Origin of the sequence: Bacillus cereus group sp. MG9 (genome assembly GCF_040459995.1) — a bacterium.
GTDB classification, from domain to species: domain Bacteria; phylum Bacillota; class Bacilli; order Bacillales; family Bacillaceae_G; genus Bacillus_A; species Bacillus_A mycoides.
The window spans coordinates 4,350,027-4,407,697 of sequence record NZ_JARVHC010000001.1; the positions used below are offsets into that span (position 1 = coordinate 4,350,027).

A 57,671-nucleotide genomic window follows, 5' to 3' on the forward strand; every position below is an offset into this window, starting at 1 on the left:
CCCTTGATACTCAAAGTAGTTTCCTACTAGTGAACGCTTCGATTGGAACATGCAAGTCATACCGTGAATTTGTACTTCAAGTTCCACTTCAGCATTTTCTTTTAATTCAGCAATTTCATCTAAGCTAAGCTCACGAGCTAATACAGCGCGTTTCGCTCCTCTTTGCCCCCAATAGTTACAAGTAAACCAGTTTGTTGCTGTCGTTTCTGTATTCCAGTGAAGTTGCATATTTGGTGCAACTTCACGAACAGCCATTAATACCGCTGGATCTCCGAAAACAATCGCATCTACATTTACCTCATTTAAAAAGGCAACATAGTCCGTTAATTCTTCTACTTTATCATTGTGGAACATTGCATTCATTGCAACGTATACTTTCACACCATTTTCATGCGCAATGTTTACAGCTTGTTTCACATCTTCACGTGAAAACTCTCCTGCCAAACGTAAACCAAACTTTTGTTCACCAACCATTACTGCATCTGCCCCTGCTTTCGCAAGAGGTTCAATATCCGCCACCGCTCTAGGCGTTACTAACAATTCAGGTTTCTTCATACTTTTGTCACCCTCTCTTTTTACTTACAGCCACTCCATCGCCAATCGGGAAAATCGTTGTATCATATCCTTCATGATTCATAAGCCATTCATTGTACGTCTTAATACGACGAATCAAACCACGGGTACGTCTATTTTCAATTTTCTCTTTTGTCGTCACAAGACCATGGTACATAACGTTATCTGAAATAATAACGCCACCAGGATTTAATAACGGTTCGTATAAGTCAAAAAAGCGACGATACTGCCCTTTCGCTGCATCAATAAAAATAACATCAAATGTTCCATGTTCTTTCACTTGTTCGCCCGTTTCTAAAGCATCACCGTAAATAACAGAAATACGGTCTGTTACCGAGGAACATTCTATATATTCAAGTGCCTTTTCATATCGTTCACGATTGCGCTCTACTGTCACAATGCGAGAGTTCGGAATAGCTTGCATCATACGAATACTAGAATAACCGATTGCTGTTCCAAGTTCTAAAATACTTTCCGGTCCAATTAAACGTAAAAATTGCAGCATAAATTCCATTCCAAGTCGATCCATAATCGGCACATGGTTTTCAGTTGCATACTCTTCCATTTCAAGAATTAATTTATCTTTTGGATCAATAAATGATAATAGGTACTCGTTAACTGCATCCTCCATAATTGGTCCTCCTTATTTACATGGAGAAGTGCCTCTATGACGCGTCAACCTTTGTCTTTTCACACATAGAATGCAATAAAAATACAAGCCAGTTTCACCCTTAGCTTGTACGTCCCGTTTTGATATTAAAAACGATTCTTCTGCCAGTTTTTAACCCGATATATTTTACCACAAAAAAGAGGGATATGCGACCCTTTTCGCTATCCCTCCCCATTTCACTGTTTTTTCGTAATGTATTTTTGCTTTAATGCATTATGTTCTTCTAATGTTTTCGCATAATACACTTCACCACTTGGTGCAGCTAAGAAATAATAATAATCTGTTTGCGCAGGATCTAACGCTGCTTCCACTGAATGTTTACCAGAGTTTGCAATCGGTCCAACCGGCAACCCTTTCACAACATACGTATTGTACGGTGAGTTTACTTTCAAGTCTTCGTATAATACACGTTGTTTATGCTTTCCAAGCGCGTATAATACCGTCGGATCCGTTTGAAGCGGCATGCCTTTCGCTAGACGATTATAGAAAACACTAGAGATTTTTTGGCGATCAGTAAAGCCAGTAGCCTCTTCTTCAATAAGTGAAGACAACGTGAGAAGTTGATGAACATCCCAGTTCTTCGCTTTCATTTTCGCCTCATTTTGAACAATAATTGCATTTGTTTTCTCAAGCATCGGGATTACAATTTCTTCTAATTTTGTATCCTTTTTATAGAAAGAATACGTTGCTGGATATAAGTATCCTTCTAGTGGATATTTAATGTTGCTATCAAAAATTTTATCTGTTAATAGCTTCGGATACTTTTGCTGCATTTTTTGAATAAATGCTTTATCGTTTAATTGACGCACAACATCATCTTTATTCCACTTTAATTCTGCCGCAATCACTTCAGCAATTTCAGTTACTTGCGCCCCTTCTTTAATCGTCACTTTATAAAGAGCCGGACGATGTACGTTGCCAGATGACATTTGTTCAATGACATCGTTAGCACTCATCGAAGGATTTAATAAATATGTACCTGCTTGTAAGCTTTTCGACTTAAATTTCGTATAAAAACTAAAAACTGTACTGCTTTTCACAGCACCTTTTTCTTCTAAAATCTCACCGATTTTACTTGTAGATGACCCCTTTGGAATCTCTACCTCAATCTCTTTTTTATTTCCACTATCAACTGGTCCTAATGCAGATGAAATATACGCATAGACTGATCCACAAACTAAAAGCAGTGCGATAATCGAAATTAAAAAAATACGTCTACGCTTCTTCTTCACTTGATTCTCTACCAAAATTCTTCCTCCTTATTCAATTGTAGACCGTATACACTTCCTCTATACAATGCCCTACAAACATAAAGCAAAACCAATCATTTCTAAATAATCGGTGACAGCTACTTATTTAAAGCCTTTTTTCATACAACCCGTCTTATTATACTATAAACAATTACGTAGTTTCGACAAAAAATCTGTCATGTTGCATATAAATACAAAAAAGGCGAACTGTGTACACAGTTCGCCTTTTTATCCATTACTATTCTTCTTCTTGCTCATCAGCAAGAGTGTTAAACATTTCTTGTACCATTTCCCACTCTTCTTCAGATTCAATTGAAAGTAATGTTCCGCCCTCTTCTTCACTTTGCTCATATGCCATTGCATCGAAGATTTGGTCTCCATCTTCGTCTACTTCACCGATTGGAGAGAAGACTACGTAAGATTTTTTGCCGAATTTTTCAGCATCAAAAGTGAAAATAATTTCACATAAATGTTCGTTTCCTTTTTCGTCTACAATTGTAATTTGATTTTCTTCCATTTTGGTCACCTCTTATTTACTATCTAAAAATCCTTGTAAGATCACGACTGCAGCCATCTTATCGATTACCTGTTTTCGCTTCTTACGGCTCACATCAGCTGAAATGAGCAGACGTTCCGCTGCCATCGTCGACAAACGCTCGTCCCACATTACAACTTCTAATTGTAACAGATTTCGCAGGTTTTCTGCAAATTGCTGGCACGCTTCACCACGAGGGCCGATTGTACCATTCATATTTTTAGGTAAACCTACTACTATTTTGTCCACATTGTACTGTTTTACCAACTCAGAAATACGGTCAAAACCAAAGTGGCCTCGTTCTTCGTTAATCCTGATTGTTTCCAGCCCTTGTGCTGTCCAGCCCATTTCATCGCTCATTGCAACACCGACTGTTTTAGTACCAACATCTAAACCTAATATCCGCATAAACTACTCCTCACGATGATGTTTCAAGTAAGACTTCACAAGCTCTTCAATTATCTCATCACGTTCAAGCTTGCGAACGATGCTTCGTGCATCTTTATGGCGAGGTATGTATGCTGGATCTCCACTTAATAAATAACCGACGATTTGGTTAATCGGATTATAACCTTTTTCTTGAAGTGCATCATACACAGTTAAAAGTACATCATTTACATGGACACTCTGTTTTTCATCTTGAATGCTAAACTTCATTGTCTTATCAAAACCGTCCATTTCAAGCACCTCACTTGTAAGTAGTAAGTATAGGGAGAAGAACTTCTCCTCTCCCTACCATTGTACACTACTATCTCTTTATTTTGAAACAGATTTAACGTACTCTTGTACAAACGCTAAAGCTTCCTCTACTTGCGCTGGGTTTTTACCGCCTGCTTGTGCCATATCAGGACGGCCACCACCGCCGCCTCCACAACGAGAAGCTACTTCTTTCACAAGTTTACCCGCATGGTAACCTTGACTAATTAAATCTTTCGTTACGCCAGCTAAAATGTTTACCTTATCGTCATTTACAGACGCTAATACAACAACTGCAGACTCTAATTTATTTTTAAGGTCATCCATCATTGTACGTAAGTTGTTCATATCTGCAACATTTACTTTCGCCGCTAATACGTTCACGCCATCAACTGTCATTACTGAATCAGTTAAGTTTCCAGCTTCGATATTGCTTAATTTCGCAGCAAGAGATTCGTTTTCTTTTTGAAGTTGTTTTACTTCAGTAAATAAACCATCAACTCTTGTTAAAATATCTTTTGGATTTGTTTTCATTTTTCCTGCTGCTTCTTTTAATAAACCTACTTGATCGTTCATTAATTCGTATGCAGACTTACCAGTTACCGCCTCAATACGACGAGTTCCTGCACCGATACCAGACTCAGCAACGATTTTGAAAATACCAATAGAAGCTGTGTTATCAACGTGACAACCACCGCAAAGCTCTAAGCTGTAATCGCCTACTTGCACAACGCGTACAACATCGCCGTATTTTTCACCGAATAATGCCATTGCGCCCATTTCTTTCGCTTCTTCGATTGCTTTTTGAGAAATCGCAACATCAATACTTTCCCAAATTTTTTCGTTTACGATACGCTCAATTTTTTCTAATTCATCAGCTTGTACTTGACCGAAGTGAGAGAAGTCAAAACGTAAACGTTCAGATGTTACAAGAGAACCAGCTTGGTTAACATGCGTTCCAAGTATATCTTTTAATGCTTGGTGTAGTAAGTGAGTTGCTGTATGGTTTTTCACAACGCTACTACGGTTCTTTGTATCAATAACAGCTTTTACAGCCGCATCTTTCGTTAATGTACCTTCTTCCACAACTACTTTGTGTAAGTTTTGACCATTTGGTGCTTTTTGTACATCTTTTACAACAACTTTCACGCCGTCAGCAAGAAGGTAACCACGGTCTGCAATTTGCCCACCGCTCTCAGCGTAGAATGGCGTTACATCAAGCATTAATTGTCCTTCTTCACCTGCTTGTAAGCTATCTGTATACTCACCATTTTTCACAAGTGCAACAACGTTACTTTCTGTTGCAACTGTACCGTAACCAACGAATTCGCTCGCTACTTTAACTTCACCAAGTACACCGCCTTGAACTTGCATAGAATCAACGTCTTGACGAGCAGCACGTGCACGCTCACGTTGTTTCTCCATTTCATTTTCAAAGCCCGCTTGATCAACTGTCATACCAGCTTCTTCTGCATATTCTTCTGTTAATTCAATTGGGAAACCGTACGTGTCGTATAGGCGGAACGCATCTACGCCAGAAATAACAGTTGTTTTTTCTTCTTTCGCTTTTGCAATTACTTCAGCTAAAATTGATTCACCATCATGAAGTGTTTCATGGAAACGCTCTTCTTCATTCTTCACAACTTTTGCGATGAAATCTTTCTTTTCAAGTACTTCTGGATAGAAGTCTTTCATTACTTCTCCAACAACCGGTACTAATTCAAACATGAACGGACGGTTGATGTTTAATTTCTTAGAATAACGAACAGCACGGCGTAATAAACGACGTAATACATAACCACGGCCTTCGTTAGATGGAAGAGCACCGTCACCAACAGCGAATGTTACTGTACGGATATGGTCAGCAATTACTTTAAACGCCATATCTTTTTCTAAATCGCCATTACGATATTTCTCACCAGAAATTGATTCTGTTGCACCAATCATCGGCATGAATAGGTCTGTATCAAAGTTCGTAGGTACATCTTGAACGATAGATGTCATACGCTCTAGACCCATTCCTGTATCGATGTTTTTCTTAGGAAGTGGCGTATATGAACCGTCTGGATTATGGTTAAATTGAGAGAATACAAGGTTCCATACTTCTAAGTAACGCTCGTTTTCTCCGCCCGGATATAATTCTGGGTCACTAAAGTCATTACCGTAAGATTCACCGCGGTCATAGAAAATTTCTGTATTCGGTCCACTTGGTCCTTCACCGATATCCCAGAAGTTTTCTTCTAAACGGATGATGCGTTCTTTTGGAACACCCATTTTCTCATTCCAAATTGTGAATGCTTCTTCATCTTCCGGATGAATTGTAACAGATAGTAATTCTTTATCGAATCCGATCCATTTGTCGCTCGTTAGAAATTCCCAAGCCCAAGTAATTGCTTCTTCTTTGAAGTAATCACCGATTGAGAAGTTCCCTAACATTTCAAAGAATGTATGGTGACGAGCCGTTTTCCCAACGTTTTCAATATCGTTTGTACGAATTGATTTTTGTGCATTTGTAATACGTGGATTTTGTGGGATTACACGACCATCAAAATATTTCTTTAATGTCGCTACACCACTATTAATCCATAACAGAGATGGATCTTCATGAGGAACTAGTGATGCACTTGGTTCTACTGCATGTCCTTTTTCTTGGAAAAAGTCTAAAAACATTTGACGAATTTGTGCGCCTGTTAGTTGTTTCATTGTATTTTCCTCCTTAAATATAAAAAACTCCCGCCCCTAATAAAAGGGACGAGAGTTAACTCGCGATACCACCCTAATTATGAATTGATTATTATAACAATCAATTCATCACCTCATGGTGCCGTAACGTGGCAAGACGGCAGTGATTAGCTGCTCTCAGGATTAGCTTTCTGTTACCCTTCATTTAAAGCTCCTTTCAGCCAGTGGAAGCTTCTCTCTACAAATGGACTGTAACGTACTTGTTCCGTCATTGATTTAATGTATTATATGACTAAATATAATAGAATTCTCTTAAGTTTGTCAATGTAGATAATCATTTATATTGTATCAATTGCTTATTAATCATAGTTATTCTACTATTCATTCTTAACAGCCTTTAAATATATTATGCATTTATTACTAAATAGGAATCTTCTCTCAAAAAATACTTTATGTAAATTTCTAAATATTACATTATTTGTTATAATTAAATTATTAACAATAAAGGAGCGATTACAATGACAACCTTATTGAATCAAGCTAAAGAAATGTTAACAACTGATGAAAAAATCCTTTTTTATGCAGCATGCTCATTAAATATATTTATATATCGTTCCGTCGCAAGACCAGGACTGTTAATTTTAACGAACAAACGGCTCTTCTTTTATGGACCAGATGTAAGTAAGAACCCAATATTTGAAGAGTACTCTTTTGCAAACATTTCTAATCTAAAAGAGCAAAAGCGTCTTTTCAGCAATCAAATTATATTTATGTACGATAATGAATGGAAAAAAATAAAACATATTCAAACAAATGATGTAAGCTCTCTCGTTCAACAAATACACGAGCAACTCTCTAAATAATGATAGCCCTCTACTTTTATAAGTAGAGGGCTATCATATTACACATCTTCTTTTTTCCAAAGAGGTCTCACATGAACGACCACTGTCCGAATGACCGCTAAAATAGGAACCGATATTAGTAATCCTACAATCCCCGCAACTTCTCCCCCTACTAGTAATGCAAACATAATGATCACAGGATGCATACGAAGCGACTTACCAACGATGTAAGGCGATAAAATGTTACTTTCCAAAAATTGCAAAATAGCAATTGTAATCCCCGCCTTAATGAGTAAACTCGTTGATACCGTTGCCGCAATCATCAACGTGGGAATCGCCCCTAAAATAGGACCAAAGTACGGAATTATATCCGTTACCCCAATAATAATGCCGAGCAGCAATGGATATTTCATACCGATAAACCAAAAAGAAAGAACAGATACTCCCCCTAATACTAAGCAAACAAATAACTGCCCTCGAATATAACTTCCGAGTGATTTATCAATTTCTTTCGCAAGCATTTGCCCCGTACTACGCCACTTACTCGGGACTAATTTCCAAAATATATGATAAAACTCACCGTAATCTTTTAATATGTAAAATACAATGAACGGAATTAAGAAAATAATGAGTAACGAATCCAGTACACCACGAGCTGTGCTCATGACTTTATTTAAAAGCGCTTGAATCTTCGTTTCTACACCACCAAAAATTTGTTTCACCTTTTCATGAATAAATGATGGGAAATTCGCTGTTTGTTCTGTAACTCCATCCATCCAAGAATCGTACATTTTTGTAAACTGCGGAAATTGTTCATTAATTTCTTGTAACTGTTTAATAACAACTGGCGTTCCTTTATAAATTCCATAGCCAATTCCGCCAAAGAAAAGAATATAAATGAGCAAAATAGCAAGTGTGCGTGGCATTCCTTCCTTATGGATTTTTTCAATTAAAGGGTGTAATAAATAAGCAATAAAACAAGCAATAAAGAACGGTGTGATTGCCACTTTAAATACAAAAATAATCGGTGCCCATAGTGGCTTAATTTTTAAAAAGACGAGCAAACAAAGAAAAACGAGTAACAATAATCCTAAACGATATATCCAAATGATTTTAAGATTCTTCACACGAAAAACCTCCTCCACCTTTATTTTGAAAATAAATAGGTTAGGTTATGTGCAAAAGTTTTAAAATCTTTTTATACAGACCATACTGTTTTTTAAAGACATACATATATTTAACATAATAAGGACAACCACCCCTGAAAATACAAAATGTCAAAATATAATCAGGAGGGCTCATAATGATCTTATTTATGCTTGCATTATCCGCACTTTTTATGCTTCTTGAATGGATTTGTATCGGGTTTGGTATTTGGAAAGGCTTCTTTATTCGTTCCTCACGAAAGGAAAGAGCTAAGCACTTATGGCATTATGGAATGCTTGGCGTTGGATGCTACGGTTTATCTTATCTCTTCTCTGAAATCGGACTTTTATATTTGCATACAAGCGCATAAAAAAACTCCCTTATCATAAAGGGAGTTTTTTACGCCTTATAAATAAGACTTAATCATCTTACGTGCTTTTTTCACATTGCGTTTTGAGAATACATCTTGTTTGCGAGCATATTGATACGCTGCAGCTCCAACACCTAATGCGATTAATGAATTGCGTAGATTCAAAGTAAATCCCCCTTTTCGTTATCCGATCGTTCTTTCATTATCATCAAATAAATCATCAAGAGAGCTTAATGAACCATCTTCCTCTACTTGATGTGTATGGATTTTCCCCTTTGAAACCGATAATTCGATATAACAATTCCAGCAATAAAATTGGTTGACACCTATTTTTCCGATGTCTTTCCCTTTGCAATTTGGACAACTGAACATATGGCTTTCATCTCCTTACAGTCTCCCAGATTCTATTCGCCATTATGTCCAAACTGCATTCATTTATACATTGCTAGAACCTTTCAACGTTATACGTTTGAAAGGTTCACTATATAATTTCACCTTGTTACATGAAATCATACGGTGAAATGTTTTCCACGTCCATTTCTTCACCATTAACCGTCACCATCTGCACTTCTCCTTGTGATTCTTGCAATCGGCCAGCTAAAGTCGTTTGACGCATTGCATCATCAAGGCGATTTACACCGGATTGAAACGCTGCTTCCTCCCCGCAAATAATAAGGAATTTCTTACTCCTTGTAATACCCGTGTAAATTAAATTACGACGTAACATACGGTAGTAACTCTTTACAATTGGCATAATAACTATTGGGAATTCACTACCTTGTGATTTATGAATCGAGCAGCAATAGGCATGCGTAATTTGATTTAAATCCGGCTTTGTATATGTTACTTCAATTCCATCAAATGAAACGATAATCATATCTTGTTGCTCGACATTTTCTTTCGCATAAAATACTGAAACAATTTCTCCAATATCACCATTAAACACTTGGCTTTCCGGCTGATTGACTAATTGAAGTACTTTATCACCTCTGCGGTATACAACGTCACCGTAGGCAATTTCTTTACTCTTTTCTTTTTTCGGATTAAACACTTCTTGAAGAGCTTCATTTAACACATTAATACCTGCTGGTCCGCGGTACATTGGTGCCAACACTTGTACATCTCTTGCACTAAAGCCTTTTGTCTTAGCATTTTCACAAACCTTTTTAACAACCTCAACAATTTGAGCACCTGCACAGCTGATAAATGAACGATCTTTTTTATTTTGTGCTAAATCTGGCGGAAGTGTTCCGTCCTTTATCGCATGGGCAAGTTGAATAACAGATGACCCTTCCGCTTGACGATAAATTTCTGTAAGCTTGACCGTTGGAACCGCACCTGCATTCAATAAATCTTTTAACACTTGTCCAGGTCCTACAGATGGCAACTGATCTTCATCACCTACAACGATAACTTGAATATTTGTCGGAAGTGACTTGAATAGCTGATTTGCAAGCCAAATATCTACCATCGAAAACTCATCAATAATAAGGAGCTTCCCTTGTACAGGGTCTGTTTCATTGCGCTGAAAAGATCCTTCTGGCGTCCATCCAAGCAGACGATGAATTGTGCAAGCTGGAAGTCCTGTCGATTCACTCATGCGCTTCGCCGCTCTTCCAGTTGGGGCCGTTAATAATATTGGAAATGGATTATCATCACTATATTCATTCGGATTTAATGATACTCCGTGAAGTGACGCATACATTTCAACAATTCCTTTAATAACTGTTGTTTTCCCCGTCCCTGGTCCACCTGTTAACAACATCATCGGCTTATGAAGTGCAGTTTGAACTGCTTCTTGCTGAAGCGGCGCATACTGTACCTTGAGCTGTTCTTCAATTTCTCCTAACGTTTTTAACACTTCTGCTTCAGGGAATGCAGGGGTTTCTTCTTGATTCATAAGACGACGAATTGACTTTACAACGCCTTTCTCAGAATAGAATAAAGAAGCTAAATACACTCGCTCTTCTTCTATAATGACTTTCCCTTCGCTTTGCATCATTTCAACGCAGCCTACAATATCTTCCTCAGTCACTCTGCCTTCTTGATTATTTAAAAGTGACATCGTTTCTCTTACAAGCTGACCTTTTTCCATATACACGTGACCGAGTTGTAATGAAATATTCTCTAACGTATAAAAACACCCTGCACGTACACGGTCGTCGTGATTGCCCGTTATTCCGATTGCACGCCCTATATCATCTGCTCTTCCAAATCCAATTCCGTCCACTTCTTCAATAAGTTTATACGGATTATTACGAATCACTTCTAATGTCATCTCTTTATATTGCTGATAAATTTTAATAGAAAGTTTTGTTCCAAAACCGTAACCATTTAAAAAACTCATCACTTTCTCGAGCCCTTGATGCTCAATAATCGTCTCATATATTTCCTGCGCTTTTTGCTTGTTTACAACACCACTTAACGCATCCGGATCATCCATAATTTTAGAAATCGCATGCTCACCAAGATGGTCCACGATTTTTTCGGCTGTACGCTTTCCAATCCCTTTAAATAAATCGCTCGCTAAATATTGCACCATACCTGCTTTTGTTTGTGGCAGTTCTTTTTTAAACGTTTCAACTAAATATTGTTTTCCATACTTTGGGTGGTCTTTAAAATGACCTGTTAATGTAAACACTTCATCTTCATGCATACGGGGAAAATGACCGTTTATCATTACTTTTTTTTCGTCGTATGTTTCATTCGTTTCAATGACTTTCATACTGACAACGGAATAGAGGTTTTCTTCGTTGTGGAAAATGGTATGAAGAACTTGCGCTTTTATAAATTTTTTTTCTTCCTCAAACAAATCCATTGCATGTTGATTTCCCATATTTCCTCTCCTTTCCGAGTTCTTTTCACTTTAATGAGCAGTACATCCCCCACCTCTTTCACAATCTTTAGATGAGGGGTAACTGCGCATTAAACTATAATTTCACTTTATTCAGCTTCTTGCTCTAATAAACGAATACCATTACCAGCTAAAAAGTGGTCTGCTTGAATTTCAGTCGCTTTCTTAAATAAAGTAAGAGCTTTCTCGTTATTCTCCTCGAATACGTACGCAACACCTAAATTATAATACGCATCTGCATGCTCTTCATCCATTTCTAACACCTTTTCAAAATAAGGTTTTGCCTCTTGAATATGTTCTAGTCGTGCGAAGCAAAGTCCGCATTGGAAAACAGCTTCTACATCGCCTTCATCTAATTCCGTCGCTCTTTGTAAAAATGGAAGTGCAAGACGATCATTTCCAAGTTGCACATGTGTGATACCTAACATAAATGTTACGTCAGCTGATTGTAATCCCACTTGCATCGCTTGTTCAAATACAGCCTTCGCCTCTGCAAATTGCTCTTGACCGTAATATACATTTCCTAAGCCATAATAAGCAGCAGCAGATTTACCATCTAATTCTAATGCACGTTTATAAAATACAATTGCTCGCTCACTATCACCTAATACATCTAATAAATTCGCAAAGTTAATGTATCCAAGCGCATCTTTCGGATTTTCTTCGATTGCTTCTGTGAAATTTTTAGCTGCTTCTTCCCAGTTTCCTTCTTGCATATATTTAATACCTGTTTCAAGTTTGTTTGACATATCCTTCACCTCTACAACAAATTATAACAAAGAATGTATTTTCCAAGCGAACGAAAATTCGCTTTATGTAAAAGAAACCTCTAACCGCTAATCGGCAGAGGCTTCTCGTGTTATCCTAAATAATCTAATTTCTTACCACTATGATATACTTCATCAATTGTAGCGCCGCCTAAGCACTCATCTCCATCATAGAAAACAACTGCTTGGCCTGGCGTAATCGCACGAATTGGCTCATCACAAAGAATACGAACTGTATTTTCATCAACGATTTGAACCGTTACTTTATTGTCTGCTTGACGATAACGGAATTTCGCTGTACACGTAAATTCTTTTTCCTTCGCTTTATTACTTACCCAGCCTACATTCGTAGCAATAACTTCATCACCATATAGAAGTTCGTTATGGAATCCTTGATCAACATATAAAATGTTTTCTTTCAAGTTTTTTCCAACAGCAAACCACGGATCACCATTACCACCAATACCAAGGCCATGACGTTGTCCAATTGTATAATACATTAAACCATCATGTTTCCCTTTCACTTCACCAGATAATGTTTGCATCACACCTGGTTGCGCCGGTAAATAGTTACTTAAGAAATCTTTAAAGTTACGCTCACCGATGAAGCAAATACCAGTACTATCTTTCTTCGCCGCTGTCGCTAAACCAGCTTCTGTCGCCATTTCGCGAATTTGTGGTTTCTTTAATTCACCTAATGGGAACATTGTTTTTGATAGTTGCTCTTGGCTTAATTGATTTAAGAAATATGTTTGATCTTTATTGTCATCAACGCCGCGAAGCATTTTATATTCGCCGTCCATATAAGCAACGCGTGCATAATGACCTGTTGCTACATAATCAGCACCAAGTGCAATTGCATGCTCTAAAAATGCTTTAAATTTAATTTCTTTGTTACACATTACATCTGGGTTTGGTGTACGACCAGCTCGGTACTCATCTAAAAAGTACGTAAATACTTTATCCCAGTATTGTTTTTCAAAGTTTACTGCATAATACGGAATGCCGATTTGGTTACACACTTCAATTACATCATTGTAATCTTCTGTTGCTGTGCAGACACCATTTGCATCTGTATCATCCCAGTTTTTCATAAAAATTCCGATTACATCATAACCCTGCTCTTTTAATAAAAGAGCTGCTACAGATGAATCGACGCCACCGGACATCCCGATGACAACGCGTGTTTCTTGAGGTAGTTTGTTCATCATGTCACCTCCCATGCTAATTTTGTGTTAATCGCTTCACGATTTTCACTGTTTCGTACGCCGCTTTTTCAATTTGCTCTTTCGTATTTCCAAGTCCGAAACTAAAGCGTACGGATGAACGTATTTGATCGGAGTCTTTTCCGAACATCGCCACTAATACATGTGATGGATCAATCGAACCAGCTGTACAAGCAGAACCACTTGATACTGCAATACCAGCTAAGTCTAGGTTTACAAGAAACGGTTCAATATTCATTCCTGTAAAACTTATATTAAACACATGTGGTAAGCGATATTCCAAGTCTCCGTTTACCTCGAAATGAATGTCCTCATTTTTGAAGACAGATACCATTATATCTTTAAACTCTTCATATTGGGCATTTTTTTGCTCACGAGTTTTTTCAGCTAGAGAAACTGCATGTTGAAGTCCAACAATACTAGGTATATTTTCAGTACCAGCACGACGTTTTCTTTCTTGCTCTCCGCCTATTAATAACGGTTCAAATTTCACATTTGCACCAGCATATAGGAACCCTACACCTTTTGGGCCGTTAATTTTGTGAGCGGAAATCGATAATAAATCAATACCAAACTCTTTCACATCTATTTCTATTAAACCGTAAGCTTGTACAGCATCTGTGTGGAAATAAGCTTGATGCTCTTTTAACAACTTACCTATTTCCACAATTGGTTGTATTGTCCCTACTTCATTATTCCCGAACATAATAGATACAAGAATCGTCTCTTCCGTTAGTGCCTTTTGTATGTCAGAAACTTGAACACGCCCTGTTTCATCAACAGGTAAATACGTCACTTCAAATCCTTCACGCTCTAACAATTCACACGTATGCAAAATCGCATGATGTTCAATTTGCGTTGTAATAATATGGTTACCTTTATGACGATTCGCGCGCGCTACACCTATAAGTGCTAAATTATCAGCTTCTGTACCACCGCTCGTGAATATAATTTCATTTGGACTCGCGTGAATGCTACGTGCACACACACGTCTCGCCTCATCTACCGCATGGCGCGTTTGACGCCCATAAAAGTGAATACTAGACGGGTTTCCAAATGTTTCTGTCATATATGGAATCATCTTTTCGACCACTTCTGGGTGAGTCGGAGATGTCGCAGCATGATCTAAGTAAATGCGTTCCATTAAATCTCCTTCTTTCCAAATCGTTTCACAAGGAATTAAATGTAAAACATATAGCCCCCGTGATTTTCTTCCTCATAACGTACTAAATCTTCTAAAGTTGTACTATCTAATACTTCTTGCACCGCATCACGAACACGCATCCATAATTGGCGTTGTGCTGGTTCTTCTTCTTCTATCATTTCTACAACACTAATTGGACCCTCTAGTACACGGATTACATCTCCAGCTGTAATGTTGACTGGCTGATCAGATAATACATATCCACCATATGCACCACGCGTACTCTTTACAAGACGAGCGTTACGAAGTGGTGAAATTAATTGCTCTAAGTAATGCTCAGATAGGTCATGCGCCTGCGCAATTGATTTTAATGAAATTGGGCCTTCACCAAACTTTTTTGCAAGGTCGATCATAATTGTTAAGCCGTAGCGGCCTTTCGTTGAAATCTTCATCTATTTGCACCTCATTTCAAATTTTCACTTCTATTGGTTATATCTTATTTATAAAAGAACACAATTTAAAATCCTATGAAATTATAGCATAATATAGTATTATAAGAAATTTCAACTTGTGTATCAAAATGATAACATAAAATCACATTGAAAAACTCGGAAATTATTACAATTGAAAGAAAAATGAAAATATTATCCTTCGTTTTTCCCATAAAACAGCATCCTATTTCAAATTTCATCAAAAAAAATGATACGATAGAATGAGATTATACATTAAGGGAGAGGGTCAAATGAAACAACCACTCGCACATCGAATGCGCCCTACAAATATTCAAGAAATTATCGGACAACAGCATTTAGTTGGTGAAGGCAAGATTTTATGGCGAATGGTCCAAGCAAATCATTTTCAATCAATGATTTTATACGGTCCTCCAGGCACAGGAAAAACATCAATCGCCAGCGCAATTGCAGGAAGTACTGGAACCCTGTTTCGCCTCTTAAACGCTGTTACTCATAATAAAAAAGATATGGAAGTTGTCGTACAAGAAGCGAAGATGCATCGGCACCTCGTTTTAATTTTGGATGAAGTTCATAGGCTAGATAAAGCGAAGCAAGACTTTCTATTACCCCATTTAGAAAGCGGACTTCTTACTTTAATTGGTGCAACGACAAGCAATCCGTTCCATGCTATTAATTCTGCTATTCGAAGTCGTTGTCAAATCTTCGAATTACACGCATTAACAGAAGATGATATTTTAATTGGCTTAAAACGAGCGCTTGAAGATAAAGAAAAAGGGCTTGGGGAATATGATGTAACTGTTACGGATGAAGCATTACATCACTTTGCAAATGCATCAGGCGGAGATATGCGCTCAGCTTATAATGCACTTGAACTAGCTGTTTTATCTAGCTTTACAACTGACGACAAAGCCGCGGAAATTACACTTGAAATCGCAGAAGAATGCTTACAGAAAAAGAGTTTCGTTCACGACAAAGGTGGCGATGCTCACTATGACGTTTTATCTGCTTTTCAAAAATCAGTACGCGGAAGTGATGTGAACGCCGCACTTCATTATTTAGCACGTCTTATTGAAGCTGGTGACTTACAAAGCATCGGTAGACGTCTGCTTATTATGGCATATGAAGATATCGGACTTGCTAGCCCACAAGCTGGACAACGTACACTTGCAGCGATTGAATCAGCTGAACGGGTCGGCTTCCCAGAGGCACGCATACCACTTGCAAATGCTGTTATTGAACTTTGTCTATCACCGAAATCAAACTCGGCCTATAAAGCACTCGATGCCGCACTACACGATTTACGTAATGGCCAAACAGGCGATATTCCAAGTCATTTAAAAGATAGTCATTATAAAGGAGCCGAATCGTTAGGAAGAGGCATCGGATACTTATATCCACACGATCACCCAAACGGTTGGGTACAACAACAATACTTACCTGATAAAATTAAAAACAAGCAATATTATAAACCGAAAACGACAGGAAAATTTGAACAAGCACTTTCTACTGTTTATGAAAGATTACAAAGTTCGCATAAAACGAAGAATAAAGGGTAATATAAGCGAAAACGTCACCATTACGGAGGGTTCGCTTATGAAAACACGTCAAGATGCATGGACAAAAGAAGACGATCTCCTTTTAGCAGAAACTGTTTTACGACATATTCGCAGCGGAAGTACACAAATAAAAGCATTCGATGAAGTTGGTGATACATTAAACCGAACTTCAGCAGCTTGTGGATTTAGATGGAATGCTGAAGTAAGACCATATTATGAAGATGCGGTGCAAATTGCAAAAAAACAACGTAAAGAATTAAAGCGTTCGGAAGCTAAAATAGAAAAAGAGCAGTTCACACAAACTCGGCAACTCGTAATCGATGCCGAGTTTTCAGAAGATATCGCCCCAAATAAACAAGATCTTACAATGCAAAATGTCATCTCATTTTTGCAAAACTTGGAGCACAATAACCCTTCACTCGCAAAGTTACAAACTGAAAATGACGTATTACAAGATCAGCTCACTTCCCTGAAAAAAACGAATAATGAACTTGAAGCAAAATTAGCTGTTCTCACAAAAAAACAACAAGCAATCGAAGAAGATTATGCAATGCTTGTTAGAATTATGGATCGTGCTCGAAAACTTGTTTCGGTCGAAGAACAAGAAGAGCAAATTGCTCCGATTTTCAAAACCGATCAAAATGGAAATTTAGATATTATATATTCTGCAGAAAACTAAAAACAGGGATGCCACTTTTTCAACTAAGTGACATCCCTGTTTATTTTCCCTTAGTGAAAAAGCACCATAGTAAATGTAATTATATTAACGATTCGACATCGATATTTCTTTAAAACATACAAAAAGCATATATCCTAAACGATATATGCTTCCTTTTTATTCTTGCCCTACACGCTTCACTTCTACGTTTTTAATACGCTCACGTACAACGTGACTTGCCATAATTAAACCAGCCACAGATGGTACGAACGCATTTGAAGAAGGTGGTAATTTTGCTTTACGAATTTTTGCATTTTCGTCTGGTACGATTTCTTTACGTACTTCTTCACGAATTACGATTGGGTTTTCGTCAGAGAAGACAACTTTTACACCTTTTTTAATACCATCTTTACGAAGCTTCGTACGAATTACTTTCGCAATTGGATCTGTATGTGTTTTAGAAATGTCCGCAATACGGAAACGAGTTGGGTCCATTTTATTTGCCGCACCCATACATGAGATAATTTTGATTTTACGACGTAAACATTGTTTAATTAAATGAATTTTGAACGTAATCGTATCAGATGCATCTACTACGAAATCTAAACCGTGTTTAAAGAACTCTTCATATGTTTCATCTGTATAAAACATCTCTAGTCCAATTACTTCACACTCTGGATTAATATCTGCAATACGCTCTTTCATTAATTCTACTTTTGAACGTCCTACAGTAGATACTAACGCGTGAATTTGACGGTTTACGTTTGTAATATCTACAACATCTTTGTCAACTAATACAAGACGTCCTACGCCAGAACGTGCTAACGCTTCTGCCGAAAATGATCCTACGCCGCCAATACCTAAAATACCGACTGTACTATTTTTTAATATTTCAAGGCCTTCTTTTCCAAAGGCTAATTCATTACGTGAAAATTGATGTAACATTCAGCTCTACACTCCTATTACAAAAATGGTCTACCATGTATTCTAGCGTTTTTCCGACTATTTGTATAGAAAAAGTTATAGAATCCTTAAAAATACATATTTTAAAAATGAAAACATAGTGTAAACCGGGCTTTTACTTCTTCCTAAATGCAAGTTTACAAAGGAGGATTCAGATGGCCGAGCAGATCGAGGCACTTATACTAGGAGAAGCACAGTGTAGCTTTACTACTCGAGCACCGGACTAGCATAAGTAACGATGAGATGCGACGGTTATCTGAACCGGACTTTTTAAACAACCTCTATAAAAAAAGCCTAGATGGGGTTAGTATAACCATCTAGACTCTATTCTTACTTCTCTTCTTTCAAGCTCAACTTTAAGCTTAGCTCTTCAAGCTGAGCTTCTGCAACTGGGCTTGGCGCTTCTGTTAATAAGCAGCTTGCGCTTGCTGTTTTCGGGAATGCAATTGTATCACGAAGGTTCGTACGACCTGCAAGTAACATAACAAGACGGTCTAAACCTAATGCGATTCCGCCGTGTGGTGGTGTACCGTATTCGAATGCTTCTAATAAGAATCCGAATTGTTCTTGTGCTTCTTCTTGTGAGAATCCAAGTGCTTTGAACATTTTTTCTTGTACGTCACGCTCGTAAATACGAAGTGATCCACCACCAAGCTCATAACCGTTTAATACAAGGTCATATGCTTGTGCACGTGCTTTTTCTGGTGCTGTTTCTAATAACTCAACGTCTTCACGGAATGGCATTGTGAATGGGTGGTGAGCTGCGAAGTAACGATCTGCATCTTCATCGTACTCAAGAAGTGGCCAATCAGTTACCCATAGGAAGTTAAATTTACTTTCGTCAATTAACTCAAGCTCTTTACCTAAACGTAAACGAAGTGCACCTAAACTATCTGCAACAACGCTTTTCTTATCTGCTACGAATAGTAATAAGTCACCAGCATCCGCTTCTAATGTACTCATTAACACGTTTGCATCTTCTTTACCGAAGAATTTCGCAATCGGTCCTTTTAAGCCGTCTTCTTCAACTTTAAGCCAAGCTAGACCTTTTGCACCGTATACTTTGGCGAATTCAGTTAATGCATCGATGTCTTTACGAGAGTATTTGCTCGCTGCACCTTTTGCGTTAATCGCTTTTACTTGTCCGCCGTTTTCTACAGCACTTGTAAATACTTTAAATCCACAACCTACTGCAAATTCAGATAGGTCTTTTAGTTCCATTTCAAAGCGTGTATCCGGCTTATCAGAACCAAAGCGAGCCATTGCATCAGCATATTTCATACGAGGGAATGGTGCACTAACTTCTACACCTTTTGCATCCTTCATGACTTTCGTCATCATACGCTCCATCATTTCTAAAATTTCATCTTGTGTTAAGAATGATGCCTCGATATCAATTTGCGTGAATTCCGGTTGACGGTCCGCACGTAAATCTTCGTCACGGAAACAACGTGCTACTTGATAGTAACGTTCAAATCCACCGACCATAAGAAGCTGTTTAAATAGCTGCGGAGATTGAGGTAATGCATAAAATTCACCATCATGCACACGGCTTGGTACTAAATAGTCGCGAGCTCCTTCTGGCGTGCTCTTCGTTAAAATTGGTGTTTCAACTTCTAAGAACTCTTCTGTATCTAAGAAGTTACGAATTGTTTTCGTTACGTCATGACGCATTTTGAATGTGTTGAACATTGCAGGACGACGTAAGTCTAAGTAACGATATTTTAAACGCACATCTTCTGATGCATCTGTATCATCAGCAATAATGATTGGCGTTGTTTTCGCTGCGTTTAATACATTTACTTTCGATGCTTGTACTTCAATACGACCAGTTGCCATATTATCATTAATTGCGCCTTCACCACGTTCAACAACTGTACCTTCTACGTGTAATACGTATTCGCTACGAATCGTTTCTGCTACTTCTAACGCTTCTTTTGATGTTTCTGGATTAAATACAACTTGTACGATACCTGTACGGTCACGTAAGTCGATAAAGATTAATCCACCTAAATCACGGCGTTTTTGTACCCAACCTTTTAATTGAACTGTTTGTCCAACCGCTTCTACTGTTACTTTCCCGCATGCATGTGTTCTTTCAGCCACTTTAAGTTCCCCCTATATTAATTTCTCTGCTACATATGAAGCAAATACATCTAACACTACTTCTTCTTGTCCGCCTGTTGCCATATCTTTTAAGTTAATGATGCCTTTATCTAGCTCATCTTCCCCTAATACAGCTACGTATTTCGCATTTAAACGATCTGCAGATTTAAATTGTGCTTTCATTTTGCGATCTAAATAATCTTTTTCAACTGATAATCCAGCTTTACGAAGATCGAACGCAACTTTTGCAGCACGGTCTTTCGCTTTTTCACCAAGTGCTACAACGTAACAATCAATACTATGTTCAATTGGTAACTCAATATTTTCAGCCTTCAGTGCCATAATTAAACGCTCAATACTCATCGCAAAACCGATACCTGGCATTTCCGGTCCACCGATTTCTTGTACAAGTCCGTTATAACGGCCACCGCCACTTAATGTTGTGATAGCACCGAAACCTTCTGCCTCACTCATAATTTCAAAAACAGTGTGTTGGTAGTAGTCTAAACCACGTACTAAATTCGGATCTTTCTCAAATGGAACATCCATCATCGTTAGTAGTTCTTGTACTTTGTCGTAGTATACTGCTGAATCTTCGTTTAAGTATTCTGTAATAGATGGTGCCGTGCTCATTAATTCATGATTACGGTCCTTCTTACAGTCTAAAATACGAAGAGGGTTTTTTTCTAAGCGAGATTGGCAATCAGAACAGAATTCTCCGATGCGCGGCTCAAAGTGAGCAATTAACGCATCACGGTGCGCTTGACGACTCGCTGCATCACCTAAGCTATTTAATACAACTTTAATATTTTTCAAGCCCATACCGCGGTAAAACTCTACAGCAAGTGCAATTACTTCTGCATCAATTGCTGGATCGTTACTACCAATTGCTTCAATACCGAATTGTACGAATTGACGATAGCGACCTGCTTGTGGTCTTTCATAACGGAACATTTGGCCGATATAGTATAATTTTGTTGGTTGTGTTGCATCACCGAACATTTTGTTTTCAACGTAAGAACGTACAACAGGTGCAGTACCTTCTGGACGTAATGTTAAACTACGCTCTCCACGGTCTTGGAATGAATACATTTCTTTTTGTACGATATCTGTCGTATCACCAACACCACGTAAAAATAGCTCTGTGTGCTCAAAAATTGGTGTACGAATTTCTTTATAATTGTAACGACGGCAAATGTCGCGCGCTTGCCCTTCGATATACTGCCATAACTCAACACTACCTGGAAGAATATCTTGCGTTCCGCGTGGGATTTGAATAGACATATTCAGTTCCTCCTCAAATTGTTTTAATCTTAATAAAAATAAAAAAACTCCCGCCTCTACTGTTTGAACAGTAGGGACGAGAGTATTATACCCGTGGTGCCACCCTAATTGAAGCACGTATGCTTCCACTTTTTTAATAACGCTTAAATTTGCGTTCATCTCTACTAAGCGTATAAGCCTTTCAAGTTGAAACCTACAGAGTGTCATTCAATCAGTCATCATGTAGAAATGTTTTCAGCCTAGGACATTTCTTCTCTTTCCATGTGTATCTCATTTACTCTCCTCTATCAACGGCTATATTCATATGTAAATATAAAATTACTATACGTTTGTTGAGTAGGATTGTCAAGTGCTCTAAGAGCGCTCAATTTGCTTCTTTAGGCGCTTTACATCTTGCAGTGAAATTCCGAACTCTGAAGCAAGCTCCATTGAAGTATTGTTTTGCTCTTTTGAAATAAAATCATGAAAATTCACGTTAAACAGTTGATTTGCACCATTTGTAACAGAATGCCCTTTTTCATTCATACGCATACGTATATCCCTCACATTCAATATGGATGTTTTACTTGTTATTGTTCCATATTGATGAAAGAGTTATACATAACTGAAAACAGCTATTGATTCCAATTAAAGTGAAACTTTAATCAGTGGGTTTTGTCCATCTCCACTGATTATTCGTCCGACTCCCAATCTAACTCCCTCGCAGTCGCCGAATTTTGAGATGAGAGTCTTACTCCCACAAATAGCGGGATAAATAAACAAAACATACAACAATGTATAAAAAAGAGAGGATTATATAATCCCCTCTTCTTAAGCAACACTATTTACTATCCACAATTAAGGTCACCGGACCATCATTGATTAAAGAAACGTCCATCATTGCTCCGAACTGTCCTGTCTCCACATGCAGTCCTTGTTTACGAACTTCTTCATTAAAGAAATCATATAAATGTTCTGCATAATCAGGTTTCGCAGCATCCATAAAGTTTGGACGTCTTCCCTTGCGGCAATCTCCGTATAATGTAAATTGCGAAATAGATAGAACTTGTCCCTTCATATCAAGTACAGAGTGGTTCATCTTTCCGCTCTCATCTTCAAAAATACGTAGGTTTGCAATTTTTTCTGCGATATAAGTTGCATCTTTTTCTGTATCTTCATGCGTAATGCCAACTAGTAATGTTAAACCGAATGGAATTTGTCCTACAATCTCGCCATCTACTGTGACAGACGCTTCCTTTGATCGTTGTAAAACAACTCTCATCTTTTCTACACTCCCTATTAATGCATCATGCGTCGTACGGCATAAATTTCTGGAACACGTTTAATGCGCTCTACTACTTTTTTCAAGTGTTGTAAGTTTCGAATAGAAATCGACATGTTAATCGTTGCCATCTTATTACGATCACTTCTACCAGAAACAGCTGAGATATACGTCTTCGTTTCTGTAACAGCTTGTAATACTTCATTCAATAAACCACGACGATCATAGCCTGAAATTTCAATATCAACATTGTACTCAATTTCTTTTTCAGGACTACCTTCCCAATCTACTTCTAGTAAACGCTCCACCGCTTCTTCTGTATGCACATTGACGCAATCGCAACGGTGAATTGATACGCCTCGACCTTTCGTAATATACCCAACGATATCATCACCTGGAACTGGGTTACAGCATTTTGATAAACGAATTAACAAATTATCTGCACCACTTACCTTTACACCAGAATCCCATTTTCGAATTTTCATCGGTTTACGAACTTCTTTAACTTCAACGATGTCTTCTTCTTCACGTTGTTTACGGAACTTGTCCGTTAGTCGCGTAACAATTTGCGCTGCTGTAATTCCGTTATATCCAACTGCTGCAAACATATCTTCTTCATTTGCAAAGTTAAACTTCTCAGCGACACGTTTTAAATTATCAAGCGCTAATACTTCTTTCATCTCATACTCTAAGCCACGCACTTCTTTTTCAACAAGTTCACGGCCTTTTTCAATATTTTCATCTCTACGTTGTTTCTTAAAGAATTGACGTATTTTATTTTTCGCATGAGATGTTTGAGCAAGCTTTACCCAATCTTGACTTGGACCATACGAATGTTTCGATGTTAAAATTTCAATGATGTCACCAGTTTTCAACTTATAATCAAGCGTCACCATTTTCCCATTTACTTTTGCACCAATTGTCTTGTTTCCAATTTCCGAATGGACACGATACGAAAAATCAATTGGAACAGAGCCAAGTGGTAATTCCATTACATCGCCTTTTGGTGTAAAGACGAATACCATGTCAGAGAATAAATCAATTTTTAATGACTCCATAAATTCTTCTGCATTAGAAGCTTCATTTTGCCATTCTAATATTTGACGGAACCAAGTTAGTTTCTTCTCTAATGTACCCGTTGTTTCTGCTGCTTTACCTTCTTTATACGCCCAATGTGCCGCGATTCCGAATTCTGCAATCTCATGCATTTCTTTCGTACGAATTTGCACTTCTAGCGGATCACCTTTTGGTCCAATTACAGTCGTATGAAGAGATTGATATAAATTTGCTTTCGGCATTGCAATATAATCTTTAAAACGACCTGGCATTGGTTTCCAGCACGTATGAATAATTCCAAGCACCGCATAGCAATCTTTAATACTATTCACAACGACACGTACAGCTAGTAAATCGTAAATTTCATTGAATTGTTTATTTTGCAATGCCATTTTACGATAAATACTGTAAATATGTTTTGGTCTTCCAGAAATCTCAGGTTGAATTGAAACCTCTTTTAATTTCTCGCGAATGCCAGTCATTACTTCATCTAAATATTCTTCACGCTCTGCACGTTTACGCTTCATTAAATTCACAATACGATAATATTGCTGCGGGTTTAAATAGCGAAGTGACGTATCCTCTAACTCCCATTTAATAGTACTAATTCCGAGTCTATGTGCTAAAGGTGCAAAGATTTCTAACGTTTCATTTGCAATGCGACGCTGCTTCTCTTGAGGCAAATGTTTCAATGTACGCATGTTATGAAGACGATCAGCTAGTTTAATTAAAATAACTCGAATATCTTGAGCCATTGCAATAAACATTTTGCGATGGTTTTCTGCTTGTTGCTGCTCATGGGATTTGTATTTAATCTTTCCAAGCTTTGTAACACCATCGACAAGCATAGCGATTTCTTTATTAAATTCCCGTTCAATGTCTTCTAATGTAATTTCTGTATCTTCCACTACATCATGTAAGAAACCTGCCGATACTGTAGCCGGATCCATGTGTAAATCAACTAAAATACCTGCAACTTGAATTGGGTGAATAATATATGGTTCACCCGATTTTCTATATTGTTCGCTATGTGCATCACGCGCATATTCATAGGCACGTGCCACTAGCTCAATATCTCCATCCGCTAAATATTGACTTGCTTTCTCGAGTACCTGTTCAGCTGTTAGTACTTGCTCATTTGCCATCGAATCACCTTTTATTGAAAATTGACTTTATCTTTATTGAATAGAATAAATTATATTCTATCATTATAACCCAATGATTGTGAATTGTGAAAAGGAAAAGATTTTACTGACATTTCACCATGTTTTTTTGTGCAATTATACAAAAGTACCCGCTCCTCTCCAAGAGATTCACGGGTACTTTTTTATCACCGTAGTTTCACCTATATAATGATTAGTATTTTTCTAATACTAATACATCGTAACCATCTAACATTTTACGACCATCTAAGTAAGTAAGCTCTACTAAAAATGCAATTCCTGCTACAACTCCACCAAGTTCTTCAACTAGTTTAATTGTCGCTTCGATTGTTCCACCTGTAGCTAATAAGTCATCTGTAATTAATACACGTTGGCCGGGCTTAATTGCATCTTTATGGATTGTTAAAACATCCGTTCCATATTCTTTACCGTAGTCAACTGTAATTACTTCACGTGGTAATTTTCCTAATTTACGAACTGGTGCGAAACCTACTTCTAATGCATAAGAAACTGGGCAACCAATAATAAAACCACGCGCTTCTGGTCCTACTACAACATCAATGTCTCTTTTATTTGCATACTCAACGATTGCATCTGTTGCTGCTTTATATGCTTTTCCGTCGTTCATTAAAGGTGTAATGTCTTTAAACACAATACCTTCTTTCGGATAATCTGGTACAATTGCGATATGTTGCTTGAAATCCATATTTCTGAATCCTCCTCAGATATAAAAGGTTTGTAAATACAAATCCTTTACCCTAACTGTTCTACTTATTTATGATCACGAATCGTTTCAAACCATGTATATAGTTGCTGATATGTGCTATAAACCAATTCTTTCTCTAATTGTAAGTGGTTCATTTTCTCACGATATGTGTTCGATTCAATTAAATCACGCTTTTGTTTTTTATCTGCCATAAAAATGACACCGTCTTTTATTGTAACAAATTCTAACTCAAAAAACACCTGTGTCATGAAATTTACTGTATCTTTTGACCAACCTTTATGACGACACAGTTGTTCCCCATATTGCCTTAAAGAAAATGGTGTTTTTTGGCTTAAGAAAGAATAGTACCATTTAAAATGCTCCCTCGTTGGGACCGTACTAAATAAATGATTATTCTCTTGATAAAATAGCGTGTAAATTCGAGCTGGGAATCCAGCCTTAAATACATCACCTAATTCATCTGCTCCTTTCGGCAAATCAAGTAGCACAATGTATTGATCATCAAAATGAGCTACCTCTGATGCATGCACGATATGCTCTTTATAGCCTTCTAAAGAAAATTTATTCAATACCTCTTCAGAAAAATACACCATTGTTATTTTTTCTTTCGGAAGTTCTGCTAAATTTGCTTCTACATTACGCATACTACGCCAGTCAAATAATTGCCATGCCTCTACAGCAATATCTTGCACCATTAATTGCGGCTTTTTAAAGTTATTCCATTCATTAATGGACACTTCTCCTACTACAGAAACCTTCGCAACTGGAGAGATTTCTTTCGCATAAGTACCAAATCCAAATCCAATCGTGTCCAGTGTTGCTTGTCCATCACGAAGAGCCATTTTTAAATGCGAACCATCAGATCCAATTGCACGGATACTTTCTAAGTCGGCATCTTTCACCGCAATACGCGGTTTCGGATTTCCTACGCCAAATGGCGCTAACTTTTGCATATCCTCAATCGCGGCAAGCGTTACATCCTCTACTTTACAAAATGCATCCACTGCTGTAATCGGAATAAAATCTTCTGCTGTTAAAATTACATCTGCTTGCTCATTTAACCTGCGTCTTAATTCATCCACATCATTCATATTAAGTGTCATTCCCGCTGCCATCGGATGACCCCCGAAATGCGGTAACAATTCACGGCAATCTGAAAGGTTTGCAAACAAATCAAATCCTGCAATACTACGAGCCGATCCCTTTGCTGTTTCTTTATGAGGATCAATGCTTAATACAATCGTTGGACGATAAAAACGTTCAACTAACTTAGAAGCGACAATTCCAATTACCCCTGGATTCCAACCTTCTTTTGCAAGGACTAACACTTTATTTTCTTCTGGCGGGAAATTATTTTCGACTTCAGCGATAGCTTCTTCAGTAATTTGCTTTACAATATCTTTTCGAAGTTTGTTCAGCTCATCAATTTCTTCAGCTAGCTCTTTCGCTTCCTCTGGATCTTCTGATAATAAAAGGTGTACAGCAGGTGTTGCATCTTCCAAACGACCAACTGCATTAATACGAGGTGCGAGTGCGAACCCGATGCTTTCTTCTGTAATTTCGCTTTGCGAAACGTTAGCAACTTTAAATAACGCCTTTAAACCGATATTCCGAGTCATTCGCATATGCTTCAGTCCACGCTGTACTAACAATCTATTTTCACCGTGAAGCGATACTAAATCGGCTACCGTACCGATTACTGCAATTTCCAACAAATGCTCTGGTACACGACCCAAAAGTGCATGTGCAACTTTAAATGCAACACCAACACCCGCTAAATAATGAAACGGATAAACACCGCCTTCTAATTTCGGATGAATAATCGCAAGTGCCTCTGGTAATTCCGGTGGTGGCTCATGATGATCTGTAATAATAAGATCTATTCCAAGTTCCTTCGCTACCTTCGCTTCATGTACCGCTGCGATACCAGTATCGACAGTAATAATTAGTGAGAACCCTGCACTGTGCGCCCAACGAAACGCTTCTTCATTTGGCCCATAGCCTTCAGTAAAACGATTTGGAATATAAAATTCTACTTCTGCACCTAATTCTTTGAGAGCAAGATATAACACAGTCGTACTACTTACTCCGTCCGCATCGTAATCGCCAAATATTAATATTTGTTCTCCATTTTCAATAGCTTTTTTCACACGTTCTACAGTCCGATCCATTCCTTCAAGTAAAAATGGATCATGAAATTCTTGATCTGCTGTATTTAAAAAGTCTACAATCTTATCTTCTGTATTTAAGCCTCTGCCAAGAAATAATGAAGTCACAAGAGGTGATAGTTGCAATTTATTTGCTAATTCACTCACTAGTTCCTCATTATATTCTTTTTCTTTCCAACGCGTCTTCGGTTGTAACACGAAATCACCCCTTAACCTATCCATTATACAAGACAGATTAAGGGGTGACAATATAATGCAAACTACGATTCGATATCTATATAATTAAATATCTGTTATGTTTAATTTGGAGAATACGGATTAATATGTACAAAAACGTTTTGTACGTTATCTTGTTTCATAAGTTTTTCTTTTACATGTTTTCCGATGCGGTGACCTTCTTCTACAGTGATATATGGATCTACAGATACTTTAATATCGACAATAACATAGTGGCCATGTTCTCTTGCATATAAAGAGCCTATTTTTTTCACACCTTCCACTTGAAAAACTGCCTCCCTAAGCGGAACAACATCTTCTTCATGCAGAACATGATCGAGCGTTGCATGAATAGCTTCTGCTCCAATACTCCACGCCATCTTAGCAACGAGAATTGAGACAAATAATCCTGCAATTGGATCGGCATATACAAGCCAATCTATACCTAACTTACCACCGATAATAGCTGCACAAATGCCGATTAAAGCTGCAATTGAAGAAAACACATCCGAACGGTGCTCATATGCATTTGCAATAATTGCATCACTATTTATCCTCTTCCCTAATCGATATTTATACTGAAACATCCCTTCTTTCACTACAATCGAAAGAATAACTGCAAAAATCGTAATTCCTTTTGGTGGTTCTAAATCTTGTGAAAAAGCTTTTATAGACGAAATCGCTATCTCTATTCCAACAATAAATAATAATACCGCAACAATAATCGCTGAAATCGATTCCGCTTTACCATGACCATACGGATGATCTTCATCAGGCGGTTGCTTTGCCGCTCGTAATCCAAAAAGTACAGCTAACGAGCCAATTACATCTGATCCAGAATGCACCGCATCCGCTAAAAGTGCCTTACTGTTTCCAATATAACCAATTACCGCTTTTACAATCGCTAATATAATATTACCAACGATTCCGACAATAGCACCAAACTCGGCCTGTTTAAAACGTTCATCTTTTTCCATAATTGAAATCCCTTCTTTTCTTAACCTATCTTTTTATCCCGCTATTTGTGGGCAGTAAGCCCCCCACCTCAAAATCCGGCAAATACAAGGAAGTTAGGTGGGAGATCAACTGCCCGTAAAAGCCCGATTGGTGAGGGCTAATAATAAGTGGGGATGAACAAAACCCCCACTTATTAAAGTTTCACTTTATTTTAACAAAATCAGCGATAACATCACCACTTTATTCCATTTCATTCTTTCAAAAGTTGCTATCTTATTGTATCCACAAACGAAAAAAGAGATGCCTCATAATGAGACATCATCTTTTTTATACTTGCGGTTCAGGTTCTTCTTTCTCAACCTTCTTCTTGTTTTTTCCCCTTTTCAAACGACGGTTTTCAAGCATTAACCAAATTTGAGAAGCCACGAAAATAGAAGAGTACGTACCTACAACTAATCCAATTAATAATGCAAGTGAGAAGTTACGCAGTGATTCACTACCAAAAATAAGTAGTGCGATTACTGGGAATAACACTGTTAACACTGTATTAATTGAACGACCAATTGTTTGACGAATACTTGAGTTTACGATTTCTTCTAGGTCTTTTATGTCGCGAACTCGTTTTTTCTGTTTGTATAACTCACGGTTTCTATCAAACGTAACGATTGAGTCATTGATAGAGTAACCAATAATCGTTAATATCGCAGCGATAAACGTTAAGTCTACCTCTATCTGGAAAAGACTAAACATAACAATCATAACGAATGCATCATGTAATAATGCGATTACCGCAGATAATGCATATGTGAAGCGGAAACGAATACTTACGTATAAGATGATAACCAATGAAGCTATCAGAACCGCGATGAATGCATTTCGTGCAATCTCTTTACCGATTGTCGGCGAAACTGTACTTACGTTTGGCTCTGTACCGTATTTATCGTTAAAGAATGTTTTTGTTTTCGCAATTTCATCTTTCGATAAAACTCCTAACGTACGAACAGCGAAACCTTTATTGTCATCTCCGGTCGGTACAATATCTTCTTCCTTCACATCGATGTTCAATTCTTTCAAATCTTTATGAATATTAGAAACAGTAGTTGCTTGTTTTGATTGCAAGTCAATACGTGTACCACTTGCAAAGTCAATACCAAGATTCATTTTGAAAATCGGTAATATAATTGCCCCAGCAATTACAACTACAATTGAGAATAAGAAAAATTTATGACCGATATTTACGAAATTAATACGATCAAATCTCGTCGGTGGATGTACTGCACCTTTTGTTAATGGAATAATATCCTTTTCCTTAACACCAAAGTAAGATAGTTTCTTATCAAAGTAACGGCTCTTTACAAGTAAACCTAGTAAGAAACGAGTACCGAATACGTTCGTAATGAAACCAACTAAAATACTTACGATTAAACTTGTTGCGAATCCTTTTACAGAGCTATTACCGTAAGCGAATAATACACCAGCTGCTGCAATTGTTGTAATGTTCGCATCTAAAATTGTCGATAATGAACGATGGTTACCAGCACGGAATGCTGACATCATCGACTTACCAATTTTAAGCTCTTCCTTCAATCTCTCGTACGTAATGATATTCGCATCAACTGCGATACCAACCCCGAGCACTAATGCCGCAATACCCGGTAACGTAAGAACTGCATGCATCCAGTTAAAGACAAGTAATGTAACGAAAATGTATAAACCTAACATAATAACCGCTACAAGTCCTGGTAAACGGTAGAATACAAGCATGAATAAGAAGATAATAGCAATACCAATCGCACTAGCGAAAATCGTTTGCTCTAATGCTTGTTGACCAAATTTCGCTCCAACAGATGTTGAATACATTTCTTTTAAATCAACAGGAAGTGCACCTGCATTTAATAAAGATGAAAGTTCTTTCGCACTTTCAACTGTAAAGTTTCCACCTACGATAGATACTTCAGCTTGGTTAAATACTTGGCTTACTGTTGCTGCTGATAAAAACTTCGGATTCGGTTTTGCTGATTCTGCTTTATATGAATCTTTTCCTTCTTCAAAATCAAGCCAAATTACCATTAAATTCGTTGGTGGTGGCATTTTTGAAATCTTTTCAGTTACTTCACGGAATTTTTCAGCGCTTTTTAGTGTAAGACCTACGCTCGCACGGCCTTGCTCATCAAATGTTTGCTTCGCTCCGCCGCCTTTTAAATCCGCTCCGTCCATAAGCAGGTTATCATCCACATCACGGAATGTTAGTTTCGCTTGTGTTGATAACATTTCACGTGCTTTTTGCTGATCTTGTACACCAGCAAGCTGTACACGAATTCGATCTTCCCCTTCGATTTGAATGTTCGGCTCACTTACACCAAGAACATTGACACGATTTTCAAGGGCACCTACTGTACTTACAAGTGCATCACGATCGATTTTATCACCTTTTTTGGCTGGTTTTACTTCATACAGAATTTCAAAACCACCGCGAAGGTCTAGTCCTAGACTAATTCCTTTTGCTATGTCTTTTCCTGCCGCACCAATTACTCCACCAATTAATAAAACGATGAGGAAAAAGGCGGCAATTCTTGTACCACGCTTTGCCATATGTACCCTCTTTCTGCTACTAACACTTTCAATAAATCTCTTACGATTCATTTTCGCACGTGTGCATACGCCTAGTTAGTAGACTTACTTTCTATAAAATGCTAGTTCATCACTAGCTGTGTCGGTAAGCTTTTCACAATACCTACACTTTCATTATTTATTTTTTCTCTTCACTACCTCCTTTATATATAATCTTAGACATAATTAATTCCTCTTTATCAATACCTATCATTATACTGCAAAAGGAAGAACAAACCAATTACAGTCGGTTATTTATTTTCATATTCATCAAACGACCAAAGTGGCGCCTGATATGCTTCAACAGTTAAATAATTCATATATTCATTAGTACTTACTCTTAATACATCATTTACTAATGCATACAACCTAACATCACTGTCTATCTTTTTCCACTTTTTCGCCTTGAGAAACTTCCAAATATCATTATCTGTCACTCGGTCGTAACCGAACATGTGAAACTCTTCTACTTTACTTTCTAAAACGACTTGTAACTGTCCGCGGTATGATTCTACCAAAGCCTCATTATCCAACATATATAACATCTCCTTCTTATTTCAGCACAAAAAGTCGCTTTTAATCCCGCTCTAATGGACAGTAATAACTTCTTTCAAGAGTACCATTCATACTTCACTCTCTTAAATGCTTGTCATTCTTGTCTCATACGTGCATATAAATTATTGTAAATCATTCCATTGATTTTGAGAAGGTAGGAGAAGAGTATGACGAGACAAAGCTTTTTAAAAGGTGCATTTATTTTAATGATAGCTGGCTTTATTACAAAAATCCTTGGATTTATTAACCGCATTGTAATGGCACGTATTTTAGGCGAAGAAGGCGTTGGCCTTTATATGATGGCTGTCCCCACCTTCATTTTAGCAATTACACTAACACAAATTGGCCTTCCTGTTGCAATCGCAAAATTTGTAGCAGAAGCGGAAGCAGTGAACGATAAACAAAGAGTTAAAAAAATATTAACTGTCTCGCTAGCCGTTACATCCATTATTAGCATCATTTTAACAATTGGGATTATGCTACTCACACCTATTTTAGCAAAAACATTATTAACAGATGAAAGAACTTACTATCCATTAATGGCTATTTTACCTGTCGTCCCCGTTATTGCAGTTTCTTCCGTTTTACGTGGTTATTTCCAAGGGAAACAAAACATGAAGCCGAGCGCTTACGCTCAAGTCATAGAACAAGTTGTCCGCATTACAATTATCGCTGTATGCATTCGGTTATTTTTACCTTACGGCGTAGAATATGCTGCAGCCGGTGCCATGCTATCAGCTGTTCTTGGCGAAGTTGCATCTTTATTATTTTTACTTACTTTATTCCAACGCGAAAAACATTTATCTATACGCTCTGGATTTTTCACTACTGTAAAGGAGAGCAAAAATACGTTTTATTCCCTTATGGACATTGCTTTACCAACTACAGGAAGCCGTTTAATTGGTTCCGTTTCTTATTTCTTTGAACCTATCGTCGTTATGCAAAGCTTAGCGATCGCCGGCGTTGCTGCTTCTGTCGCAACTCAGCAATACGGTATATTAAACGGATATGCGTTCCCGCTTCTATCACTGCCAGCCTTTATTACATACGCTCTTTCTACAGCACTCGTCCCATCAATTAGCGAGGCAATGGCAAAGAGACAACACAAATTAGTGGAACACCGATTACAACAAGCACTTCGAATTTCCTTAATAACCGGCGGATGGTCAGTCGTTATATTATATGTATTTGCTTCTCCAGTTTTAACTCTCATGTACGGATCAGACAACGCGGCCGCATTCATCCAGCTTCTTGCACCTTGCTTTTTATTTCATTATTTTCAAAGCCCCCTTACGTCTGTCTTGCAAGCTTTAAACTTAGCACGCGCTGCTATGATGAACACATTCATTGGCGCTATCGTAAAATTAATCGTTATCTTTGTACTCGCTTCACGCCCAGAGTTCCAAATGATGGGGGTTGCCCTCGCCATCGCAGCAAATATAGTAACCGTAACATTCCTTCACTACGCCACTGTTTTAAAGAAAATTGCATTTACCATTTATGCAAAAGACTATATTTTCGGCGGAATTGCTATCGGGATTGCTGGTACCTTCGGTTTTTATCTTCATAAGTATATCGTTTTTTCTCATTCACTTGGCATACAAACATTATGGGAAATCACTTTAACAACAATCGTTTATATCGTTCTCCTCTTCGTTTTCAAACTCATTCGAAAAGAAGAATTAAGTCGTCTCCCTATCATTCGGAAACTTTCATTTTTGAAGTAAGCAGGCTTGCCATTCAAAATGGTAAGCCTCTAATTTTCTTTCAAATCAACGAAAAACTGTCCATTTTGAAAACTACAATATAAAATCCGTTTCACATCTTTATAACCTAAGTTATTCAGTTTCTCAACGAGCCACCCATCTGTATGTTCGATCATTTGCAAATGATTGTATTGAATTTCTCCATCAATAATTAGTGGGAGTGTAAAAATTGGTGCATCATTTTTGCTCTTTTTACTTTTTTGTTTTTGAAAGACAGATAACTTTCCAGATGGTTCTAAAATAGCGTATTCTACATCACGCACATCTCCGATTCCTTGCTCACGTAGCTGCATCAATAAATCATCTATGTTATATCGCTGCTTCCGCATCTTTTTTTCATCAATTTTACCTGCATTCACAAGAATCGCAGGCTCCCCTTCTATTAAATGCCGAAAACGCTGAAACTTTAAAGAAATGACCGACAAAATGATTTGTATACACATAAGAAAAGTCATTGGAACTAATTGATGCCAAAGTGATTTATCTGTATTTTCGATTGCCACTACAGCCATTTCACCGAGCATAATGAATACAACTAAATCTAATACACTTAATTCTCCAATTTCACGTTTACCCATAAGACGAAAAATAATTAAAATGATTATATACAAAAGCATTGTTCGTCCGATTATTGATACCCATTCCATTTCTACATCCCCTTTTTTTACTTATAGGCTCCCCTACAAAAAAGAAACTAGTCTAACTTAAACAAAATGAAAATATGCTTGTATTAAAAAGGGGGAATGCATAATGGATGGAACGAAAAAATTATCGAGCGCAATCGGCTTCGGTATTATTACCTTATTAATCCTCGCATCTATTACAAGTATGATCATGGCTCTTTTATTAAAATTTACGAATATTAATGAAGGGACATTAGTAATTATTATTTTTATAATAGCCCTTCTATCTATGCTTATGTCTGGATTTATTGCTGGTAAAAAGGCACAAGGAAAAGGATGGCTAGTAGGTTTCACAACAGGCCTTACATTCGCTATTCTCGTCTTTCTCGTTAACTATTTAGGCTTCTCTCAAACTTTATCGAACTCACAGTTACTCTACCAATTAGCATTAATGGGTGCGAGTACACTCGGAGGTATTTTCGGTGTAAATATGTCAAAACAAAATAGTTAAAAAAAGGCCCTGCACATTTCATGCAGGGCCTTCATCATTAGTTTTTCACAACTTCACGAATCGCATTGCGATCGAAAGTTAAGTGTGAACCACCAGATTTAACAACAATTTTTGTTTCATCCACTGATTCGATTGTAGCGTGTAAACCACCGATTGTTACGATAGCATCACCTTTTTTGATTTCATTTTGCATTTGAGCAACTGCTTTTTGACGCTTTTGTTGCGGGCGAATTAATAAGAAATAGAAAATCGCAAACATCGCAACAATCATAACGATATTCATCATACCTGCATTCATCTTGTGTTCCTCCTTTTAAATTATGTATTAGAAGTTTTTAGCATTCGGTTTATTAAAGCCATACTGTTCAAAGAACTCTTCGCGGAAATCGCCAAGACGGTCTTCACGAATAGCTTGTCTCACCTGCTCCATTAAGTTTAACAGAAAATGAAGGTTGTGATAAGACGTTAAACGAATTCCGAACGTTTCATCACATTTCATTAAGTGACGAATGTACGCACGAGAATAGTTTTTACATGTGTAGCAATCACAGTTCGGATCAAGCGGCCCGAAGTCTCTAGCGAATTTCGCGTTTTTCACAACTAAGCGGCCTTCACTTGTCATACATGTACCATTTCGAGCGATACGAGTCGGAAGTACACAGTCAAACATATCAACACCGCGAATCGCACCATCAATTAACGAGTCAGGAGAACCTACACCCATTAAGTAACGTGGTTTATCATCAGGAAGAAGTGGTGTTGTAAACTCAAGAACACGATTCATAATATCCTTCGGTTCACCAACAGATAGACCGCCTATAGCATAGCCAGGGAAGTCCATTGAAACAAGATCTTTCGCACTTTGACGACGAAGCTCTTCAAACTCCCCGCCCTGTACAATACCGAATAAACCTTGATCTTGTGGACGTTCATGCGCCTTTAGGCAACGCTCTGCCCAGCGGCTTGTACGCTCTACCGACTTTTTCATGTATTCAAAAGTAGCTGGGAACGGTGGACACTCATCAAATGCCATCATGATATCTGAACCTAATGCATTTTGGATTTCCATCGCTTTTTCTGGAGATAAGAATAATTTATCGCCATTTAAGTGATTGCGGAAATGAACGCCTTCCTCTTCAATACGTCGGAAATCACTTAAGCTAAATACTTGGAATCCACCTGAATCCGTTAAGATTGCACGATCCCAGTTCATAAACTTATGCAAGCCACCTGCTTCACGAATAATTTCGTGGCCTGGACGTAGCCATAAATGATACGTATTGCTTAAAATAATGCCAGAATCCATTGCTTTTAATTCTTCTGGTGACATTGTTTTAACTGTTGCAAGTGTACCAACTGGCATAAATGTCGGTGTATCAAATGAGCCGTGTGGCGTGTGCACTCGACCTAAACGCGCACCCGTTTGTTTACAAGTTTTAATAAATTCATAACGAATTGCTGTCATAATTTACTCCTTTTATTTGTTTCTCATTTTAGCGTGAGATGCAACGAACATCGCATCACCGAAACTAAAGAAACGATATTTTTCTTTTACTGCTTCATTATAAGCATGAAGTACATTATCTCTATTTGAAAATGCACTTACAAGCATAATTAATGTTGATTTCGGCAAATGGAAGTTTGTAATTAAACCATCAATTGCTTTAAATTCATATCCTGGGTACATAAAAATATCTGTCCAGCCAGAAGCTGCGCAAAGCTTACCACTATTATCTGTCGCAATCGTTTCTAACGTACGAGTTGATGTCGTACCTACAGTAATAATACGGCCGCCATTCTCTTTCACGCGGTTTAATAACGCCGCAGTCTCTTCAGACATATGGTAATACTCTGCGTGCATATGATGCTCTTCAATAGTATCTGCAGAAACTGGTCTAAAAGTTCCAAGTCCTACATGGAGTGTAATGAATGCTAACCCGACGCCTTTTTGCTTCAATTTCTCAAGTAACTCTTCTGTAAAGTGAAGGCCAGCCGTCGGTGCTGCTGCTGAACCGATTTCCTTCGCATATACCGTTTGATAACGATCGCGATCTTCTAGCGTCTCTTTAATATACGGAGGAAGTGGCATTTCTCCAAGCTCGTCTAAAATTTCATAAAAGATGCCGTCATATGAAAACTCAAGTTGACGCCCACCTTGATCTGCTGTTCCAATGCAAGTTGCTTTTAACTTTCCTTCACCAAAAGAGATGACAGTTCCTTCTTTTACACGCTTCGCTGGCTTTATAAGCGTTTCCCACTTATCGCCTTCTTCTTGTTTTAGAAGAAGTACTTCAATGTGCGCGCCTGTATCTTCTTTCACACCGTGCAAACGAGCAGGCATAACTTTCGTTTCATTTAAAACTAAGCAATCCCCCTCATGTAAGTAAGAAAGAATGTCTGTAAAATGTTTATGCTCAATATCGCCTGTTTCACGATCTAACACCATTAATCTTGATGTTTCACGATCTTCTAATGGGATTTGTGCAATAAGTTCTTCTGGTAAATGAAAATCAAACAGATTAATATCCATAACTGTATCCACCTATTTCTTATTTAAATCGATTTATTATATACATAATAAAAGATAATACAATACTTAACACAATACATGTAATGATAGGAAAATAAAAGGTAACGTTACCTTTTTTCACAAAAATATCGCCTGGAAGCCTTCCTATGAACTTCCAAGCTAATCCAACAACAATGAGCAAAATACCAGCTGTAATAAGCAGCTTTGGCATCTCCGTCATACTTTTGGCATCTCCATTCCGAAATGCTCATATGCGAGCGGTGTTACGATCCGGCCTCTTGGCGTTCTTTGTAAAAAGCCAATTTGTAATAAATACGGCTCATACACATCTTCAATCGTATGAGATTCTTCCCCAATCGTTGCTGAAACAGTTTCTAATCCAACTGGACCACCGCGGAACTTTTCAATAATACCAAGCAGTAATTTATGGTCGATATGATCAAGTCCTAATTTATCTACTTGTAATAGTTCTAACGCCATTTGTGTAATTTCCATCGCAATCGTTCCGTCACTGCGAACTTGTGCGAAGTCACGTACACGTCGTAATAGACGATTCGCAATACGAGGTGTACCACGAGCACGTCTTGCAATTTCTAATGCAGCTAACGAATCTATTTCAACTTCAAACACTTCTGCTGTACGTTCTACAATCGCAGAAAGCTGATCTACTGTATAGTACTCTAATCGTGAAAGTACACCGAAACGGTCACGAAGTGGTGCTGATAATGCACCTGCACGCGTCGTTGCCCCAACTAGCGTAAATGGAGGTAAATCTAGACGTACAGAGCGAGCTGATGGTCCTTTCCCAATAACGATATCAAGGCAAAAGTCTTCCATCGCTGGGTATAACACTTCTTCAATAGATCTATGCAAACGATGAATTTCATCAATAAATAATACATCTCCTGGCTGAAGCGCTGTTAATACAGCTGCTAAATCTCCTGGTCTTTCAATTGCGGGACCTGACGTCGTTCGAATGTTAACACCCATTTCATTGGCAATAATATTCGCAAGCGTCGTTTTACCAAGTCCAGGTGGGCCATATAAAAGTACGTGATCTAACGTTTCTTCACGCATTTTCGCCGCTTCAATAAACACTTCTAAATTATGTTTCGCTTTATCTTGGCCAATATACTGACGGAGCGTCTGTGGCCGTAATGAATACTCTAAATCCGCATCTTCGTATCCAGATTCCCCTGAAAGGAGACGTTCGTCCATTATACTCACCTCTTACCATTTAGTAAAAGACTAAGTGCCTTTTTAATATATTGATCCGTCGTTAGTGATTCTTTTAATAACTCTGGTACAACGCGAGAGACTTCTCGTTCTGCATAGCCAAGTGCACGCAGTGCTTCCAGTGCTTCATCAAGTTCAACTGATGAACCTTTCTTCGTATCAAAACTTTCAGTATCTGAGAACAAATCAACAAACGCATCTGGTACAACATCTGCTAGTTTTCCTTTTAAATCTAAAATCATTTGGCGCGCTGTTTTCTTTCCGACGCCTGGGAACTTCACTAAGAACTTCTCATCTTCATGTTCAATCGCTTGAACGACCTGTCCGGTTTGACCAGAAGCTAAAATTGCAAGAGCACCTTTTGGTCCAATCCCCGATACACCTAACAATTTTGTAAATAATAAACGCTCTTCACGTGTTTTAAACCCGTAAAGTGCCATAATATCTTCTCTCACATAATGATATGTATAGACACGGATTTCTTGCTTACTTCTTTGAAATACATACGGATTTGGTGTGAAAATTTGATAACCAATTCCATTATGGTCAATTACGACATATTCCGGTCCTACATACTCCACGTAACCTGTAACATATTCAAACAAAATACGATCTCTCCCTCTCAAATCATGTATTCCATTTTAACATATTTAACAATAGAAAAGCGAGACTGCCCCAACAAATGTTCCCCGTTTACAATTTCCGTTTTTTTCTATTGACATAAATACAAAAAGAACATTAATATACAGAAGTCGATAATGATTATCAATATTAATTAAAGGGGTTACATCAGGATGAAACAAAAGCTATTTATTTTATTTACTATTATGCTAGTTGTTCTTTCTATCGTTGGCTGTTCTTCTCAAAAAGAAGAAGCAAAAGCAAAAGAACAACCGAAAACAAAAGTTGTAAAACATGCTAAAGGGGAAGCAACAATTCCAGCTAATCCAAAGAGAATTGTTGATTTATCTGGATCAACAGAGGAATTATTAATCCTTGGACATAAACCTGTTGGCACAGCAAACACATATAAAGATAAAATCCAAAATCACTTAACGGACAAGCTAGACGGGGTAAAGGCAGTCGGCTGGTACTGGGCACCTAAAGTTGATTTAGAGGCTGTTACCGCTTTAAAACCAGACTTAATTATTTTAAACAATCGTCAATTGAAAATTTATGATCAACTAGAAAAAGTGGCACCGACAGTTGTTCTAGAAACAAATCTAGAAGACTGGCGCGGTAAGTTTAAAGAAGTAGGTAAACTATTTGGCGAAGAAAAGAAAGCCGACAAATGGATTGCAGATTACGATAAAAAAGCAGACTCTTTATCTAAAAAAATTAAAGAAAAAACAAAAGATGAGAACTTTATGTTCGTTGCAGTAACACCACAAAACTTCCGTGTATACGGTAGCTTCGGATACGGTGACATCATCTTTAACGACTTAAAGCTTCCAGCAACAAAAGGTACAGATTTAAAACAAACGATGGCACAAGTATCACTAGAAGGTCTTGTTGCATTCCAGCCTGATCAAATGTTTATTGTAAACTTCGGCGGAGAAGCTGATAAAGTGTACGAAGACTATAAAAACAGTGCGGTTTGGAAAGATAATAAAGCAGTAAAAAACAATCACGTATATGAAGTATCGAATGAAGTCTTCAATACGAAAGCATTCAATCCAATCGGAAAAGATATGCTAATTGATGAAATCGCAAAAGAGATTTTAGCTAAGAATAAATAAAAAAAGCAGCTCACCCTGAGCTGCTTTTTTTATTATTTTGCACTGCGTATTGCTTCATTTTTTCGATTGTCTTCACGAATCCTTCTTTTGACTTAATACGAATACCACGCTTTAGTTTTGCTCGCTCATAACTCTCAAGCTTTTTCATATCAATTTGAAAGAAGGAATGGATCGCGTTATCACTTTTCGGTACCCCTTTAAAAATTTGCAATATCCCTTCCTCTGAAACACCAAAATAACCGCTCGTTTTCAGTAAAGGAGAAATATCATCAACTTTCCTTTGTAATACGATTTGCACATCATCACGATCAACAAGTTGCCATTCTTTATATTGCTGCAAAAACTTTTCTAAATCCGCTACTTTTTCTGTCAGTATTTCCTCGCTTACTTCTCCATCAACATACATACGCTCTAATAAAATTGTAACTTCAGGTACTTTCTCTGTTATTTCTGCCCTCACATCGGATCCATAAGCTAAGCAAAACATCACAACGAAAGCTTGCAATGCAATTAGTATCCATTTCATTTCCGTTCACCTCTTCTAGGCAAAATCATACTTTCATTTGTAGTTTTTCCGGAAATGGGGGTTTTATCCATATAAACAATAGCATTAAATTTCTAAGGAAAATAAAAAATGCAGATAAGGGTTAATCCTCATCTGCATGTATCATTTACTTTTATATAAAATGAAAGACGCCTGCAAAGCAGGCGTCTGATGCGTTTACGGCGAAAGACCAGGCGACCACATTCGCGTGTTTAGCACTTAAGCATATCTCTCGACTTACGTAAATTAGCTCATCGCTTTGCTAATATAACATTAACAAGGTAGAAGCGCAATATATTTCTAAATATATTTTTCTTCCTCTTTCAACCAATTGAAATTTATGTAAATTATAAATTTATTAATGTAATATATATATTACAATTAATGCTATAAATATAAACAGGGGATGAATGCCTTGAAAAAAATTAAAGATGAGCGCCTCATACTTCAAACGTTAAAAAACATACGTATTGCCTTTCTTTTTCAATCAATTGGTATAATCGGAATTTTAGGCTATATCGGATTTACTGAAGGAATTGATCAAATTACGAAATCTCCATTGTGGTTATTATTTATACTTACAAGTATGTTAATTAGTTATCTACAACTTAGAGTTTCAATCGATGTAGAAGAAACCGAAAAAGAAATAAAATTAACGCCATATTACAAAATTGTATTGCGTTCCCTTATTGTAGGAATTATCATGACTATTATTTATATCATTTTCAGTCCAGAAAGACCTCTATTTGAAGCTATTTTAACAGGTGGTATTCTCTTCATATGCTTTTTAGCGTCTTACTCCGTTAGTTATTTTATAACAAAACGCCGTTTACAAGACGAAGATGAATAAAGAGGAAGGGCTAGCCCTTCCTCTTTAATTTGTTATCGCATAGTACCAGTCAGACCGTAACGAATGTCTCGGAACATATTTGTTATGTCACGATTAAAATCGTTTGTAGCTGTGCCGTTACGTAAACGCGTACTCATTGCATCGACACGAGTAAACATGTCATTTCTTACAGAAACATATACGTTTCTATTTCCAACTTCATTCACAACAGCTTGACGAATTTCGTTCGCCATCGCTGTTTCATTCGTCGCTGTATTACGTGGTTTTACCGCAATCGCTACATCGTTTCCATATACAACTGTAGAAACTCGCTCTACGTTATTCATACGTTTCACACGATTCGTAATTTTCTCCGCAGTTTTACCATCATTGTTAATGTATGAATTGTTCATTGTAATATTACGAGTTGGGTGTGGATTAGCAATTTGCCCATTGTAATTTACATCACGATAATAGTTGGATCCTGCATCATTACGACCGTTTCGATATGTTACATAATCTGTATAACGATCGTTACGCGCTACATTATCACGATACTGGTGTGTATCATTATAAGATGTACGCTCGTAATTATAGTTACGTCCATCCATCGCATTATTATCTTTTGGTGTACCACATGCAGCTAATGCACTGGTAACTAACAAAGAAGCAGCAATAACTTTTACTTTCGTATTCAATACAAAAACCCCCTCTGTTAGAATGAACTTCTCTTTCGAAAAGCTCCCCCTTATGATGAGTAACAGAGAGTTTTTTTACACTGTTAATATTTCACTAGGAATTTTCTAGCACTTAATGTAAATTCACCATATTCCTGACTATCACGAATACAAAAAAGGTGGGAATAACCCCACCTTTTTTTAAACTTCCTCTTCGTCCTCTTCTTCTGAAACTGGTTCTCCAAATACGTTTGGTGGGTCCGGCTGATAATACATCGTTCCTGGCTGTGGTGCATATGCTGGCTGAGTTGGTTGATAATATAAAGGATTAGCATATTGTGGTCCACCCGGTTGTGGACTATATAACCTACTTTCTCCTCCGCATCCACAATCTTCTTCACCTTGCACGAGTGGCGGCATATTATTATCCATTGGCATCATATTTGGATTTGGCATAGAGGTATATTGCGGCGCCATTTGTTGATACGGCATTTGATTGTATGGATTTTGTTGCTGATACGGCGGATATGGCGGCATCATTGGCTGTTGATATGGCATCATGTTTGGCATTTGATTGTTATCCATTATCGGCATCATGTTTGGCATTTGATTGTTATCCATTATCGGCATCATGTTCGGCATTTGATTGTTATCCATTATCGGCATCATGTTCGGCATTTGATTGTTATCCATTATCGGCATCATGTTCGGCATTTGATTGTTATCCATTATCGGCATCATGTTTGGCATTTGGTTGTTATCCATTATCGGCATCATGTTTGGCATTTGGTTGTTATCCATTATCGGCATCATGTTTGGCATTTGATTGTTATCCATTATCGGCATCATGTTTGGCATTTGGTTGTTATCCATTATCGGCATCATGTTTGGCATTTGGTTGTTATCCATTATCGGCATCATGTTTGGCATTTGGTTGTTATCCATTATCGGCATCATATTTGGCATTTGGTTGTTATCCATTATCGGCATCATATTTGGCATTTGGTTGTTATCCATTATCGGCATCATATTTGGCATTTGGTTGTTATCCATTATCGGCATTATATTTGGTGGTTGATTGTTATCCATTATTGGCATTATATTTGGTGGTTGGTTGTTATCCATTATCGGCATTATATTTGGTGGTTGATTGTTATCCATTATTGGCATTATATTTGGTGGTTGATTGTTATCCATTATTGGCATTATATTCGGCACTTGAATATTAGGCGGTATTACTTGCGGGATAATAACACTTTCTTTTGATACGTTTGGTGAGACTATGCTTCCTACATTTTCTTTCTTCACTTGCGGCGACACTATATTCCCTACATTCTCTTTCTTCACTTGCGGCGACACTATATTCCCTACATTTTCTTTCTTCACTTGCGGCGACACTATATTCCCTACATTTTCTTTCTTCACTTGCGGCGACACTATATTCCCTACATTTTCTTTCTTCACTTGCGGCGACACTATATTCCCTACATTTTCTTTCTTCACTTGCGGCGACACTATATTCCCTACATTCTCTTTCTTCACTTGCGGTGACACTATATTCCCTATATTGTCTTTTTTCACTTGCGGTGACACTATGTTTCCTATATTGTCTTTTTTCGTTTGCGGAGAAATGACATTGTTAGGTTTCATTTTATTAATTTGAGGAGCAATTAACTCGCTTCCCTTTTTTATTACGTCTGAAATTTTATATTCTTTTTTCGCTTTAATTGGTGGTTGCGGTGGCTGTGGTAATACATTGATAGAAAATTTAGTGTTTTCTTTCGTAGTAGGTTTTAATTTTTCTACTTTCTCTACAACAGGTGGTTTTTGAATGACAGGCGGCTTTTCAACTGGCTTCTCTTTTTGAATCGGAATTTCTTTTTGCACTTCTTTTTGTGGCTTCACTTGCACTTCCTTTTGCGGCTTCACCTGTATTTCTTTTTGCGGTTTTATCTGCATTTCTTTTTGTGTTTGTTGCATAGCTGGTTGTTGTGTAATAGGTGTTGATTGATACGTGATCTCATCTTCATCTTCTATTGCAAGTGGCGTTGGTGTTGATGCAAACTCTTTTTGCTGCACCTCTTTTACATATTGTTTCGGGGGCGCTGAACCCGATCCAGTTTGTTGTTTCACATGAACGCTATGCGATGGCACTTTAATTTTCATCCCTGGCATAATTAGGTCTGGATTGCTAAGCTGTGTATTTGTTTTTTTTAGCGTTTCAAAATCCACTCCGTACTTTTTTGCAATTTTCCAAAGGGTCTCCCCTTTTTGCACGATATGAATTTTCAAATTTTCCCCCTCCTGTATAACTTATCTATAAGTAAAAACACTTTGAAGTAACACTTTCTAAACAACATTAACTTCTTTTACTTTTATCACTTCTTCTATTTTCAATATGATTCGAAGTGGAATAAGCATAGAAAAACCGCAATGATTTCCTCAACACAATGTATGCCTATTTCATCCTTGTTATGATTATATGTACGAAAAAAAGCAACGGAAATCCCGCTGCTTTAAACGCGCTCTAACATACGATTTAATGCAAGAACTGCCTCTTCTGTTACTTGTTTCTCTACACGAATAACGTTAATTTGTTCTCCTCTTTCTATGTTCTCAAGTGCCCATAACAGGTGAGGTAAGTCAATTCGGTTCATCGTTAAGCAAGGACACATAAACGGATTTAGCGAAATAATTTCTTTATCTGGATGTTGCTGAATAATTCGGTTCACTAAATTCATCTCTGTACCAATCGCCCACTTACTTCCCGCCGGAGCTGCTTCAATCATATCAATAATATATTTCGTTGATCCTGCATAATCAGAAGCAGCAACCACTTCATAACAACATTCAGGGTGAACAATAATATTCATATCCGGATGATTTTTTCGCACATTTTCAATATTTTTCACAGTGAAGTTTTGATGAACAGAACAATGGCCTTTCCATAAAATCACTTGAATTTCTTCTATATCTCCATCGTACTCTAATGAATCTGTATGCGGGTTCCACACTGCCATTTTTTCTAACGGAATACCTAAATCATACGCTGTATTTCTTCCTAAATGTTGGTCTGGTAAAAAGACGAGACGCTCTTTTTGTGTAAACGCCCAAGACACCATTTGTTTTGCATTAGAAGAGGTTACTGTTGCCCCTCCATTACGACCACAAAACGCTTTGATCGCAGCTGTTGAATTTACATACGTTAATGGAATCATCGTATCCCCAAATAATTTCGCGAGCTCTTTCCACGCTCTTTCTGTTTGTTCAATATCTGCCATATCTGCCATAGAACAGCCGGCACGCATATCTGGTAAGATGACAATTTGATCATCTGTCGTTAACATATCTGCCGTTTCTGCCATAAAGTGCACACCACAAAACACAATATATTTTGCCTCTTTATTATTCGCTGCAACTTGCGCGAGTTGAAGTGAGTCCCCTGCTGCATCTGAAAATTGCACCACTTCATCTTTTTGATAATGATGTCCTGGAATAAATAGTAATGCCCCCATTTTTTCTTTAATTTCACGGACACGCTCTTCCATCTCTAATGTAGACATCGTTTGATAACGCTCTGGTAACATTACTTCGATTGGCTGAACTTTCTCTAAAATACCCATTTATGATTCTCCCCCTCTAAACCACTCTCATTAGGCCTCAATATTAAAACTAATATCAAGTGCTTTCACTGAATGTGTTAACGCTCCAAGTGAAATATAATCTACCCCTGTTTTTCCGTATTTTGATAAATCTTCAATTGTAATACCACCTGAAGCCTCCGTAACGATGGCACTTGGTACAATTTTTGAAAACTCACGAATCTCTTCTGGCGTACGATTATCGAACATAATAACATCTGCGCCGGCCTCTATCGCTTCTCTCACTTGCGCCTCTGTCTCTGTTTCGACTTCTACTTTCACCATATGTCCCAATCTTTCTTTCACCGATGTAACAGCTTTTGTAATCGAGCCAGCAAAAGCAATATGATTGTCTTTAATCATGACACCATCATATAAACCGAATCTGTGGTTAAATCCGCCCCCGCATACTACAGCATATTTATCAAACATACGTAGTCCTGGCATCGTTTTTCTCGTATCACAAATGCGTGTATGACTGCTATCTAAAGCAAAAACCGCCTTACGTGTCATCGTCGCTATCCCGCTCATACGCTGAATAACGTTTAATATAACGCGCTCTGCCGTTAATAATGATGCGATTGGACCTTGCACGGTTGCAATTATTTCGCCTTTTTCTACAAGATCCCCATCTTTTTTATGAAGTTCAACTTCAATTCTCTGATCAATTAATTTAAATCCTTCTTCAATTACTAAGCACCCTGCAAATACCCCTGTATCCTTTACAAGAAACGTTCCTTTCGCAAGTGCATTATCGGGAAAGATAAGCTGAGATGTTACATCTCTTTCTCCTATATCTTCTAGAAAAAATCGATTTAATGCTTCCTTAACTTTTAACGTATTCATAAAACCCCTCTTCCCCTTATTAAACAAGTTGTAGTTTTCTTCTCACTCGGATAATCTCTTTTTTCACGCTATTTCTTTCTGGATAATCAATGCGATAATGACCACCAATACTGTCTTCTCTTTGCAAAGCTGATACTGTTATAAGCTCACAAACTGTTAACATATTAATAAGCGTTATCTCTTCATTTGTAAGTGCATCATATTGTAAGATCATATTTCGCACACCGTACCTACTAAACCATCTCTGAGCATATGATAAATTTTTCTCAGTTCGCACAATCCCAACATATTTCATCATGCATTCTTGTATTTCTTCTTTCAACGGTAAATCATTAAGAGCTATAAAACTTTTCCCTCTCTCTTCCGGCACATTTTTTCTTTCCTCTGCTGGCTTAGCTAAAATGTGTTTTCCTATTCGTCTTCCAAACACAAGACCTTCTAATAATGAATTACTCGCCAATCTATTCGCACCATGAACTCCATTACAAGCCACTTCACCGACCGCATATAAGTTTGAAATGGACGTCTCTCCGTCACAATTCGTCTTCACGCCGCCCATATGAAAATGAGCGCCCGGTACGACCGGAATAGAATTTTCTTTTAAATCAATACCATTCTTTTTACATAATGATGAGACGGTCGGAAAACGTTGTTCAAAGTTTTGAATGGTTTCGATGTTTAAGTACACTTTTTCACCTGCAAGAAGTTGTTCATGAATTGCCCTTGCCACTACATCACGCGGTGCGAGATCTTTCCCGGGATGTATATCCATCATAAAACGCTGTCCTTTTCCATTTATAAGGACAGCTCCTTCACCACGGACTGCTTCAGAAACGAGACCACAACATCGCCCGTCCACGTATAACATCGTCGGATGAAATTGTACAAATTCTAAATCAACAAGTTCCCCCCCAGCTCGATATATCATCGCAAGTCCATCGCCTGTAATTGTCTCATCATTCGATGTAAAGGCGTACAAACCACCTATTCCTCCTGATGCTAACACCGTATTATCAGCATAGTAACGCTTCAACTTCCCTTCACTATTTCGCGTTAAAGCTCCTATGCATTTATTATTTTCTATAATGAAATCGAGCACCATTTCATGCTCAACGACAGTAACGTTCGGAACTACTTCTTGTATTAAATGCTCTAATAGATTTTTACCAGTTGCATCTCCTCCGGCATGTAAAATGCGCCGTTTTCGATGCGCCCCTTCTTTACCAAGGTGGATCCCTTTTTCATCCCCATCAAATTTCATTCCATTCGTAATAAGCTTACTTATTTCTTTCGGTCCCTCTTCAACTAAATAACGAACTGCTTCTTCGTTGTTATAATGGCAACCTGCCACTAATGTATCTTCAAAATGCCCACTCGGATCGTCATATGTAGCAACTGCTGCTGCAATTCCTCCTTGAGCTAAATGTGTATTATTATTACGTCCTGTTTTTTTTGTGATAATTATCACATTCTTTTCGTGACAAAGCTCTTTCGCAACACGAAGCGCCGCAACGCCACTTCCAATAATCAAGACATCTGCACTTGGCATAATTGTTGCCTCCCACTTTACACTTTCCAACTGTCTTGACACCTATATTTACATAGTTTTAAAATAATGACAAGAGTTTTTTACAATTCTTATTTTCACTACCATTCTAAAAACGAAAACAAATGTCACTCTTACTGAAGAGAGGAAATTACATGATGATATATCTAGATTATGCAGCGACAACACCTATGAGCGAAGAAGCTTTAGAAACATATGTAGAAGCAGCAAAGAAATATTTCGGAAATGAACAAAGTTTACACGATATCGGCGGAAGCGCATCATCTTTATTGCAAGTTTGTAGAGAAACATTTGCAGAAATGATTGGGGGTAAGGAACAAGGTGTATTCTTTACAAGCGGCGGTTCAGAATCTAACTACCTTGCGATTCAATCCCTTCTAAATGCTAGAAATGGAAAGCACATTATTACGACACCTATGGAACACGCATCGATTCGAAGTTATTTTCAATCCTTACAATCGCAAGGTTATACTATTACTGAGATTCCTGTTGATAAAAGTGGGATAATTCATTTAGTAAATTTAGAAGCAGCTATTACAGAAGATACTGCTCTAGCAAGTATACAGCACGGAAACTCTGAAATCGGGACCGTTCAAAACATTGCAGAGATCGGAGCACTTTTAAAAAAATATAATGTTTTATTTCATTCGGATTGTGTTCAAACGTTTGGTAAACTTCCAATAGACGTTAAAGCGATGGAGATTGATAGCCTCTCTGTTTCAGCCCATAAAATATACGGACCAAAAGGAGTTGGAGCTTGCTATATAAATCCGCAAGTTCGCTGGGAACAAGTATTTCCAGGAACTTCTCATGAAAAAGGCTTTCGCCCTGGTACAGTGAACGTTCCTGGAATCGCTGCTTTTTTAACAGCCGCAGAGCATATATTAAAGAATCAAAAGGAAGAGAGCTTTCGTTTTAAACAATTACGATCTTATTTTTTAGAGCAATTACAAACACTTCCTCTAGAAATTGAAGTGAAAGGACATTCTACTTCTTGTTTACCACATATTATTGGGGTTACAATAAAAGGAATAGAAGGTCAGTATACAATGTTAGAATGTAACCGTCATGGTATAGCCATTTCAACTGGAAGTGCTTGCCAAGTAGGTAAACAAGACCCTTCAAAAACAATGCTTGCAATTGGAAAAACGTATGAAGAGGCAAAACAATATGTCCGCTTTTCTTTCGGACATCACACAACGAAAGAACAAATTGATACAACTATTCATGCACTACACACAATTGGAAATCAATTTTATAGAGGTGTTAAATCATAATGAAACAAAATGATCAAAAAAAGATTTTAGGCGAAGAAAGACGACAACTCATCCTTGAGTGGCTTCTTGCTGCAAATGAACCGTTATCAGGGAATGAACTATCTAAAAAGACAAACGTAAGTAGGCAAGTTATCGTTCAAGACATTTCCTTACTAAAAGCACGAAATGAACCAATTATTGCGACTGCACAAGGATATTTATATTTAAAGCCACAAACAAGACAACAAGCTTTCGAACGCGTAATCGTATGCCAACATAAACCGGCAGAAGTACGTCAAGAACTTACTATGTTAGTTGACCACGGCGTTACGATTAAAGACGTAAAAGTTGAGCATCCTGTATACGGCGACTTAACAGCATCGATTATGGTAAGTAATCGCTTCGATGTAGAACAATATTTACAAAAAATCGAAAACACAAACGCTTCCTATCTTTCGCAACTAACAGATGGTATTCACTTACATACAATCGAAGCAGATTCTAAAGAGAAATTAGATGCTGCCTGTGAGGCACTAGATCGAGCTGGATTTCTCGTTTATTAATTAATGTACAGCACAGAGTTTTTCATCATTCTCTGTGCTTTTTTAGTGATATAATATTGAAATCAATTGTAAAGGAGATCAACTATGGGAATTGAACTCGTTCACTTTAGCACTGGTAAACCGAAACAAATGAAATATGGCGAAGATAAAGAAATGATAACAGGTATATGTAAAGATCCTACAGAAGAGGCCTTCCTCTCAAAAGACGGATTCCGTGGTGATGATGTAGCGGATTTAAAACACCACGGGGGACCTGATCGCGCAGTTTGTGTGTACCCACACGAGCATTACGCACTATGGGAAGAGGAATTTCAAACTACACTTCCAGCTTCCACATTTGGCGAAAACATTACCGTAACAAATATGTTAGAGCGTGATGTATGCATCGGAGATACATATCAACTAGGCGAAGCAATCATTCAAGTTACACAAGCGAGAGTACCTTGTAGCACAATTTCAAAACGTCTCGGTATTCCTGGCATTTTGCCACGCATTGTAGCAACTGGATATACTGGTTATTTATGCCGCGTTCTTCAAGAAGGTACTGTACGTCAAGATTCTAAAATTACATTATTAGAGCGTCCATCAAACAATGTATCTGTTTTGTTCTCTAACGAAATTTATTTTCATAATAGGAAAGATAAAGATGGCATTGAGAAGGTTCTTGCTGTTCCAGAACTAGCTGAGATTTGGCGTGGTCAGTTAGAGGATCGTCTTGCGAAGTTAAAATAAATAGAATCCCACCATTTATAGGTGGGATTCTATTTATCTATCACAAAATGTATTATCCGATAAAATTATATCAGCGATTAGAAGGGAAATATCGACAGTTCATCCACCTCTCTTACAACCAATAAGAAGAATAACTCCCCAGCACTGTAACAGAAAAACCGAGTGCTTCAAGTTCCATCATTACGCCTGGCAATAATACGTCATCATATGCTTTATCTACGTCGATTAAGAAAAAGTAATTTCCAAGACCTGTTTTCATCGGGCGAGATTCGATTTTTGATAAGTTTAATTTTCTCCATGCGAAAGCTGATAACACTTGATATAGTGCCCCTGCGTAATCAGCGGGTAACGTTATCATAAGCGTCGTTTTCTCTCCTCGGTTTTCTCCGTTATTTGGGAGTACTGCTTTCTTTTTCTTATGGAGAACAAGGAAACGTGTATGATTGTTTTTATGCGTATGAATATCACGCCTTACAATTGTTAATCCGTATTTTTCTGCCGCTGCTTCATTTGCAATAGCTGCAATTTTTTCTTCAGGATGTTCTTTCACATATTGTGCAGCAGCGCTTGTTGATGTCATATCGCGAACGGTTACCCCTTTTAATTCCTCATTTAAAAATTTATGGCACTGTGCAATGGCATGCGGATGAGAATGTACAGCGTATACTTCTTTCCACACTCCTTCGTACTGCGGGTGTACGAGTAAATGTTGCTGAATTGGCACTGTAATTTCTCCTACAATGGAAAGTGGCTGCTCATGTACGAGATAATCAACCGTTATATTAACTGAACCTTCTATGGCGTTCTCTAACGGTACAACTGCGAAATCTACGTTTTCATTTGCGGCTGCATCAATACAATCTGGAATCGTTCGATACGGTACATGCTCTGCTTCCGGAAAAAAACGACTCACCGCCATATTTGTAAATGTTGCCTCTGGTCCTAAATATCCTACTCGAATCATCGTCTTTTCCCTCTCTTTTTCGTTTTCTTACTGTTATACCATACTTTTTTATATTCTTCTATGTAAATTTCGAATATTTAAAAAAGACTAGCATTCGCTAGTCTAAATGTTTCTTGTATTCTCTTTGAGCGAAGAAGAAATAAATGATACATGCAGCGATATAAAACAGAATAAACAAACCTACTTTTCTTAATGAACCGTCCATAAAGAGAGTATTATGAAACGTATATAACGCAACTGCACTATGCATACTTCCTACTATAATTGGCGCAAAAAATAGCATACACAATTGCCAACGGGAAATCTTCCAAACTTCTTCCTTCGTCATCCCAAGTTTAGAGAGTGCCCCGTACTGTTTACGATCCGATGCAATATTATGAAACCATTTAAAATATACGATACTACATGAAGTAAGGAAGAATAATATACTAATGAATGAGCCTACAAATAGAGTAATATCACCGCCTTCTTTCATATTCACATATAACTCCATATTACTTCGAAATGCATCATTTGCATCTTGTTTCATATGTTTCCGTAAAGCTTCGTTTAATTCTTTCGTATTTTCGATATTTGGTAATGTATAACCTCTATATATCATTTTTTCAGAATCCGGAATTGTATTTGCTATACTGTTAAAATCTTCATCATTCATGACAAAAAACAGACCATTAATGTATGAACGGTGATAGTTAAATTGTATCCCTTCTTTCTGACCGTTAAATGCGAATGGATACGCTTGATTCATTACTTGCAATTGAATCTCTTTTTGATTATATACATTTGGATAATTGCGTTTATTATAATAGACAAGTGTAACTGTTCCTTTTTTAGGATAATACATTTTCTGTTTTTGTTTTCTTGCCTCTTGATTGTATTCACTTTCCTTTATAAGCGGTGCTACCTCTGTTTCTCCCTTATTGGACTGAAAGGATGCATACACTCCAACAAAACTCATATATTGAAAATTATCATATCCATATTGATGTAATAAGTTTTCAACCTTGTCTTTCTCGAAAACTTCATGAGCAGAAGTACCTTTTTCTATGTATGAAAATGAGTGTACTCCTCCGCCACGCCACATATCTTGCATGCTAGAAAAATATAAGAACACCGTACCTGTCGCCGTAACGACAAACGTTGTTGCCATAGACAACAGAAAGAAAAAGCGACTATTTTCCTTCATTCGATGTGACAATTGATTCACTATAAATAAATACGGATATGTATACATAATCTTTTTATTTCGTTTTATCACTTCTAACAATTGGCTAACACCATGTGTAAAAGAAAAATACGTTCCAAAAAAAATAAGTATAGACACAGGGAAAAAGTATAATGCTATCGTTGGCATCGTCACTTGTAGCGCTAGCGCATATCCCGTTCCTAAACAAACAAAGCCGAATAAACAAAGCCACTTTGATGTTTTCCTCTCTCGTTTACCTGTTCGAAATTCTTTTAATAACCGTATGATTTTTATATTCCATATACGTAAAGCACTTATAAAAGATAACAGAACAAAGACGAGCATATATATAACAAACGTTACACCAATCGCTCTCATGTCAAATATGACAGGGAGTTCTTTCGGAAGGCGAAGTAACATGCTAAACACCATAAAAAAGAGTTTTAAAAAAATCATGCCAAGCCCGATACCGAAAATATTAGCGAAAATTCCGATCAATATTTGCTCGGTCATAATCACTCCTATTACGTTAGACTTCGTCGCTCCCATTAACATATATAACCCTAATTCTTTCTTACGTGCTTCTATGAAAATAGAAGTAGAGTACAAAATAAATATGACGAAAAAAGAAATAATTATAACGTTACATATGATAAGTCCCCAGCGTACATTTTGATACCACATCGTCTCTTGCATATACGGATGTACAATGACAGACATGTATGCATAAGAAGCAAATATGGCAAAACAACTACTTAAGAAAAACACTTTATAATTACGCCAATTTCCCTTTATATTTTGTAGCGCCAGTTGCCGAATGTTCATCTATCGTCCTCCTGTACCTTACTACATAGGCAAAAAGCTAGAGGTTTCCCTAGCTTTTCACGTGTTTTAAATATCCTCTTTGCGCGATCATAAAGTAAATGGCAGAAGCTAAAATATAAGCCCCTATTACAATCGCACCTGATTTCCATAAATCGATATAAAGCATTTTCCCTAACGTATGAAGAGCAAACCCACTATGAATTGTACCGATTAAAATTGGGATAAAGAAGATAACACCCATTTGTCGAATTGCAATTTTACGAATTTCTTTATCTGTCATACCGATTCTCTTTAACGATTTAAATTGAATACGATCTTGTTCTTTATCGTTAAACCATTTAAAGTATGTCATACTACAAGCGAAGAAGAAGAACAGTACAGCTACAAAGAAACCGATAAACATCGTAATTGCTCCTGATTCTCTTATATTTTTATAAGCGAGCACCGAGTTATTTAATTCCTCTTGCTTATCTGGTGCAACTTCCTTTTTCAAATCTAACACAAGGTCTTCCGTACTTTTCCAGTCTTCTATATAATAACCGTAATATTTCGTCTTTTCTTCATCTGGTACGAGCTTTGCGTATTTCTCAAAATCTTGATCATTCACAATGAGATATTCACTATCATTAAAAACAGAAAATGGAGTTGGCTCATTTAATTGAACAGACTGCGTTTGTCCGTTAATTTTAAATTCATATGGTTTTGCAAGATCTACCTTCATCATATCTTTCGCCATATCCATTATGACCATCGTTGCACTACCTGGTGCATTATGAACTTCTCTAACTTGCTCCCTCTTTTGTTTACGTGCTTCAGCATTATATTCTTTTTCTGAAACAATCGCCATCGGTACTTCATGTTCACTGTTAAACATCGTGATTTTTTGAGTTCCAGGAAGTTTTACATACGTTACTTCTCGCGCTTCTTCAAATCCGTGTTTTTTTATTAATTCTTTTGTTTTCCCTTCTTTTATGACATTATGCGTATGAATGCCTTTTTCCTCATACGAAATAGCATGCGGGGTACTAGTTACTGCCTTATAACTCATATCCTCAAAAAATACGTACAGTGTACCAACTGCCGAAGATACAACCGCCGTAATGATAGAAATTACAAATAGAAAACGAGCATTATCTTTCATTTTATAAATAAGATTGCTAAGTACGAACATGTTTGGATATGTATAAAAAGATCTTTTTCTTTTTTGCAGTGCTTTTAATACGACTGTACTACCTTGTGTAAACAGTAAATAAGTTCCGCCTATCGTCAGCCCTACAATCGGTAAAAACAGTATGATAAAATTCATAAATGTCACTTGGAAGCTAAGTACATATGCAACAATAATACATCCTATACCAACTACACATAACGATGTAAATGCAAAAGGTTCTACTTTTTGTTTTCTTGCTTCTCTTAATAAATCAATAATTTGCAAGCGCCCTACTGTCCAAACACTAAACAATGATAGGATTAAAAATAGAATAAAGTATACACCAGCTGTAATAAGAATTGCTTTACTATTCCATACGAGTGGAAGTGTTTTATCTATTTTCAATATTACGCTTAATGCTTGGAAAAATAATTTTGAACAAAGCATGCCAAGCCCAATACCTACTACAATTGCAATACTACCTAACATAAGCTGTTCTAATATAATCATTCGGCCAAGTTGAGATTTTGTTCCGCCTATTAATGTTAATAGACCAAACTCTTTTTTTCTTGCTCGTAAAAATGTTGAATTCACATATAAAATAAAGAGTGCTGAGAAGATGACTACAATATAATTCATCGATTCTAGCCCTTTTGAGATCATATCCCTCATACTAATATTACCGCTTACGACATCTGGATGATAAATGAAGGAAGCATACATGAAAAATACGACAATCGATAAACAGCTACTAATAAGAAACGCTTTATAATTACGCCAATTTCCTTTTACGTTATTAAGCGCGAGCTGGCGAAAGTTCATGATATTCTCCTCCTAGCATCGCAAGTACATCCAGAATTTCTTGGAAAAAGGCTTGTTTCGTTCTTCCCTTATGTATTTCCGAGAAAATTTCTCCGTCGCGAATGAAAAGAATACGTTCGCAATAACTCGCCGCTACTGGATCATGCGTTACCATTGCAATTGTCACTTTCTTTTGTTCATGTAAATCTTGCAACGCGCTCATTAATGATTTTGCTGACTTCGAATCTAAGTTTCCAGTTGGCTCATCCGCTAAAATTAGCGTAGGTTCATGAATGATTGCTCTCGCTGCTGCTGCACGTTGTTGTTGTCCGCCTGACACTTCATATACTTTTTTATTTAAAATTTCTTCGATGTTTAAAAACTTTGCAATCTCAAGCACTTTCGCATCGATTTCATTTACAGATTTCTTCGCCATTACAAGTGGTAAAATGATATTTTCTTTAATCGATAACGTATCAAGTAAGTTAAAATCCTGGAAGATGAATCCTAAATGTGTACGACGAAACTCCGCTAATTTTGCAGCACGCATTTGATTAATTTCTTCACCATTTACAAGCACATGACCTGAAGTTTGCTTATCAATTGTTGCTAATAAATTTAAAAGCGTTGTTTTTCCGCTTCCTGAAGGCCCCATAATCCCTACAAACTCGCCTTCTTCAATTTTAAAATTTATATCATTTAAAGCAGTCGTCGCTACTGAACCTTTTGATTGGTACACCTTTGTTAACCCTTTTACTTCAAGAACACTCATTTCTAATCCCCCTACGTGTTTTCTTCTTACATTTACTATAAGAAAAATAAGAAAAAGAAACGAGTGATTTCCCTTACAAAACGTTTTGTTATCTTACAGTTTTGTCATTTTTCTCATTAATGTATGATATTCTTCATCTTTTGCAAATTGGAACGTAACTGTTGTTCCTTCCCCTTCAGTTGATTGTACATACACTCCATGATGTAAATTACCGCAGATTTCCTTCGTAATATATAAACCCATACCTGTCGCTTCCCTTGTTTTACGGCCGTTTATTCCCGTAAAGAACGGATCAAATATACGCTTTACATCTTGCTCAGGAATACCAATTCCATTGTCCTTAATATGTAATAACACCTTTTGATCTTTCTCTTCAATTTGAAATTGAATTTCTTTTTTCTCTGC

Annotated in this window: 54 protein-coding genes, 1 pseudogene and 2 other annotated features (2 of these 57 cut by a window edge); of the genes and pseudogenes, 11 read left to right on the forward strand and 44 right to left on the reverse strand. The window is 37.4% G+C overall.

Features of this window, described 5'->3' with window-relative positions; all coding sequences use genetic code 11:
* The 7 genes from QCI77_RS22390 to alaS form a co-directional block, all read right to left on the reverse strand.
* Window positions 1-555: the 5' portion of a peptidase U32 family protein gene (locus QCI77_RS22390; RefSeq protein ID WP_002015276.1), read on the reverse strand. The gene continues 375 nt to the left of window position 1, outside the view; 555 of the gene's 930 nt are visible here — the first part of the coding sequence; the start codon lies at window positions 553-555; its stop codon lies beyond the left edge, outside the window.
* 7 nt (window positions 556-562) lie between these two features.
* Entirely contained in the window at window positions 563-1,204 is a 642-nt protein-coding gene (locus tag QCI77_RS22395) for an O-methyltransferase (protein ID WP_002034114.1), read from the reverse strand.
* 215 nt (window positions 1,205-1,419) lie between these two features.
* Window positions 1,420-2,490 (reverse strand): endolytic transglycosylase MltG, encoded by a 1,071-nt coding sequence (mltG, locus tag QCI77_RS22400; RefSeq protein WP_002015278.1) that lies wholly within the window; start codon window positions 2,488-2,490, stop codon window positions 1,420-1,422.
* A gap of 241 nt (window positions 2,491-2,731) precedes the next feature.
* Window positions 2,732-3,010: a DUF1292 domain-containing protein gene (locus tag QCI77_RS22405; protein WP_002034112.1), complete on the reverse strand. Its 279-nt coding sequence runs from the start codon at window positions 3,008-3,010 to the stop codon at window positions 2,732-2,734.
* A 12-nt stretch (window positions 3,011-3,022) separates the two neighbouring features.
* Window positions 3,023-3,436 (reverse strand): Holliday junction resolvase RuvX, encoded by a 414-nt coding sequence (ruvX, locus tag QCI77_RS22410; RefSeq protein WP_001221204.1) that lies wholly within the window; start codon window positions 3,434-3,436, stop codon window positions 3,023-3,025.
* Window positions 3,437-3,439: 3 nt separating this feature from the next.
* Complete coding sequence (locus QCI77_RS22415) at window positions 3,440-3,706, reverse strand: IreB family regulatory phosphoprotein (RefSeq protein WP_000348591.1); 267 nt, start codon at window positions 3,704-3,706, stop codon at window positions 3,440-3,442.
* Between the two features lie 78 nt (window positions 3,707-3,784).
* Window positions 3,785-6,427, reverse strand: a complete 2,643-nt coding sequence (alaS, locus tag QCI77_RS22420) for an alanine--tRNA ligase (RefSeq protein WP_002034110.1) — start codon at window positions 6,425-6,427, stop codon at window positions 3,785-3,787.
* A 41-nt stretch (window positions 6,428-6,468) separates the two neighbouring features.
* Window positions 6,469-6,687: a binding site (T-box leader), on the reverse strand.
* 237 nt (window positions 6,688-6,924) lie between these two features.
* Here alaS and QCI77_RS22425 point away from each other — a divergent pair.
* Window positions 6,925-7,269, forward strand: a complete 345-nt coding sequence (locus QCI77_RS22425; protein ID WP_002190741.1) for a PH domain-containing protein — start codon at window positions 6,925-6,927, stop codon at window positions 7,267-7,269.
* Between the two features lie 38 nt (window positions 7,270-7,307).
* On the opposite strand, the gene QCI77_RS22430 is transcribed toward QCI77_RS22425, so the two are convergent.
* A complete protein-coding gene (locus tag QCI77_RS22430; protein ID WP_002129216.1) occupies window positions 7,308-8,375 on the reverse strand; it encodes an AI-2E family transporter in 1,068 nt (355 codons plus the stop codon).
* A gap of 176 nt (window positions 8,376-8,551) precedes the next feature.
* On the opposite strand from QCI77_RS22430, the gene QCI77_RS22435 reads away from it, so the two are divergent.
* Window positions 8,552-8,764, forward strand: a complete 213-nt coding sequence (locus QCI77_RS22435) for a hypothetical protein (RefSeq protein ID WP_002015285.1) — start codon at window positions 8,552-8,554, stop codon at window positions 8,762-8,764.
* Window positions 8,765-8,800: 36 nt separating this feature from the next.
* Here QCI77_RS22435 and QCI77_RS22440 read toward each other — a convergent pair whose 3' ends face one another.
* The 7 genes from QCI77_RS22440 to cymR all read right to left on the reverse strand — a co-directional run bounded on the left by QCI77_RS22440 (window position 8,801) and on the right by cymR (window position 15,207).
* Window positions 8,801-8,929, reverse strand: coding sequence for a YrzQ family protein (locus tag QCI77_RS22440; RefSeq protein WP_002015286.1), 129 nt, complete (start codon window positions 8,927-8,929; stop codon window positions 8,801-8,803).
* An 18-nt stretch (window positions 8,930-8,947) separates the two neighbouring features.
* Window positions 8,948-9,136 carry a hypothetical protein gene (locus tag QCI77_RS22445; RefSeq protein ID WP_002015288.1) on the reverse strand — a complete coding sequence of 63 codons (189 nt, stop codon included), beginning with the start codon at window positions 9,134-9,136 and terminating at the stop codon, window positions 8,948-8,950.
* A 127-nt stretch (window positions 9,137-9,263) separates the two neighbouring features.
* Window positions 9,264-11,600: an SF1B family DNA helicase RecD2 gene (gene recD2, locus QCI77_RS22450; protein WP_002034106.1), complete on the reverse strand. Its 2,337-nt coding sequence runs from the start codon at window positions 11,598-11,600 to the stop codon at window positions 9,264-9,266.
* 107 nt (window positions 11,601-11,707) lie between these two features.
* Entirely contained in the window at window positions 11,708-12,367 is a 660-nt protein-coding gene (locus QCI77_RS22455; RefSeq protein ID WP_002143220.1) for a tetratricopeptide repeat protein, read from the reverse strand.
* A gap of 110 nt (window positions 12,368-12,477) precedes the next feature.
* On the reverse strand, window positions 12,478-13,593 hold the full coding sequence (gene mnmA / locus QCI77_RS22460) for a tRNA 2-thiouridine(34) synthase MnmA (protein ID WP_002088752.1): 1,116 nt from the start codon (window positions 13,591-13,593) through the stop codon (window positions 12,478-12,480).
* Between the two features lie 16 nt (window positions 13,594-13,609).
* On the reverse strand, window positions 13,610-14,755 hold the full coding sequence (locus tag QCI77_RS22465) for a cysteine desulfurase family protein (protein ID WP_002143221.1): 1,146 nt from the start codon (window positions 14,753-14,755) through the stop codon (window positions 13,610-13,612).
* Between the two features lie 35 nt (window positions 14,756-14,790).
* Window positions 14,791-15,207 carry a cysteine metabolism transcriptional regulator CymR gene (cymR, locus tag QCI77_RS22470; protein WP_000704117.1) on the reverse strand — a complete coding sequence of 139 codons (417 nt, stop codon included), beginning with the start codon at window positions 15,205-15,207 and terminating at the stop codon, window positions 14,791-14,793.
* 290 nt (window positions 15,208-15,497) lie between these two features.
* Here cymR and QCI77_RS22475 point away from each other — a divergent pair, with 290 nt between their 5' ends.
* Window positions 15,498-16,784, forward strand: coding sequence for a replication-associated recombination protein A (locus tag QCI77_RS22475; protein ID WP_002067244.1), 1,287 nt, complete (start codon window positions 15,498-15,500; stop codon window positions 16,782-16,784).
* A 37-nt stretch (window positions 16,785-16,821) separates the two neighbouring features.
* Window positions 16,822-17,463 (forward strand): RsfA family transcriptional regulator, encoded by a 642-nt coding sequence (locus QCI77_RS22480; RefSeq protein WP_002145629.1) that lies wholly within the window; start codon window positions 16,822-16,824, stop codon window positions 17,461-17,463.
* Between the two features lie 156 nt (window positions 17,464-17,619).
* Here QCI77_RS22480 and QCI77_RS22485 read toward each other — a convergent pair whose 3' ends face one another.
* The 11 genes from QCI77_RS22485 to QCI77_RS22535 all read right to left on the reverse strand — a co-directional run bounded on the left by QCI77_RS22485 (window position 17,620) and on the right by QCI77_RS22535 (window position 32,489).
* A complete protein-coding gene (locus tag QCI77_RS22485; RefSeq protein WP_000903181.1) occupies window positions 17,620-18,387 on the reverse strand; it encodes a tRNA threonylcarbamoyladenosine dehydratase in 768 nt (255 codons plus the stop codon).
* 348 nt (window positions 18,388-18,735) lie between these two features.
* A complete protein-coding gene (gene aspS / locus QCI77_RS22490; RefSeq protein ID WP_353825493.1) occupies window positions 18,736-20,511 on the reverse strand; it encodes an aspartate--tRNA ligase in 1,776 nt (591 codons plus the stop codon).
* 12 nt (window positions 20,512-20,523) lie between these two features.
* Window positions 20,524-21,795: a histidine--tRNA ligase gene (gene hisS / locus QCI77_RS22495; protein ID WP_353825494.1), complete on the reverse strand. Its 1,272-nt coding sequence runs from the start codon at window positions 21,793-21,795 to the stop codon at window positions 20,524-20,526.
* Window positions 21,796-21,864: 69 nt separating this feature from the next.
* Window positions 21,865-22,095: a binding site (T-box leader), on the reverse strand.
* A 54-nt stretch (window positions 22,096-22,149) separates the two neighbouring features.
* The gene (locus QCI77_RS22500) at window positions 22,150-22,326 is read right to left on the reverse strand and encodes a hypothetical protein (protein ID WP_001242605.1); all 177 of its coding nucleotides are present in this window, start codon (window positions 22,324-22,326) and stop codon (window positions 22,150-22,152) included.
* Window positions 22,327-22,615: 289 nt separating this feature from the next.
* A complete protein-coding gene (locus tag QCI77_RS22505; RefSeq protein ID WP_016092357.1) occupies window positions 22,616-23,056 on the reverse strand; it encodes a D-tyrosyl-tRNA(Tyr) deacylase in 441 nt (146 codons plus the stop codon).
* Window positions 23,057-23,073: 17 nt separating this feature from the next.
* Window positions 23,074-25,257, reverse strand: a complete 2,184-nt coding sequence (gene relA, locus QCI77_RS22510) for a GTP diphosphokinase (RefSeq protein ID WP_002015304.1) — start codon at window positions 25,255-25,257, stop codon at window positions 23,074-23,076.
* 211 nt (window positions 25,258-25,468) lie between these two features.
* Window positions 25,469-25,981 (reverse strand): adenine phosphoribosyltransferase, encoded by a 513-nt coding sequence (locus QCI77_RS22515; protein WP_002015305.1) that lies wholly within the window; start codon window positions 25,979-25,981, stop codon window positions 25,469-25,471.
* 65 nt (window positions 25,982-26,046) lie between these two features.
* Window positions 26,047-28,368: a single-stranded-DNA-specific exonuclease RecJ gene (recJ, locus tag QCI77_RS22520; RefSeq protein ID WP_002129228.1), complete on the reverse strand. Its 2,322-nt coding sequence runs from the start codon at window positions 28,366-28,368 to the stop codon at window positions 26,047-26,049.
* 101 nt (window positions 28,369-28,469) lie between these two features.
* Window positions 28,470-29,363: a cation diffusion facilitator family transporter gene (locus tag QCI77_RS22525; protein WP_002015308.1), complete on the reverse strand. Its 894-nt coding sequence runs from the start codon at window positions 29,361-29,363 to the stop codon at window positions 28,470-28,472.
* 307 nt (window positions 29,364-29,670) lie between these two features.
* Window positions 29,671-31,935, reverse strand: a complete 2,265-nt coding sequence (gene secDF, locus QCI77_RS22530; protein ID WP_088040184.1) for a protein translocase subunit SecDF — start codon at window positions 31,933-31,935, stop codon at window positions 29,671-29,673.
* A 269-nt stretch (window positions 31,936-32,204) separates the two neighbouring features.
* Window positions 32,205-32,489, reverse strand: a complete 285-nt coding sequence (locus QCI77_RS22535) for a post-transcriptional regulator (protein ID WP_078175458.1) — start codon at window positions 32,487-32,489, stop codon at window positions 32,205-32,207.
* Window positions 32,490-32,675: 186 nt separating this feature from the next.
* Between QCI77_RS22535 and spoVB the strand changes: the two genes are divergently transcribed.
* Window positions 32,676-34,235: a stage V sporulation protein B gene (gene spoVB / locus QCI77_RS22540; RefSeq protein ID WP_002015313.1), complete on the forward strand. Its 1,560-nt coding sequence runs from the start codon at window positions 32,676-32,678 to the stop codon at window positions 34,233-34,235.
* A 29-nt stretch (window positions 34,236-34,264) separates the two neighbouring features.
* On the opposite strand, the gene QCI77_RS22545 is transcribed toward spoVB, so the two are convergent.
* Complete coding sequence (locus QCI77_RS22545) at window positions 34,265-34,921, reverse strand: DUF421 domain-containing protein (protein WP_353825495.1); 657 nt, start codon at window positions 34,919-34,921, stop codon at window positions 34,265-34,267.
* Window positions 34,922-35,024: 103 nt separating this feature from the next.
* Between QCI77_RS22545 and QCI77_RS22550 the strand changes: the two genes are divergently transcribed.
* The gene (locus QCI77_RS22550; RefSeq protein ID WP_002015315.1) at window positions 35,025-35,408 is read left to right on the forward strand and encodes a TIGR04086 family membrane protein; all 384 of its coding nucleotides are present in this window, start codon (window positions 35,025-35,027) and stop codon (window positions 35,406-35,408) included.
* A gap of 37 nt (window positions 35,409-35,445) precedes the next feature.
* Here the strand turns inward: QCI77_RS22550 and yajC are convergent, their stop codons facing one another.
* From yajC to ruvA, 6 genes are read right to left on the reverse strand one after another with little or no spacing between them, the layout of a single operon-like run.
* Window positions 35,446-35,706 carry a preprotein translocase subunit YajC gene (yajC, locus tag QCI77_RS22555; RefSeq protein WP_002034132.1) on the reverse strand — a complete coding sequence of 87 codons (261 nt, stop codon included), beginning with the start codon at window positions 35,704-35,706 and terminating at the stop codon, window positions 35,446-35,448.
* 27 nt (window positions 35,707-35,733) lie between these two features.
* Window positions 35,734-36,873 (reverse strand): tRNA guanosine(34) transglycosylase Tgt, encoded by a 1,140-nt coding sequence (gene tgt, locus QCI77_RS22560; RefSeq protein WP_002015319.1) that lies wholly within the window; start codon window positions 36,871-36,873, stop codon window positions 35,734-35,736.
* Window positions 36,874-36,885: 12 nt separating this feature from the next.
* Entirely contained in the window at window positions 36,886-37,938 is a 1,053-nt protein-coding gene (queA, locus tag QCI77_RS22565) for a tRNA preQ1(34) S-adenosylmethionine ribosyltransferase-isomerase QueA (protein ID WP_002143232.1), read from the reverse strand.
* A 19-nt stretch (window positions 37,939-37,957) separates the two neighbouring features.
* Window positions 37,958-38,158 (reverse strand): DUF2905 domain-containing protein, encoded by a 201-nt coding sequence (locus QCI77_RS22570; protein ID WP_000138162.1) that lies wholly within the window; start codon window positions 38,156-38,158, stop codon window positions 37,958-37,960.
* Complete coding sequence (gene ruvB, locus QCI77_RS22575) at window positions 38,155-39,156, reverse strand: Holliday junction branch migration DNA helicase RuvB (RefSeq protein WP_000344470.1); 1,002 nt, start codon at window positions 39,154-39,156, stop codon at window positions 38,155-38,157. The genes QCI77_RS22570 and ruvB overlap by 4 nt, the downstream gene beginning before the upstream one ends.
* Before the next feature lie 5 nt (window positions 39,157-39,161).
* Window positions 39,162-39,779 carry a Holliday junction DNA helicase RuvA gene (gene ruvA / locus QCI77_RS22580; RefSeq protein WP_002088786.1) on the reverse strand — a complete coding sequence of 206 codons (618 nt, stop codon included), beginning with the start codon at window positions 39,777-39,779 and terminating at the stop codon, window positions 39,162-39,164.
* A 189-nt stretch (window positions 39,780-39,968) separates the two neighbouring features.
* Between ruvA and QCI77_RS22585 the strand changes: the two genes are divergently transcribed.
* Window positions 39,969-40,913: an iron-hydroxamate ABC transporter substrate-binding protein gene (locus QCI77_RS22585; protein WP_002088787.1), complete on the forward strand. Its 945-nt coding sequence runs from the start codon at window positions 39,969-39,971 to the stop codon at window positions 40,911-40,913.
* Window positions 40,914-40,923: 10 nt separating this feature from the next.
* On the opposite strand, the gene QCI77_RS22590 is transcribed toward QCI77_RS22585, so the two are convergent.
* Window positions 40,924-41,439, reverse strand: a complete 516-nt coding sequence (locus tag QCI77_RS22590; RefSeq protein ID WP_326996630.1) for a BofC C-terminal domain-containing protein — start codon at window positions 41,437-41,439, stop codon at window positions 40,924-40,926.
* Window positions 41,440-41,872: 433 nt separating this feature from the next.
* On the opposite strand from QCI77_RS22590, the gene QCI77_RS22595 reads away from it, so the two are divergent.
* Window positions 41,873-42,307, forward strand: a complete 435-nt coding sequence (locus QCI77_RS22595; protein WP_353825496.1) for a branched-chain amino acid ABC transporter substrate-binding protein — start codon at window positions 41,873-41,875, stop codon at window positions 42,305-42,307.
* Window positions 42,308-42,339: 32 nt separating this feature from the next.
* Here the strand turns inward: QCI77_RS22595 and QCI77_RS22600 are convergent, their stop codons facing one another.
* The 5 genes and pseudogenes from QCI77_RS22600 to nadB all read right to left on the reverse strand — a co-directional run bounded on the left by QCI77_RS22600 (window position 42,340) and on the right by nadB (window position 48,999).
* Window positions 42,340-42,984, reverse strand: a complete 645-nt coding sequence (locus tag QCI77_RS22600; RefSeq protein ID WP_353825497.1) for a YhcN/YlaJ family sporulation lipoprotein — start codon at window positions 42,982-42,984, stop codon at window positions 42,340-42,342.
* A 2,114-nt stretch (window positions 42,985-45,098) separates the two neighbouring features.
* Window positions 45,099-45,255, reverse strand: a pseudogene (gene safA, locus QCI77_RS30965) (SafA/ExsA family spore coat assembly protein); the annotation flags it as partial.
* A 224-nt stretch (window positions 45,256-45,479) separates the two neighbouring features.
* Window positions 45,480-46,586 (reverse strand): quinolinate synthase NadA, encoded by a 1,107-nt coding sequence (nadA, locus tag QCI77_RS22610; RefSeq protein WP_002088797.1) that lies wholly within the window; start codon window positions 46,584-46,586, stop codon window positions 45,480-45,482.
* A gap of 30 nt (window positions 46,587-46,616) precedes the next feature.
* Window positions 46,617-47,450, reverse strand: a complete 834-nt coding sequence (gene nadC / locus QCI77_RS22615; protein WP_002067403.1) for a carboxylating nicotinate-nucleotide diphosphorylase — start codon at window positions 47,448-47,450, stop codon at window positions 46,617-46,619.
* 19 nt (window positions 47,451-47,469) lie between these two features.
* Window positions 47,470-48,999 (reverse strand): L-aspartate oxidase, encoded by a 1,530-nt coding sequence (nadB, locus tag QCI77_RS22620; protein ID WP_002067402.1) that lies wholly within the window; start codon window positions 48,997-48,999, stop codon window positions 47,470-47,472.
* 152 nt (window positions 49,000-49,151) lie between these two features.
* Between nadB and QCI77_RS22625 the strand changes: the two genes are divergently transcribed.
* The 3 genes from QCI77_RS22625 (at window position 49,152) to QCI77_RS22635 (ending at window position 51,568) form a co-directional block, all read left to right on the forward strand.
* Window positions 49,152-50,294: an IscS subfamily cysteine desulfurase gene (locus tag QCI77_RS22625; RefSeq protein WP_353825499.1), complete on the forward strand. Its 1,143-nt coding sequence runs from the start codon at window positions 49,152-49,154 to the stop codon at window positions 50,292-50,294.
* On the forward strand, window positions 50,294-50,836 hold the full coding sequence (locus QCI77_RS22630; RefSeq protein WP_002034157.1) for a transcription repressor NadR: 543 nt from the start codon (window positions 50,294-50,296) through the stop codon (window positions 50,834-50,836). Before QCI77_RS22625 ends, QCI77_RS22630 begins: the two co-directional genes overlap by 1 nt.
* 84 nt (window positions 50,837-50,920) lie before the next feature.
* A complete protein-coding gene (locus QCI77_RS22635; protein ID WP_002088802.1) occupies window positions 50,921-51,568 on the forward strand; it encodes an MOSC domain-containing protein in 648 nt (215 codons plus the stop codon).
* Window positions 51,569-51,680: 112 nt separating this feature from the next.
* On the opposite strand, the gene pheA is transcribed toward QCI77_RS22635, so the two are convergent.
* The 5 genes from pheA to QCI77_RS22660 all read right to left on the reverse strand — a co-directional run.
* Entirely contained in the window at window positions 51,681-52,532 is an 852-nt protein-coding gene (gene pheA / locus QCI77_RS22640) for a prephenate dehydratase (protein WP_002192473.1), read from the reverse strand.
* A 97-nt stretch (window positions 52,533-52,629) separates the two neighbouring features.
* Window positions 52,630-54,543, reverse strand: coding sequence for an ABC transporter permease (locus QCI77_RS22645; RefSeq protein ID WP_353825500.1), 1,914 nt, complete (start codon window positions 54,541-54,543; stop codon window positions 52,630-52,632).
* Window positions 54,544-54,592: 49 nt separating this feature from the next.
* Window positions 54,593-56,515 (reverse strand): ABC transporter permease, encoded by a 1,923-nt coding sequence (locus QCI77_RS22650; protein WP_353825501.1) that lies wholly within the window; start codon window positions 56,513-56,515, stop codon window positions 54,593-54,595.
* On the reverse strand, window positions 56,490-57,266 hold the full coding sequence (locus tag QCI77_RS22655) for an ABC transporter ATP-binding protein (RefSeq protein ID WP_000114530.1): 777 nt from the start codon (window positions 57,264-57,266) through the stop codon (window positions 56,490-56,492). Before QCI77_RS22655 ends, QCI77_RS22650 begins: the two co-directional genes overlap by 26 nt.
* 93 nt (window positions 57,267-57,359) lie before the next feature.
* Window positions 57,360-57,671, reverse strand: partial view of a HAMP domain-containing histidine kinase gene (locus tag QCI77_RS22660; RefSeq protein ID WP_353825502.1) — the final stretch only. The gene runs 771 nt beyond the window's last position; the window shows 312 of its 1,083 coding nt (coding positions 772-1,083); the start codon falls outside the window, past its right edge; the stop codon is at window positions 57,360-57,362.

Excerpts from the sequence above, each read along its gene's own strand:
- nadA (WP_002088797.1), bottom strand. The coding sequence starts at position 46,586 with ATGGGTATTTTAGAGAAAGTTCAGCCAATCGAAGTAATGTTACCAGAG.
- QCI77_RS22445 (WP_002015288.1), bottom strand. The coding sequence starts at position 9,136 with ATGTTCAGTTGTCCAAATTGCAAAGGGAAAGACATCGGAAAAATAGGT.
- mnmA (WP_002088752.1), bottom strand. The coding sequence starts at position 13,593 with ATGAACAAACTACCTCAAGAAACACGCGTTGTCATCGGGATGTCCGGT.
- nadB (WP_002067402.1), bottom strand. The coding sequence starts at position 48,999 with ATGCCAAGTGCAGATGTCTTGATTATTGGAAGTGGCGTTGCGGCGCTT.
- QCI77_RS22475 (WP_002067244.1), top strand. The coding sequence starts at position 15,498 with ATGAAACAACCACTCGCACATCGAATGCGCCCTACAAATATTCAAGAA.
- cymR (WP_000704117.1), bottom strand. The coding sequence starts at position 15,207 with ATGAAGATTTCAACGAAAGGCCGCTACGGCTTAACAATTATGATCGAC.
- QCI77_RS22550 (WP_002015315.1), top strand. The coding sequence starts at position 35,025 with ATGGATGGAACGAAAAAATTATCGAGCGCAATCGGCTTCGGTATTATT.
- QCI77_RS22455 (WP_002143220.1), bottom strand. The coding sequence starts at position 12,367 with ATGTCAAACAAACTTGAAACAGGTATTAAATATATGCAAGAAGGAAAC.
- QCI77_RS22635 (WP_002088802.1), top strand. The coding sequence starts at position 50,921 with ATGGGAATTGAACTCGTTCACTTTAGCACTGGTAAACCGAAACAAATG.
- QCI77_RS22405 (WP_002034112.1), bottom strand. The coding sequence starts at position 3,010 with ATGGAAGAAAATCAAATTACAATTGTAGACGAAAAAGGAAACGAACAT.
- QCI77_RS22625 (WP_353825499.1), top strand. The coding sequence starts at position 49,152 with ATGATGATATATCTAGATTATGCAGCGACAACACCTATGAGCGAAGAA.
- QCI77_RS22585 (WP_002088787.1), top strand. The coding sequence starts at position 39,969 with ATGAAACAAAAGCTATTTATTTTATTTACTATTATGCTAGTTGTTCTT.
- spoVB (WP_002015313.1), top strand. The coding sequence starts at position 32,676 with ATGACGAGACAAAGCTTTTTAAAAGGTGCATTTATTTTAATGATAGCT.
- QCI77_RS22505 (WP_016092357.1), bottom strand. The coding sequence starts at position 23,056 with ATGAGAGTTGTTTTACAACGATCAAAGGAAGCGTCTGTCACAGTAGAT.
- QCI77_RS22545 (WP_353825495.1), bottom strand. The coding sequence starts at position 34,921 with ATGGAATGGGTATCAATAATCGGACGAACAATGCTTTTGTATATAATC.
- QCI77_RS22425 (WP_002190741.1), top strand. The coding sequence starts at position 6,925 with ATGACAACCTTATTGAATCAAGCTAAAGAAATGTTAACAACTGATGAA.
- QCI77_RS22485 (WP_000903181.1), bottom strand. The coding sequence starts at position 18,387 with ATGTTACATCAATTTTCACGTAATGAATTAGCCTTTGGAAAAGAAGGC.
- queA (WP_002143232.1), bottom strand. The coding sequence starts at position 37,938 with ATGGATATTAATCTGTTTGATTTTCATTTACCAGAAGAACTTATTGCA.
- QCI77_RS22480 (WP_002145629.1), top strand. The coding sequence starts at position 16,822 with ATGAAAACACGTCAAGATGCATGGACAAAAGAAGACGATCTCCTTTTA.
- QCI77_RS22650 (WP_353825501.1), bottom strand. The coding sequence starts at position 56,515 with ATGAACTTTCGCCAGCTCGCGCTTAATAACGTAAAAGGAAATTGGCGT.
- recD2 (WP_002034106.1), bottom strand. The coding sequence starts at position 11,600 with ATGGGAAATCAACATGCAATGGATTTGTTTGAGGAAGAAAAAAAATTT.
- QCI77_RS22535 (WP_078175458.1), bottom strand. The coding sequence starts at position 32,489 with ATGTTGGATAATGAGGCTTTGGTAGAATCATACCGCGGACAGTTACAA.
- QCI77_RS22465 (WP_002143221.1), bottom strand. The coding sequence starts at position 14,755 with ATGGAACGCATTTACTTAGATCATGCTGCGACATCTCCGACTCACCCA.
- QCI77_RS22500 (WP_001242605.1), bottom strand. The coding sequence starts at position 22,326 with ATGCGTATGAATGAAAAAGGGCATTCTGTTACAAATGGTGCAAATCAA.
- QCI77_RS22415 (WP_000348591.1), bottom strand. The coding sequence starts at position 3,706 with ATGGACGGTTTTGATAAGACAATGAAGTTTAGCATTCAAGATGAAAAA.
- ruvX (WP_001221204.1), bottom strand. The coding sequence starts at position 3,436 with ATGCGGATATTAGGTTTAGATGTTGGTACTAAAACAGTCGGTGTTGCA.
- tgt (WP_002015319.1), bottom strand. The coding sequence starts at position 36,873 with ATGACAGCAATTCGTTATGAATTTATTAAAACTTGTAAACAAACGGGT.
- pheA (WP_002192473.1), bottom strand. The coding sequence starts at position 52,532 with ATGATTCGAGTAGGATATTTAGGACCAGAGGCAACATTTACAAATATG.
- QCI77_RS22590 (WP_326996630.1), bottom strand. The coding sequence starts at position 41,439 with ATGAAATGGATACTAATTGCATTGCAAGCTTTCGTTGTGATGTTTTGC.
- QCI77_RS22395 (WP_002034114.1), bottom strand. The coding sequence starts at position 1,204 with ATGGAGGATGCAGTTAACGAGTACCTATTATCATTTATTGATCCAAAA.
- ruvB (WP_000344470.1), bottom strand. The coding sequence starts at position 39,156 with ATGGACGAACGTCTCCTTTCAGGGGAATCTGGATACGAAGATGCGGAT.
- relA (WP_002015304.1), bottom strand. The coding sequence starts at position 25,257 with ATGGCAAATGAGCAAGTACTAACAGCTGAACAGGTACTCGAGAAAGCA.
- secDF (WP_088040184.1), bottom strand. The coding sequence starts at position 31,935 with ATGGCAAAGCGTGGTACAAGAATTGCCGCCTTTTTCCTCATCGTTTTA.
- QCI77_RS22630 (WP_002034157.1), top strand. The coding sequence starts at position 50,294 with ATGAAACAAAATGATCAAAAAAAGATTTTAGGCGAAGAAAGACGACAA.
- QCI77_RS22435 (WP_002015285.1), top strand. The coding sequence starts at position 8,552 with ATGATCTTATTTATGCTTGCATTATCCGCACTTTTTATGCTTCTTGAA.
- yajC (WP_002034132.1), bottom strand. The coding sequence starts at position 35,706 with ATGAATGCAGGTATGATGAATATCGTTATGATTGTTGCGATGTTTGCG.
- QCI77_RS22515 (WP_002015305.1), bottom strand. The coding sequence starts at position 25,981 with ATGGATTTCAAGCAACATATCGCAATTGTACCAGATTATCCGAAAGAA.
- nadC (WP_002067403.1), bottom strand. The coding sequence starts at position 47,450 with ATGAATACGTTAAAAGTTAAGGAAGCATTAAATCGATTTTTTCTAGAA.
- QCI77_RS22645 (WP_353825500.1), bottom strand. The coding sequence starts at position 54,543 with ATGAACATTCGGCAACTGGCGCTACAAAATATAAAGGGAAATTGGCGT.
- alaS (WP_002034110.1), bottom strand. The coding sequence starts at position 6,427 with ATGAAACAACTAACAGGCGCACAAATTCGTCAAATGTTTTTAGACTTT.
- QCI77_RS22570 (WP_000138162.1), bottom strand. The coding sequence starts at position 38,158 with ATGACGGAGATGCCAAAGCTGCTTATTACAGCTGGTATTTTGCTCATT.
- hisS (WP_353825494.1), bottom strand. The coding sequence starts at position 21,795 with ATGTCTATTCAAATCCCACGCGGAACGCAAGATATTCTTCCAGGTAGT.
- QCI77_RS22525 (WP_002015308.1), bottom strand. The coding sequence starts at position 29,363 with ATGGAAAAAGATGAACGTTTTAAACAGGCCGAGTTTGGTGCTATTGTC.
- QCI77_RS22655 (WP_000114530.1), bottom strand. The coding sequence starts at position 57,266 with ATGAGTGTTCTTGAAGTAAAAGGGTTAACAAAGGTGTACCAATCAAAA.